Raw genomic sequence first — 55,262 nt, forward strand, 5'->3', positions numbered from 1 at the left:
CAGTAGATCCACGCCATGCGTGGATGGCGCGGACATTGGCGAAGACAGCCACGCATGGCGTGGCTCTACTGCCTCAATCGGCAGTGCAGTGTCGCATCCGCAGATCCACGCCATGCGTGGATGGTGCGGGCATCGGAAGGCAGCCACGCATGGCGTGGCTCTACTGCCTCCATCGGCAGTGCAGTGTCGCATCCGTAGATCCACGCCATGCGTGGATGGCGCGGACATTGGCGAAGACAGCCACGCATGGCGTGCGCTCTACTGCCTCCATCGGCAGTGCAGTGTCGCATCCGCAGATCCACGCCATGCGTGGATGGTGCGGGCATCGGAAGGCAGCCACGCATGGCGTGGCTCTACCGAATCAATACACCGTGGCGCGGCCCTGCACGAACGAATAGAAGAACACCGCGTTCGGGTCGTTCTGCACCAGACGGAACTCGCGACGCATGCCTTCCACGGTTTCCTCGTCCACCGATCCGGCCTGCAACAGCTGGTCGGCAGCCGACAGCAGCAGTTGTTCCCAGAACGCGATCATCGTCTTGCGACGGGCCGGTTCGCGGTTGTCCAGGTGGATGGTCTTGATCTCGGTGTGCACGTCGCGGAAGCCGCCGGCCAGCAGCAGGTTGCCCAGCTTGGCGCCGACGAACGGATCTCCCCCGTGGTCGTACTGGAAATCGTTGAAGGCCATCCAGTAGCGCCAGATATGCGGCGAATACGGGTCGAGCAGGAACGAGGCATTCATCACCTCGGTGATGTAGACCGGCGAACCCGGGGCCAGCACGCGGCGCACTTCGCTCAATACGCGTGCTGGTGACGGCACGTGCTCCAGCACCCAGCACAGGAACGCCGCGTCGAAGCTGCGTGCTTCGAACGGCAGCTCGCCGGCGTCGGCCTGCTGCAGGGTGTAGCGGTCGCTGCACCACGGTGTGCGCGCCAGGTTCTCGCGCGCGGTGGCCAGCTGTGTTTCGCTCAGGTCCACGCCGGTCACGTGCAGATCGGGGAAGCGGCGCAGCAGGATTTCGGTCTGCGCGCCGACGCCGCTGCCGACTTCCAGCAGGCGACGCGCGCCGCTGTAGTCGATCTGGCCGAAGATGCTCGATTCCAGCAGCCGTGCTTGGGTCATCAGGCGCTGCTGCTCGGTGCCGGAGAATCCGTGCAGGTAGGTCGGGGAGGAGATCGGCGGGGTCATGGGGGCGGGCTCTTGTAGCGTCGATCGTGATCAATGGAAGGGGCGCGTAGAGTCGAGCTCGCTCGACTGTTCAGAAAGCCAGTCGAGCACGCTCGACTCTACGGTGTGGAGCAGTCGAGCAAGCTCGACTCTACGGATCAAGGCAGTCGGGCGGGTTACGAGGGGCTGGCGCGCTCAGGCTGCCGAAGACAACGCCGGTTCCCCGGCAATCAGGCGGTCGAAGTACTCGGTCGTCAATGCGATCTGGCTGGCCGGATCTTCGGCACGGTTGACCACCGCGCGGAAGGCGGCATTCTCCGGCCGGTCCTTGGCGTACCAGCCCAGGTGCTTGCGCGCGATGCGCACGCCCTGCGGCTCGCCATAGAACGCATGCAGCGCATGCAGGTGACCAAGCAGGATGTCGCGCACTTCCGCCAGTGACGGCGGCGGCAGTTCCTCGCCGGTGGCCAGGTAATGCGCCACCTCGCGGAAGATCCATGGCCGGCCCTGTGCCGAGCGGCCGATCATCACTGCATCCACGCCGGTTTCCTTCAGGACGTAGGCGGCCTTCTGCGGCGAATCGATATCGCCGTTGGCGATCACCGGAATGCGGAGTGCGGCCTTGATCTCGCCGATCGTGGCGTACTCGGCCTGGCCGGTGTAGTGCTGGTCGCGGGTGCGGCCGTGCACCGCCAGTGCGGCGATACCGCTGTTCTCTGCGATGCGCGCGATCACCGGACCATTGCGATGGTCGCAGTCCCAACCGGTACGGATCTTCAGCGTGACCGGCACGTCCACCGCGTTGACCACGGCTTCGAGGATGCGCGCCACCAGCTGCTCGTCGCGCATCAGTGCCGAACCGGCCCAGGCGTTGCACACCTTCTTGGCCGGGCAGCCCATGTTGATGTCGATGATCTGCGCGCCGTGGTCCACGTTGTAGCGCGCGGCCTCGGCCAGCTGCTGCGGCTCGGTGCCGGCGATCTGCACGCTGATCGGTGCCGGCTCGCCGTCATGGTCCATGCGATGGATCGACTTGCGCGTGGTCCAGAAGCGCGGGTCGCTGATGGTCATTTCCGAGGCGGCCAGTCCCGCGCCCAGCCGTTTGCACAGCAGGCGGAAAGGCTTGTCGGTGACGCCGGCCATGGGCGCCAGCACGACGTTGGGGGCAATGGTGTACGGGCCGATCTGCATGCGCCCATTGTAGGGCGCGGGCGGCGGTACGGCCGTGTCGGGGGCGTTCCGGTTCAGGCCGATCCGCACCCAGCTCATGCCGTACCGGCATCAACAGATGCTTGACGGTTGCTTCCGCCGCCCCCAGGGGCGGGCGATGGTAGGCGGCTACCCCAGGCTCTGCCAGGCCTGGCGGGTACCCAACGCGAAGGCCAGCCCCAGGCTGAGGCAGGCCAGTGAACTGACTACCCAGAAGTACCGGCCGTTGTAGCCGGGCCGGAGCAGCGCCAGCCCGAAGCCCATCGCCGCGCGCACCAGCAACAGCAGGGCGATGCCCGACAGCACCGGACGGGTGGCCGGCAGCGGCGAATGCCAGCCTGCGGCTGCCAGCGCGTACAGCGTCCAGGCCACCAGCACGGCAGTAATGCCGGCGGTCATCAGTGGTGGCCACCAATGCCCCGCCTGTGCCAGCCGGACCATGCGCTGGCCAGCGCCGAACCACCGGTACCAGGGTGCCCCAAAGGCAATGCAGCCGATATGCAGCAAGGCTGCGATGGCACTGCCGGCGGCGGCAACCAGCAACCAGGGGAATCCGTCCATGTCCTGCCCGTGCAGAGAAGCTGCGCGGATGTTCGGCGAGGGGCGGGGTGAGGGCAATGCGGCAGGCGGTCGCAGAGCTGGACAATGGGCAAAAGAAAGGCCCGGATGCCAGCGCACCCGGGCCTTCCCATCCACGCATGGCGTGGATCTACTTCACTTCCACGTCGGCCGGGGTGAAGCGCGGCATTGCCGCAGCAGCGCCTTCCTTCTCGGTCGAACGACCGGCGAACTGGTTGGCGAAGCGCACGTGGCGGGCGAACGGGGCGTCGGCCACCTGCGCCAGCGACGCGGCCAGCGCACCGTTGAAGGCGTCACCGGCACCGGTGGTGTCGATCGCCTGCACCTGTTCGGCACCCACGCGGTAGTACGGCTGGGTATCGCCGCGCAGGTTCTCGTCGGCATGCGACACGAACACACCCACCGAACCCAGGGTCACCACCACGGTGCCGTTGCCGACCAGCTTGCGGCACAGCGCATGCAGGCTGGCACCGTCCAGCGCGGCGACGTCATTGGCATCCACGCGCTCACCGACATGGCGGCCGAGCAGGGCTGCGAACTCGGTTTCGTTCGGGGTGATCACATCGGCCAACTTGAGCAGGCCGATGGTCGAGGGGGCGTCGGCCGGTGCGGTGTTGAGCACGGTGGTGACGCCGGCCTCGCGGGCCGTGGCCAGTGCCGCTTCGATGGTCTGCACCGGCGATTCCAGCTGCACCAGCACCACCTTGGCGCCGGTCAGCAGGGCCTGCTGCTGTTGCAGGAAGTCGGTGCTCAGCGCGGCGTTGGCACCCGGTCCGATCACGATGGTGTTGCGGCCACGGGCATCGACGTAGATGCCGGCGGTGCCGGTCGGTTCGCTGCTGGCTTCGGCGATCAGACCGAAGCCGTCCTGCGCGGCCAGCTCACGGGCGGTGGCGCCACCAGCGTCGTCGCCCAGCGCGCATACGAAGTGCGTGTCGGCACCGGCGCGGCAGGCCGCCACGGCCTGGTTGAAGCCCTTGCCACCGGGGCCGGTGCTGTAACGGCCGGCAATGGTCGCACCCGGTGCCGGCAGCGACTCGCACCGCCACACGTGATCGACATTGAAGGAACCGACGACAACGACACTGCTGCTCATAGGGAATCTTTTCTCAACCAAGGGTTCAACTGAAGTGCGTCAGCACGCCGGCGATGGTCGCCGTCATGAAGGTGGCAATGGTACCGCCCAACACCGCGCGCAGGCCGAACTTGGCCAGATCGTGGCGACGTTCCGGGGCCAGGCCGCCGATGCCGCCGATCTGGATCGCGATCGAGCTGAAGTTGGCGAAGCCGCACAGCGCGTAGGTGGCGATCAGGCGACCTTCCTCGGACAGGCTCACGCCCGCGATCTGGCCGTTCACGATCTGCGACAGCTCGGTGTAGGCCACGAACTCGTTGATCACGACCTTCTGGCCGATCAGCGAACCGACGGTGGTGGCATCGGCCCACGGGGTGCCGATCACCCAGGCGATCGGGGCCAGCACGTAACCGAAGATGGTCGACAGGTTGGTCGGCTTGCCGATGGCGGCGGCCAGGCCGGTCACATCGCCGATCCAGGTCAGCGGGGCGTTCAGCAGCGCGATCAGGGCGATGAAGGCCAGCAGCATCGCACCGATGTTCAGCGCCAGCTTCAGGCCGTCACCGGCGCCGGCGGCGGCCGCGTCGATGATGTTGCTGGAGGTCTTCTCGACTTCCATCTTCACCGTGCCGCGGGTCAGCGGGGTGCCGGTTTCCGGAATCAGCAGCTTGGCCACGACCAGCGTGGCCGGCGCGGCCATGATGCTGGCCGCCAGCAAGTGCTTGGCGTAGAAGGCCTGCTGCGCCGGATCACCGCCGCCAAGCATGCCCACGTAGGCCGCCAGCACGCCGCCGGCGATGTGCGCCATGCCGCCGATCATCATGGTCAGCAGCTCGGACTGGGTCATCCTGGCGATGTACGGGCGCACGGTCAGCGGCGCCTCGGTCTGGCCGATGAAGACGCTGGCGCAGACGCTGGTGGTTTCCGCACCCGACACGCGCATCACCTTGGTGATCGACCAGGCCATCACACGCACGATGCCCTGCATGATGTTGAGGTGGTACATCACCCCCATCAGCGCAGAGAAGAAGATGATGGTCGGCAACACCTGGAAGGCGAAGATGAAGCCGTAGTTCTTGGTGTCCATCAACGAGCCGAAGATGAAGCCCGAGCCCTCGTTGACGTAGCTGAGGATCTTGACGAAGCCCTTGCCCAGCGCGTCGAACACGTCGCGCCCGCCCGGCACCAGGATCACCAGCGCCGCGAAGGCGATCTGCAGAGTGATACCGGTGGCAACCAGCTTCCAGTCAACCGCGCGCTTGTTATTGGAAAACAACCAGGTGATGCCGATCAGCACCGCCAACCCGAACAGGCCGAAGCCGATCCTGCCCAAACCTTCGACCATGTGAGTGACTCCCCTGGGGCGTCGCGAAAAACGGGAAGCCTAGTGCAGGGCAGGGGCCGGGGCAAGAAAAAGCAGCGTGCGCGCGGCCAACTGTACCGATCAGGCCAGCAACGGCAAGGGCTTGCGGCTGGCGGCGGCGGGTAGAATGGGGTTCGATCCCGGCCCGGATGCGGGCCCGCAGCAGGAGATTCGCATGCAATACCGTCGCCTGGGCTCCACCGGCCTGCCGATTTCCGCCTTGTCCTTCGGCGCCTGGGTGACCTTCGGTGACCAGATCCCGCGCGACGAGGCCCGCAACCTGGTGGCCGCCGCCTGGGATCATGGCGTCAACTTCTTCGACAATGCCGAGGGTTATGCCAACGGCCGTGCCGAACAGGTCATGGGCGACGTGATCACCGACCTGCGCCTGCCGCGCGACGGTTTCTGCGTGTCCAGCAAGGTGTTCTTCGGCAGTGCCAAGGACCCGCGGCCGACCCAGCGCGGCTTGTCGCGCAAGCACGTGACCGACGCCTGCCATGCCGCGCTCAAGCGCCTGCGGGTGGACTACCTGGACCTTTATTACTGCCACCGCCCGGATCCGGACGCGCCGATCGCCGAGACCGTGCACGCCATGGATACCCTGGTACGGCAGGGCAAGATCCTCTACTGGGGCACTTCGGAGTGGTCGGCGGCGCAGATCCAGCAGGCGCTGGACATCGCCGAGGCGCGCAACCTGCAGGGCCCGTCGATGGAGCAGCCGCAGTACAACCTGTTGCACCGCGAGCGGGTCGAGGTCGAGTACGCGCCGCTGTATGCGGGTGCCGGCCTGGGCACCACCATCTTCTCGCCGCTCGCCTCGGGCCTGCTCACTGGCAAGTACGACCAGGGCATCCCGGCCGATGCGCGGCTGGGGCGGGAAGGCATGGAGTGGTTGCAGGACCTGGTGCTGGGGGCCGACGCCGGGGCCCGCCTGGGCCAGGTGCGGCGCTTCAGCGAGGTGGCACGCGCGCTCGGCCATGCCCCGGCCACGCTGGCCATCGCCTGGTGCCTGCGCAACCCGAACGTTTCCAGCGTGATCCTCGGCGCCAGCCGGGTCAGCCAGCTGCTTCAGAACCTGCAGGCACTGGACGTGCTGGGGCAGGTCGACGCGGCCGGCTGGGCCCAGGTCGAAGCCGTCTTCGCCTGACAACCCTTTGGAGAGTCGAGCCACGCTCGACTCCAGGTTGGTCGGGTCTTCGTAGAGTCGAGCCATGCTCGACTCCGCACGTAGCGCGGGCATTTCCAGGCGACGGCGCGAGAGCAGTCGAGCGTGGCTCGACTCTACAAAAGCCGCCCGCTCCATCTTTCAATTGATGAAATCTATCGCATTTCAGAATTCGATCATTAATCTCATCAATGAAATTGAGAATGGTTGTTGATTGTCAACTGAGAATCATTATCATTTAACTCGTCCCTCGCACGAGTCCAGATGCTCATGAATGCTCAACCTGTACTGCTGCGCCCCGAAACGCTGACCCTCCGCGATCGACCGGTCCGCGTCGTTCCGCCGGAAGAGGTCATCGACAGCGAAGCCCTGCTCAAGGGCCGTCGTGAAATCCTGATCCAGCACGGCGACCGCTTCTATCGCCTGCGGCACACTAGCAACGACAAGCTGATCCTGACCAAGTAATCGCGGCCTGGTCGCCCGCCTCCCTCCCTCCTGCCGGCAGCGCCGACAGGGTGGGCGACCCGTCCGCTCCCGCTCTCTCCCCCTCGGTCTACCGCGTGCACCTTCCGGGTGTGCCGGTAACCGGGGGTTCCCCTGCCTGACCGAATGAACCTGATGACCCGCCATACCGCCCTGTGTCTTGCTGTCTGGATGGCGTTGCCGCTGTCCGCCCACGCTGCTGCCACCGCCGCCCCTGATGCGCGCGAATTCGATCGGGTGCAGGTCACCGCCACCCGCACCGAGCGGGCCGTGAGTGACGTGGCGGCCACCGTGGACGTCATCGACCGTGAGCAGATGGACCGGCATCTGGTGCAGGACATCAAGGATCTGGTGCGCTACGAGCCGGGCCTGTCGGTCACCCGCAGCGCGACCCGCTTCGGCCTGGATGGTTTCCGCATCCGTGGCCTGGACGGCAACCGCGTGCGCATCCAGACCGACGGCATCGTCATGCCGACCCGGTTCGACATCGGTTCGTTCGCCAGTTCCAACCGCAACTTCACCGACCTCGATACGCTCAAGCGCGTGGAGATCGTGCGCGGCCCGGCCAGCTCGCTGTACGGCTCCGATGCGCTGGGCGGCGTGGTGGCGTTCGTCACCAAGGACCCGGCCGACTACCTCAAGGACGGCAAGAACAGCTACTTCGGACTGAAGTTCGGCTACGACGGTGAGTGGAAGGGCCTGCTCGGCGGTGCCACCGCCGCCTTTGGTGGCGACCACTGGAGCGGCCTGGTCAACGTCAACCACCACCAGGGCCAGGAAACGGACAACAAGGGCACGGTGCGCAGCGACAACGACACCCGTACCGCGTCCAATCCGCAGGACCGCGACGGCCGCAGCCTGCTCAGCAAGCTGGTCTATGCACCGAGCGAAGACCAGCGCTTCCGCTTGACCGTGGAAGGCAACGAAGACACCACCGATACCAATGTGTTGTCGGCGATTGCCAGCGTTGCACCGCGCCCCGGCGCGATGGCTGCGGCTACTGGCATGAAGTCCCACGACACGCAGAAGCGTACCCGCGTGTCCTTTGCCCACGAAATGGATGCGCTGGACCAGCCGTTCGCCGACAGCCTGCATTGGCAGGTGTATGCGCAGAACAGCGAAACGCGGCAGCAGACCGACGAGACCCGCACCGACGGCAGCCGCCGTCACCGCGTGTTCTCCTTCGACCAGCATGCCTTTGGCCTGCAGGCGCAGTTCAACAAGGCGTTCAGCACCGGCAGCGTCGAGCACGCATTGACCTACGGCTTCGAAGGCACCCGTACCGAGATCCGCCAGAAGCGCGACGGCTACCAGGTCAACCGTGCCGGTGTGGTCAGCAACATCGTTACCCCCGACACCTTCCCGGTGCGTGACTTCCCGATCAGCAAGACCACCGAGTTGGGCCTGTACGCGCAGGATGAAATGCGCCTGGCCGACGGCAAGCTGTCGCTGGTGCCGGGCGTGCGCGTGGACCGTTACGAGCTGAAGCCGGAAGTGGACAGCATCTTCGCCGAAGACAACCCGACCACGGCCGTGGCCCAGCTGAAGAAGACCAGCGTGTCACCGAAGCTGGGCATGGTCTGGCGCTTTACCGACGAATGGTCGCTGTTCGCCGGTTATGCGCGTGGCTTCCGTTCGCCGCCGTACAACGACGTCAACATCGGCCTGACCAACGTCGCCTTCCGCTATACCGCCATCGCCAACCCGGATCTGAAGCCGGAAACCAGCGACGGTTACGAACTGGGCCTGCGCTTCATCGCGCCGGCGGCGTACGTCAGCGTCAGCGGCTACTACAACGACTACAAGGATTTCATCCAGTCCAACGTCGATACCGGTCGCAACGCACAGGGTCTGACCGTGTTCCAGTCGCAGAACATCGCCGACGCGCGCATCTATGGCGCGGAAATGAAGGCCGGCATCGAGTTCGGCGAACTCAGCCCGGCGCTGAAGGGCTGGGCGCTGCGCAGTGCGTTGGCATGGTCGCGTGGTGACAACCGGACCGATGACGAACCGCTGGCCTCGGTCGATCCGCTGCGTGGCACGCTGGGCCTGATGTACGACACCGATACCTGGGGCGTCGAACTGGCCGGTACCTTCGTGCAGCGCAAGAAGCGCCTGCCGCCGCCTGCGGCGCAGACCAATCCGAACGCACCGGCGCCGTTCGTCTACCAGCCGGCCGGCTACGGCGTGCTGGACCTGATGGCGCACTGGAACTTCGCGCCGGGTGCCACCTTCAATGTCGGCGTGTTCAACCTGGCCGACAAGCGCTACATCGAATGGTCGTCGATCACCCCGAGCCTGATCACCGATCGCGCACTGAGCGATCGTTTCAGCAGCCCGGGCCGCACCTTCTCCGCCAGCCTTGCCGTTTCCTGGTGATCTCATGAGCCGAGCCTTGTCCGCACGCAGGAATGACTCCATCGCCGCGCCGAACAGCGCGGCCTGGCCGACCCCGGCACAGCTGGCCACGCTCGGCACCGTGCTGTGCCTGTACCACGCCGACGGCAACGAGCTGGGCGGCTGGCGCCAGGCCGTACGCGTGCATGCCTGCCAGGGCGTGGACAGCGAAGGCCTGCGCGAAAGCCTGTGCTTCCTCGATGGCCGCGGCCGCTGCGTGTGGCGCCTGTACCTGCTGCCGGACAGCGACTTCCTGGCCTGGGACCGGCTGGTGGCTGCGCTGCCGCCGGGGCCCGAGCACGACAGCGATGGCAGCGTCGGCGAACGCCTGTGGCGGCGCCTGGCCGGTCATCTGGGTGGCCAGCGCTGGCGCCTGTGCGCGCTGCGCCTGCATGCCGCCGACGATGGCCGCACGCTGGCCGCCAGTCTGTCGACCCTGTCCTCGCTGGGCGCAGCCACCGCGCGCCGCATTGCACGGCTGGAAGGTGCCGAAGGCGAGCTGGCAATCGACGATTGCTGCTGTGCCGATGCCGCGCGGCGTCCGGCGCCGCGGATTCCCGGCGACCTGCCGCTGATCCGCCTGTGACCCACTCCTGATGGAACGCCTGTCGGCCACGGACGGCCTCTCAACGCATCTGCAACCCCGAAGGAAGACCCCGATGAAGCTCCAGACAGCCAGCGCCCTGCTTGTGCTCGCCGCCAGCGGCGTGGCCAGCGCGCAGCCCTCCGATATCGCCCGTGACCACGACAGCATCCTTGCCATGCAGGGTGAGTACACCGTGGACTTCGCCTTCGACGAGACCGTGCTGCTGAAGCCGGGCTACGAGCGCGCGCCGGCGATGCGCAGCGGCGGCAGCGAAGTGGTCATCGTGGTCGAAGACACGCCGAAGCGCATCGTGCTGCAGCACCTGCTGCTGGACGAGAAGAGCGGCCACATCACCAAGCACTGGCGCCAGGACTGGGTGTACGAAGCACCGAACCGTTTCGAGTTCAGTGCCGACCAGACCTGGAAGGTGCGCAGCATTCCGGCGGCGGTGAACCAGGGCGCCTGGACCCAGTGCGTATACGAAGTGAGCGACGCACCGCGCTATTGCGGCACCGGCACCTGGACCTACACCAACAACGTGCCGAGCTGGACCAGCGACCTGAGCTGGCGTCCGCTGCCGCGCCGCGAGTACACCAAGCGCAGTGACTACAACGCGCTGGCCGTGATCAACCGCCACACGCTGACCCCGAACGGCTGGACCCACGAGCAGTTCAACACCAAGGTGCAGCGCAACGCCGATGGCAGCCAGGTGGAGATCGCCCGCGAGTTCGGCTTCAACGACTACGTGAAGACCACCGAGGTCGACTTCACCCCGGCGCGAAACTACTGGAAGGCCACTGCCGGTTACTGGGCCAAGGTGCGCCAGCGCTGGGACGGCTTCCTCGGCCAGGCGCCGGGCGTGCACCTGAAGACCAAGATCGACGGCATGGCGATGATCATCCCGATGTTCACCCAGGCCGAAGAGATCCAGGCCGGCAAGAAGGTGAAGGACAAGCAGATCGACGACGTGTTCGCCAAGTACGTGGAAAAGGCCCAGTAAGTCGAGCCCTGCTCGATTCATGGCGCGGATCCTCTGGTCAGGTGCCGCGCCGCATGTTCGCTTCTGGTAGGTGCCGAGCTTGCTCGGCACGCTCTTCGCCGGCGATTGCACGTGGCATCCATGCTCGGGGTCGCGTTACATGGCGCCTGATGCGTATCGCTTTGACGTAATTCGCCACATTCTCTCGAAACCTCTGCTCGGAGGTTGGGTGTGCGATAGGGTGGGTGGTTCATTCCGCCCATGATCATGCCGGTCGATGAAACTCTCCGAAATCTGCAGCCAACTGCTGTCCGGCGAAGCCTGCGACGACATCGACAGTTTCCATCTCGAAATCGACGACTTCGAGGAGGTGGAACTTGTCTCGCGCTTGAGTCGGATTGATGGAGTGCTGGAGCGCCTTGGGCCTCGATGGACCTCGGCCTATCTGCTCAGTCTCTGCAGTCACGTGCTTTCAACAGTCCGCATTTCCGGTCGTGCACGTGATTCAGCCGATGCGAAGATGTTCCTCGCATTGAGCTTCACCGACTTCGAGCTGCACGCGCAAGAGGGCATCCTGCTTCCAAGCGTCTTCTATTATCCAGGCCCCGAAGGGGTCGCGTTCGGGAGCCACCGTCGGCACGAATCCGACAGGGCGGCTTCGGCTGAAATCGACATCGTGCGCTCCGTGTTCGAAGATGCTGGCATGCTCGCCGGCTTTCGCTTCTGCGAGAGCCGCACTGATGGTCCCCCAGGTCACGACGTGGTTCGTGTCTTTGCGATTCCATTGGTCGAAAATGAGGGTCGCTGATGCTCGTGGAAGAGCGCCAGGTGTTCGAAACCTACCTGCCCGATCCGCAGTCCATGATCGTCTCGAACAGCATTTCCTCGACGCGTTCACGGCCGGCATCCGGGCGGCCAATCTGCGTGCTGAAGACTTCCGCAGCCCGCATTACAACGTGTTCTTCGTCGATGGTACGAAAGACCGCGAAGCCAACCCCATTTTCTCCGCCAAGCATCTGATCAGCGGCAACATCGTCCGTATCGTCATTTTCGAAAGCCCTCCGGACTACACCGAAGTCCACAACCGGGTAGGGGATGACAATGCCAAGGACGAGCTCTGCGTGTTCACAACGCTTTCGGGAATACAGCGTGCGATGGATACGACCGTGGCTTGGGCAAAGCAGCAGGCGTTGTGAGCCGCATCCACGCATGGCGTGGATCTACCGACCCCTGCTTCCGGTAGGTGCCGAGCTTGCTCGGCACGCTCTTCGTTGGCGATTGCACACCGCATCCACGCATGGCGTGGATCTACCGTGCCGCATATCCGCTCCTGGTAGGTGCCGAGCTTGCTCGGCACGCTCTTCGTCGGTGATCGCACACCGCATCCACGCATGGCGTGGATCTACCGTGCCGCATATCCGCTTCTGGTAGGTGCCGAGCTTGCTCGGCACGCTCTCCATCGGTGATCGCACGCTGCATCCACGCCATGCGTGGATGCGATGCACTCAGGACGACGGCCCACCCAGCGTGGTCAGGTCCAGTCCCGCGTCCTGGAAGGCACGTAGGGTGGCCTGCAGGCTCGCCTCGTCATCGCGGGTGCGGACGCCCATGGCAGCTTGGTGGCAACGCACTCGATCCGTGCTGCAGGCGCTCCGGTCCGGCAGCAGCAGCGCGGTCTGTGCGACGAGGATCGCCATGTGCGCCACTTCCTTTCTCGGCTTCGGTTGGCCCCGGTAGAACCGGTCGAACTCAGCACGCAGTTCGGCCACCACGTCGGCATCGCTGCGCGTGCGTGACACGCTGGCCGGAACCAGATAGGTCGGGTGGCCCTCGTGGAAGGCTTGCGCCTCGTCTGCCAGCACCGTTTCCAGTAAGAAGGCCTGCACCGCGTCAGGAACATAGCCATCCGCCGCGCGGGCGTCTGCAGGCAGCATCGCACCGAGCAGCGGGGAACTGGCCAGAAGGATGCGCAGACAGAGGCCGTATTTCATCTTCATTCCTTGAACCTCGGGAGCACGGGAGCAACCTTCCGCGCTTCCGGACGATCTGATCGGGTGGGGCGCGCAGCATAGCGCCCCACCCGAGCGTGTCACGATCGCGTCAGGCTTCGCGCAGGGCCAGTGCCGGTGGCGTATGCAGGATCGCGCGCGTACCCCACCAGCCTGCCAGCAGGCTCAAGCCGATGCCGACCACGCCGCCGATCAGCAGGCCCGGCCACGGCGGCAGCAACGGCAGTTCGAACACCTTCTGCGAGACCGCCACGCCGATCGCAGCGGCCGCGCCCACCGCCAGCAACGCGGCCAGCGTGCCCAGCGCACCGAATTCCACCAGCACCGCGCCACGCAGCTGGCGACGGGTCGCGCCCAGCGTGCGCAGCACCGCGCTGTCGTAGCGCCGTTCGCCCGCCGTGGCCTGCAGCGCGGCCAGCAGTACCAGCACGCCGGCCAGCAGACTGAACACCATCACCAGCTGCACCGCCTGTGCCACCCGTTCCATCACATCGCGCACCTGCGAGATCACCGCGTCCACGTCCAGCAACGACAGGTTCGGCTGCGCGCGTACCAGCTCGCCCAGTCCGGCGGCCTTGCCGGCCGGTAGATGGAATGCCGACAGCAGGTTGTGTGGCGTATCGCCCACCGCATTCGGGTTCAGCAGCACGAAGAAGTTCGGACGGAAAGTGTTCCAGTCGGCCTTGCGCACGCTGGTGACAGTGAACTCGCGTTCCTGCTCGCCCACCGCAATGGTGATGCGGTCGCCGGGATGCACGCCGTAGCGCTTGGCCCAGCCGATTTCCACCGAGGCTTCGGCGGCGGTGCTGTCTGCCTTCCAGAAGGTGCCGTTGACCAGTGTGTTGGCCGGCGGGAAGCTGCTGCGCCAGCTGAAGTTCAACGGCCGGTTCTCGTCGTCGTCATCGCGCTGGCCTTCGCCCTGTGCCGGCTGCCCGTTCTGCTCAGGCGAGCGGTCCACGCGCAGCGGCGGCTTGCCGTTGATCGCGATCAGGCGGCCAGTGGCCATCGGTTCGATGCTGGCGTCGTTGGCGCCCAGTCCACGCAGTGCGGCCAGCACGCTGTCGCGCTGTTCGGGCTGGATGTTGATCAGGAAGTAGTTCGGCGTATCCGCGGGCAGTCGCTCGCGCCACTGCTGCAGCAGGCCGGGGCCGGTCACCGCCAGCAGCAACAGCGCGCACAGCGACAGCGACAGCCCCACCAGCTGCATCACCGCCAGCATCCGGCGCCGGGTCAGCGCGGCCAGTCCCAGCCGCCAGTGGCCATGCAGGCGGTGCTGCAGGCCGCGCAGCAGCTGCAGCAGCACGAAGCCGACCACGCCGGCCGCCACCGCCAGCGCGGCCAACCCGCCCAGCACCCACAGCGCCAGCTTGAGATCACCGGTGACCTGTACCGCCAGCAGCAGGCTGGCCGCCAGGGCAGCCACGTAGGCCAGCAGCGAGGCCGGCGGCAGGGCGGCGAAGGAACGGTTGAGCACCCGCATCGGCGGCACCCCGCGCAGGCGCAGCAGCGGCGGCAGGCCGAAGCCGAACAGCAGCAACAGCCCGATGCCGGCACCGGTCAGCGCAGGCATTGCCTCGGGCAGCGGCAGGCGCTGCGGCACCAGACTGCCCAGCACCTGCACCAGGCCCTCCTGCGCCGCCATGCCCAGGCCGATGCCGAGTGCGCAGGCCGGCACCGCCAGCATCAGCAGCTGCAGTGCCAGACCGGACAGGATGTCGCGCTGGCGCGCGCCCAGGCAGCGCAGGATCGCCACCTGGTCGATGCGGCGCAGGGCGAAGCGGTTCGCCGCCAGCGCCGTGGCAACACCGGCCAGCAATACCGCCAGCAGCGCGCTGAGGCCGAGGAAGCGCCCGGCCAGGTCGAACGCCTGGCGCACGCCACGCTGGGTGTCGTCCACACTCAGCAGGCGCAGGCCCTTCACCTGCGGCAGCAGCCATTGCCGAAGTGCCGCGATCGGCTCTGCTGCTCCGGCGAACATCAGCCGGTAGTTGATGCGGCTACCCGGACCGAGCAGGCCGGTGCCTTCCACATCGGCGCGGTTGACCAGCAGGGTGGGGGAAAGCGTAAGCAGGTCGCCGCCGGTATCCGGCTCGGCCTCGATGATGCCGGCGATGCGCAGCGTGCCAGCGCCGAATTCAAGGTCGTCACCGGCCTTCAGTCCCAGCCCCTGGAGAAGGCGTGGGTCGGCATAGGCCTGGCCCTTGGCCGGCATGCCGGCGTTGTCGATCAAGGCGCCCCCGGGCGTGGCCCGCACCCGCAGCGTGCCACGCAGCGGATAGCCCGCCTGCACCGCCTTGATGCTGGCCATCTGGCTGGCATCACCGTTGAACAGCACGCTGCCAAAGCTGGCGATACGGGTGTAGGCCAGTCCGCGCCGCTGCGCCTCGTCGGCGAACGCCTGCGGCGGGTCATCGCGCCCGGCGATGCCGAGGTCGCCGCCTAGCATTTCCGCTGCGCTGCCGGTCAGTGCCAGGTTGACCCGGTTCACCAGCGTGCCGACCGCGGTCATCACCGCCACGCCCAGCACCAGCGCGGCGAACACGGTCAGCAGGTCGCCGGCCAGCGCCTCGCGGCGCAGCGCGCGCCACGCGTGCCGCAGCAGGTTCATGCCTGCGCCCCACGCTCGACCGGCAACAGGCGGCCGTCGTCGATGCGGTGGATGTACTGGCAACGCTGGGCCAGGCGCAGGTCGTGAGTGACCAGCACCAGGGTGGTGCCGCTGCCGGCGTTGAGTTCGAACAGCAGGTCGCTGATGTGCTGGCCGGTGGCGTGGTCCAGCGAGCCGGTCGGTTCGTCGGCGAACAGAATGCGCGGGCGGGTGACGAAGGCACGTGCCAGTGCCACGCGCTGCTGCTCGCCGCCCGACAACTGGCGCGGATAGTGGCGGGCGCGATGGGCCAGGCCGACCTGGGCCAGCACTTCTTCGACCCGCGCCCGGTCTTCGCGCCCAGCCAGTTCCAGCGGCAGCGCGACATTCTCGGCGGCGGTCAGTGCCGGCAGCAGATGGAAGCTCTGGAACACGAAGCCGACCTCACGCGCGCGCAGCTGGGCGCGGGTCTCCTCGTCCAGCGCCGCCAGGTCCTGGCCGGCCAGCGCGATGCGGCCGCGGCTGGGCAGGTCCAGCCCGGCCAGCAGGCCGAGCAGGGTGGTCTTGCCGGAACCGGAGGCACCGACGATGGCCGCGCTGGTCCCTTCATGGACGGTCAGGGTGATGTTGTCCAGTATGTGGACTTCACCCTCCGGGCCCTGCACGGATTTGCCGACCTGGTCGACGGCGATGGCAACGGACGCGCTGCGGGGGGACAGGCTGTCGATGAGGAGACTCCAATGCGCAAGACGGGATGGAGCCGGCGAGCCGGCGCGATGATGGTGCTGCTGCTAGGGTTCCTGCTGCTGCCCGGGCTGGCCTGTGCCAAAGGTCCGGCCGGCACCGTGCTGGTGCTCGGCGACAGCCTCAGTGCTGCCCACAATATCCCTGCCGACGCCGGGTGGGTGAGCCTGCTGCAGCAGCGGGTCAGGCAGCAGTCGAAAACACCGGCGCGCATCGTCAACGCCAGCATGAGCGGGGAGACCACCGCCGGCGCACTGACCCGCCTGCCGGGCCTGCTGGCGAGGGAAAAGCCGACCGTGGTGGTGATTGCCCTTGGCGGCAATGACGCACTGCGCGGGCTGACCCCGGCGCAGGTGCAGGGCAACCTGGAAAAGATGGTGCAGGCCAGCCAGAAGGCCGGTGCCAAGGTGCTGCTGCTGGGCATCGACGTGCCGCCCAACTACGGGCCAGCCTATCGCCAGCGCCTGGCGGCGGCCTACAAGGCGCTGGCCACGCAGTACAAGGTGCCGCTGCTGCCCTTCCTGCTGGAGGGCGTGGCCCTGCAGCCGGGCATGATGCAGGCCGACGGGCTGCACCCGACCGCACAGGCGCAGCCGAAGGTGCTGGACAACGTCTGGCCGCTGCTCAGACCGCTGCTCTGAACCGTTTGTTTACCTCTTGACGGAACTTCACATCGCGTCCACCGTCGATCCGGCATGTTTCACAAAGCTGAAGTTAGAGGGAATCACATGCGTCAGACGAAGGAGACCTCCGGCTTGGTGCTGGTGGTCGAAGACAACCGCAACATCTCCGAGATGATCGGGGAATACCTGGAAGGTCGCGGCTTCGAAGTCGACTATGCACAGGACGGCCTGGATGGCTACCGCCTTGCGGCGGAGAACAGCTATGACGTCGTGGTGCTCGACTTGATGTTGCCGCGCCTGGATGGCATCGAAGTGTGCCGTCGCCTGCGCAACGATGCGCGCAAGTCCACCCCGGTGCTGATGCTCACGGCACGCGACACGCTGGACGACAAGCTCACCGGCCTCGGTTTCGGCGCCGATGACTACCTGACCAAGCCGTTCGCGATCCAGGAGCTGGAAGCCCGCCTGCGCGCGCTGATCCGCCGCGAGCGTCGCCAGGTCGGTTCGGAAGTGCTGAAGGTCGCCGACCTGGTGCTCGATCCGGTCAGCATGCGTGCCACCCGTGCCGGTACCGAGCTGCAGCTGTCGCCGATCGGCCTGCGCCTGCTGACCATCCTTATGCGCGAATCGCCGCGCGTGGTCACCCGCCAGGAGATCGAACGCGAGATCTGGGGCAACGGCCTGCCGGATTCGGACACCCTGCGCAGCCACCTGTACAACCTGCGCAAGATCATCGACAAGCCGTTCGACCGTCCGCTGCTGCATACCGTGCAGAGTGCCGGCTACCGCATTGCCGACATCGCCCAGCCGATGGCCTGAGCAGGCCCGCGCCGGTGCAGTCGCAGGCCGGGCCGGGCTGCGGCCAGGCACAAGGGCAGGGGATGACCGTCCGGCAGTGCCGCCGGTCATCGCCCGTGCATCCCAACGGCGCGGTGCGCTGCCTATAATCGCAGCGCTCTGACCGGGACCCCGCAATGCCGCACGGCCTGCCGCGCAAGATCCGTATCGCTTTCATCCTGCAGGCAGTGCTGGCCAGCCTGGGCATCCTGCTCGGTGCGTGGCTGGTTTCGCTGGTGATCAAGCACAGCCTGGTCGGCGCCGCCCTGCGCGAGGAGGCGGCGTACTTCTGGACGCTGCACGAGGCCTCGCCGGTGCAGCCGCCACCCAACACCCAGAACATCCGTGGCTACCTGCTGGAAAGCGGGCAGTCGGCCCTGTCGTTGCCGGCCAATCTGCGCAACCTGGAGCCCGGCTTCCACGAACTGCCCAAGGACGACCAGCTGGTGCTGGTCGATGTGCGCCCGGCCGGCCGCCTGTACCTGGTGTTCCTGCGATCGCGCGCGGAAATGCTGGCGTTCTGGTTCGGCATCGTGCCGGTGCTGCTGACCCTGCTGGCGGTGTATGGCGCCAGTTGGGTCACCTATCGTGCGTCCAAGCGCCTGGTATCGCCGGTGAACTGGCTGGCGCGACGCGTCTCGCGCTGGGACCCGGGCCACCCGGAGGCGGCCGACCTGGAGCCGAACAAGCTGCCGGCGGACATGCAGGGCGAAACCCGTCAGCTGGCGGCCGCACTGCATTCGCTGGCCAACCGGGTCAGCGCGCACGTGGCGCGCGAGCGCAATTTCACCCGCGATGCCAGCCATGAACTGCGCACACCGCTGACCGTCATCCGCGTGGCCAGCGACATGGCGCTGGGCGATGACAGCCTGGAGCCGCGCCTGCGCCGCAGCCTGCAGCGCATCCAGCGTGCCGGCCGTGACATGGAGGCGGTGATCGATGCCTTCCTGATCCTGGCCCGCGAGGCCGACGTCGAGCCCCAGGTCGAGCTGTTCGACGTCAACGACATCGTCCGCTACGAAGTGGACAACGCCAACGAACTGCTGGGTACGCGCCCGGTGTCGGTGCACCTGCACAGCGATGGCCCGGTGCAGCTGCATGCGCCGCCGCGGGTGCTGCAGGTGGTGGTCAGCAACCTGGTGCGCAACGCGTGCAGCTATACCGACGAAGGGCGCATCGACGTGCATGTGCACAACGATCGGGTGGTGGTGCGCGATACCGGTATCGGCATGTCGGCCGACGCACTGTCGCGGGCCTTCGAGCCGTTCTACCGCGCCGAGCCGAGCCGCCCGCAGGGCACCGGCCTGGGCCTGTCGATCGTGCGCCGGCTGTGCGATCGCTTTGGCTGGAAGGTCAGCCTGGCCAGCGAGCCGGGTCAGGGCACCGAGGCGACGGTGATCTTCCGGTAGAGGGCTTTTGCCGGGCTGCGCCCGGCACCCGCCGAGGCGACATCAACATCAAAAGCGGGCATTCCGTGAAATGGCGGGGCGGTGTGGGTTTGCAGGACACGCCGTAAACCCGTCCATGGGGGCTCGATGGCGCCATCCATGGCGCCAACGGTCCTGCAAACCCACACCGCCCCGCCTTCGACAGTTTCCCGCGATCCGCAGTAGATCCACGCCATGCGTGGATGGGGTTGCTCAGTTGCACTTCACCTTCGGCGCCAGCGCCTTGGTCCAGATCGCATAGCCGGCCGGGGTCATGTGCAGCATGTCCTCGCGGAACAGCGACGCATCCGGCTGGCCGTCGGTGCCGAGCATCGGCGTGTAGACGTCGGTGAAACCGGTGTTGGGCAGCCTGGCCAGAGCTGCCTTGATCAGCGTGTTGGCTTCGTTGATCGCCGGCAGCAGGTGCGCACGCGACGGGCTCGGCTTGATCGACAGGTACTCCACCTTCGTCTTCGGCAGGTCGCGGTGCACGCGCTGCACGAAGGCGACCACATCGTCGCGCACCTGCACGGCGCTGCGGCCGCTGTTGAGGTCGTTGTCACCGGCGTAGAAGAACACCTTGCACGGTGCATACGGCACCACGATGCGGTCGGCGTACCAGGTGCTGTCGCGCACTTCCGAACCGCCGAAGCCGCGGTTGAACACCGGCTGGCCGGGGAAGTCGGCTGCCAGGCCTTCCCACATGCGGATCGAGGAGCTGCCGATGAACTCGATGCCGCCCCGTGGCGGCGGGCTGGCCTGGTCGGCGCTGGCAAAGTGGGCCATGTCGCCGGCCCAGGCCACGTTGGAGACCTGCTCGGGCACGCGCGGCGGCTTGGCCGGGCTCAGCGCCTGGGCCAGGGGGGCGGCGGTCAGCAGGCCCAGCATCAGCAGGCAGGTACGGCGACGGGACATCAGGCGCTCCAGCAGGGAAGGGGAAAGCCATCATAGAAGCTGGGGCGGGCCGGGGCTTGCCCCTGGCAGTCCATTCACCGGGCCGGTGCCGGGATGCGGCTGGCGGCCTTGTGGCAAAATGGCGGCCATCTGCCTATCCCTGTGCACCCATGATTCCCTGCCGTGCGTCTGAGCGGTCGCTGCGCCGCGCCCCTGTTGCTGGATGTTCCACCCGTGGCTGATCAGTTCGGCCATCTGCCCCGCGGCCCGCGCCGCATCTTCCAGGCCGCCCGCTGGTCCTGGCAGGGCCTGCGCGCCGCCTGGCTGCATGAGTCCTCGTTCCGGCTGGAGGTCTACCTGCTGATCCTGCTGACCCCGGTCGCGGTCTGGCTGGGCCAGACCCCGGTCGAGCGTGCGCTGCTGATCGGCTCGATGCTGCTGGTGCTGGCGATGGAACTGGCCAACTCGGCCATCGAGGCGGTGATCGAACGTTACGGCAGCGAGATCCACGAGCTGGCCGGCCGCGCCAAGGACATGGGTTCGGCGGCGGTCTTCGTGCTGATGATGAACGTGCTTCTGTGCTGGGCGCTGGTCGTGGTCCCGCATGCAATGGCCGGCAATTACGGCTGATCCCCATTCCCCCACTGCCCTGAAGAGTTTCCATGTCCTTTGAGTTCCTCGCCGACCCCAATGCCTGGGTGACCCTGTTCACCCTGAGCGCACTGGAAATCGTGCTCGGCATCGACAACCTGGTGTTCATTTCCATCGCGGTCAGCAAGCTGCCGGAAGAGCGTCGCCCGTTCGCGCGCAAGCTCGGCATCGCCGTGGCCTGCATCACCCGCATCGCCCTGCTGGTGTCGCTGGCCTATCTGGCGCACATGTCCGCCAACCTGTTCACCGTGGCTGGTATGGGCATCTCCATCCGCGACCTGGTGCTGATCGTCGGTGGCCTGTTCCTGATCATCAAGGGCTACATGGAGATCAAGGAACTGATCACCGGTGGCGAAGACGAGAACCCGGCCACCAGCAAGGCCTCGGGTGTATTCGGCATGGTCATCCTGCAGATCGCCATCATCGACATCGTGTTCTCGCTGGACTCGGTGATCACCGCCGTCGGCATCGCCGATCACATCCCGGTGATGGTCGCCGCCATCCTGCTGTCGGTGCTGGTGATGCTGCTGGCCGCCAACCCGCTGGGCCGCTTCATCGACGCAAACCCGACCGTGAAGATGCTGGCACTGGCCTTCATCCTGCTGATCGGTGCGGTGCTGATCCTGGATGGCCTGGACGTGCACGTGCCCAAGCCCTACATCTATGCCGCCATGGGCTTCTCGGTGCTGGTGGAATGGCTGAACCTGCTGATGCGCCGCCGCGCACGCGATCACCACGTGCCGGGTGCTGGCGACTGGTAAGCAGATCACAGGCAAATGTGTCTCCCAGACCCCCCGGCCAGCGCCGGGGGTTCTGCGTTATGGGACCCATTGGGCTCGCCGGGCCATGCCCGACGGGGAGGTTCCCGCCAGCTGTGAATTGAGGTCAACAGTGTTTTCCCGGGGCGAGGCTTAATCCGGGCCGACAAAGCGCGCAGGCTACGCGCTCTTTTCCAGGACCTGCCCCACGCAGGATGACCCCATGAACTCCAGAGCCGCCTTGTTGGCCCTTGCTGTCGGCGCCTTCGCCATCGGCACCACTGAATTCGCGCCGATGGGCCTGCTGCCTGTCATTGCCGACGGCGTCGGCGTGAACATTCCCACCGCCGGCATGCTGATCACCGCCTATGCCGTGGGCGTGATGCTGGGCGCGCCGGTGATGACCCTGCTGATGGGACGGTTTGGCAAGCGCACCGCGCTGATGCTGCTGATGTCGATCTTCGTGGTCGGCAACCTGCTCTCGGCACTGGCCCCGAACTACGGCCTGCTGTTGCTGTCGCGTCTGGTCACCAGCCTCAATCACGGTGCCTTCTTCGGCATCGGTGCGGTGGTCGCCGCCAGCCTGGTGCCGAAGGACAAGCAGGCTGCCGCCGTGGCCACCATGTTCATGGGCCTGACCATCGCCAACATCGGCGGTGTGCCGCTGGCCACCTGGGTGGGCCAGCAGCTGGGCTGGCGTCTGTCCTTCGCCGGCACGGCGGTGCTGGGCCTGGTCGCGATCACCGCGCTCGGCCTCGCGCTGCCGGCATCCGCGCCGGGGCCGCGCCCGGACGTGCGCCGCGAACTGAGAGCGATCCTGCAGCCGCAGGTGCTGCTGGCGATGGCTACCACCGTGCTTGGCGCCGGCGCGATGTTCACCCTCTATACCTACGTGGCACCGGTGCTGACCGAACTGACCGGTGCCTCCAACGCCTTCATCGCGATGTCGCTGGCGCTGATCGGTATCGGCTTCACCTTCGGCAACGGCATCGGTGGGCGCATGGCCGACTGGTCGCTGGATGGTGCCACCCGCATCCTGCTGGCGGTCCTGGCCGTGTTGATGTTCGTGCTGCCGCTGGCCTTCATGAATCACGCCACGGCGGCGCTGGGCGTGCTGCTGTTCGGTGCGGCGACTTTCGCCATCGTGCCGCCGTTGCAGATCCGGGTGATGCAAGCGGCCAGCGAGGCGCCGGGACTGGCGTCGTCGATCAACGTCGGTGCGTTCAACCTGGGCAATGCCGTGGGTGCGGCGCTGGGCGGTGCGGTGATCAGTTCGGGCCTGGGCTATGCCGCGATTCCGGTGGCCGGTGGCCTGCTGGCGGCCTCGGGGTTGCTGCTGGCATGGCTGGGGCGTCCGCGCACTGCGGTGGCCGAGGCTTGCTGAGAGGGGAGGGTTTCCGGCAGGGCTGCGCCCTGCACCCGCCGAAGCAACAGCAACAGCCTGCATTCCGTGGGTTGGCGGGGTGGGGCCGGTTGCGGGGGACGCCGTGAATCCGTCCATGGAGGCTTGGCCGCGGCATCCATGCCGCGGACACCCCCGCAACCGGACCCACCCCGCCTTCGACAGATTCCCGCGGTCTGTCGGAACGTCGTTCTGCTTTGGTAGGTGTCGACCTTGGTCGACACGAATGCCTGAAGAACCGGCTTTTGCTTTTGTTTTTTTCTTTGTGATCTTCCCGCGGTGCGCAGGAAATTGTCCGTGGCCGGGAGGGTGGGTTGGCTGGGGCGTGAGCCGCATGGATGCGGCGATCGAGCTTACATGGACGTACTTGCAGCGCCCCCCAGCCAACCCACCCTCCCGGCCACCCCCAGAGAACCAGCAAACAACCACCGCGGAGGGGGCGGCGCCCGATGGCCGGTCTTTCACCCGAACCATGGCATGCTCGGCGCCAAGCCCACCCGGAACCTCCGCCATGCGCCTGTTCACCCGTGTCCTGCCCCTGATGCTGTTGGCCTCCCTGCTCTCCGGCTGCGGCTACAACGCCATCCAGCAGAAGGATGAAGCGGTCAAGGCCAGCTGGTCGGAGGTCATCAACCAGTACAAGCGTCGCGCCGACCTGGTGCCCAACCTGGTGCAGACCGTGAAAGGCTTCGCCAGCCAGGAAGAGCGCGTGCTGACTGAAGTGACCAACGCCCGTTCGCGTGTCGGCCAGATCAACGTCAATGCCGACGACGAAGCCTCGCTCAAGCAGTTCCAGCAGGCCCAGGGCGAACTTGGCAGCGCGCTGTCGCGTCTGCTGGTGGTCACCGAGAACTACCCGGAACTGAAGTCGAACCAGAACTTCCGCGACCTGCAGGCGCAGCTGGAAGGTACCGAGAACCGGGTCACCGTCGCCCGTGGCCGTTACATCCAGCAGGTGCAGGACTACAACACCTACATCCGCTCGTTCCCGCAGGTGATCACCGCCAAGATCTTCGGCTACAAGACCAAGCCGAACTTCACCGTGGACAACGAAGCGCAGATCTCCAACGCGCCGGCGGTCGATTTCGGCAACGCGCCGCAGCAGCAGCCGGCACCGCAGCCGGGGACCTGATCGATGCGCCTGGCCTTTGCGCTGCTGGCCCTGCTGCTGTGGCTGCCGCTGGCCTCGCATGCGCAGCAGCTGGCGCCGGTTCCTGCGCTGGATTCGCCGGTGGTCGATACCACCGGCACGCTGGATGCCGCGCAGAAGCAGGCGCTGGTGCAGCAGGCGATCGAACTGCAGCAGCGCAAGGGCAGCCAGCTGCAGGTGCTGGTGGTGCCGACCACCCAGCCGGAGGACATCGCGCAGTACACCACGCGGGTCTTCGACCAGTGGCAGATCGGCCGCAAGGGCGTGGATGACGGGGTGCTGCTGGTGGTGGCCAAGGACGACCGGCGCGTGCGCATCGAGCCGGGCTACGGTCTGGAAGGCGCCATTCCCGATGCCATCGCCAACCGGGTCATCCAGGAATACCTGGTGCCGCGCTTCCGCAGCGGCGACTACGCCGGTGGCATCACCGACGCCACGGCGGTGCTGGTCAAGCTGATCGACGGCGAAACGCTGCCGGCACCGGTCAGCGACCATCGCGGTCGGGAACCCGGCGGTGGCGGCGATACCTGGTTCCTGGCGTTGTTCATCGGTGTGTTCGCCGGCAGCATCCTGCGCGGCGTGTTCTCGCGCGTGCCGCGACCGCTGCGAGGCCTGCTCGGTGGTGCCGGTGCGGCGCTGGCGGCGTTCCTGTTCACGTCCACGCTGCTGGCCAGTGGCCTGGCAGGCGTCGTAGGGCTGATCGTGGCCATGCTCTCCGGTCATCCGGGCCGCTTTGCCGGCGGCGGCGGCTGGGGCGGTGGCAGCTGGGGCGGCGGAGGCGGCTTCGGCGGGGGCGGTGGATTTGGTGGTGGCGGCGGCTGGGGTGGCGGTGGTGGCCGCTCCGGTGGTGGCGGTGCTTCGGGGGGCTGGTGATGATCCAACGTCTATGTCGGCACGTGTTTTCGCCGTCGGTACGGCGCGCGTTCCCGCCCGCCACATTGCAGGCGATCACCGAGGCCATCGCGGCCGGTGAGCAGCGCCACGGTGGGCAGGTGATGTTCGCGGTGGAAGCGGACCTGCCGCTGGCCGCGCTGTGGCACAAGGTCACCCCGCGCCAGGCTGCCGAGCATGCCTTTGCCCGCCTGCGCACCTGGGATACCACCCACAACAACGGTGTACTGATCTACCTGCTGCTGGCCGATCACGCGATCGAGATCGTTGCCGACCGGGGCCTGCACGGCCGGGTCAGCCCGGCACAGTGGCAGCGGGTCTGCACCCACCTGCGCGAGGGCCTGCGTGGTTCCCATCCGGTGGAAGCGCTGCAGGATGCCATCGACGAGGTCTCCAGCCTGATCGAAGGGCACTTTCCGGCCTCGACGCGGTCGAACGATGACGCGTTGCCGAACTCGCCCCAGCTGCTTGGTTGAGCCGGGGCGGCACTGGCCCGAGAATAGGCGTTCAACCGCAAGGCACCTTCCATGATCTATTTCCACGACATCGACCCCATCGCCCTCTCGCTGGGGCCGATCAAGGTGCACTGGTACGGCATCATGTACCTGCTCGGCTTCACCGCAGCCTGGCTGCTGGGCCGCAAGCGCATCGCCGATGGGCGCCTGCCGGGCGTCGATGCCAACGGCTTCTCCGACCTGCTGTTCTACGCCATGCTCGGCGTGGTGCTGGGCGGGCGCATCGGCTACATGCTGTTCTACGCGCTGGGCGATTTCCTGCACAACCCGCTGCTGCTCTTCAAGGTCTGGGATGGCGGCATGAGTTTCCACGGCGGCCTGTTGGGCGTGATTGCCGCCTGCTGGTGGTGGTCGCGCAAGCACAAGCTGCATTTCTTCGACACCATGGATTTCATGGCGCCGCTGGTGCCGCTGGGCCTGGGCTTCGGCCGTATCGGCAATTTCATCGGTGCCGAGCTGTGGGGCAAGTACACCGACGGTAGCTGGGGCGTGGTGTTCCCGTCCGGCCTGCCGGCGCCGCTGAACCAGCTTGACCACGCCACCCTGCAGGCGCAGTTCGCCACCGGTGCGTTGAACCAGTTCGCCCGCCATCCCTCGCAGCTGTATGAGGCGTTGCTGGAAGGCCTGGTGATGTTCGTGGTGCTGTGGGCGGTGTCGGCCAAGCCGCGGCATCGCTACCTGGTCGGTGGCCTGTTCGCGCTGATGTACGGCCTGTTCCGCTTCGCGGTGGAGTTTGTGCGCATGCCCGACAACGGCGTCTACGTGGCCTTCGACTGGCTGACCCGAGGCCAGATCCTCAGCCTGCCGCTGATCGCCTTCGGCCTGGTGCTGCTGGTGATGTCGCGCCGCGCGCCGGTACTGCAGCCGCAGCCGCTGGTAGCTGCCGAGGGCAAGGCATGAAGGCTTACCTGGACCTGCTCTCGCACGTGCTCGAACACGGCGCCGAGAAAAGTGATCGCACCGGCACCGGCACCCGCAGCGTGTTTGGCTGGCAGATGCGTTTCAACCTGGCCGAAGGCTTCCCGCTGGTCACCACCAAGAAACTGCACCTGCGCTCGATCATCCACGAGCTGCTGTGGTTCCTGAAGGGCGACACCAACATCGGCTACCTGAAGGACAACCAGGTGCGGATCTGGGACGAGTGGGCCGACGAGAACGGCGACCTCGGCCCGGTCTACGGCAAGCAGTGGCGTAGCTGGGCTACCGCCGATGGCGGTGAGATCGACCAGATGCAGTGGCTGGTGGACGAGATCAAGCGCAACCCCGACTCGCGCCGGCTGGTGGTCAGCGCCTGGAACGTGGGCGAGCTCTCGCAGATGGCGCTGATGCCGTGCCACAACCTGTTCCAGTTCTACGTGGTGGACGGCAAGCTCAGCTGCCAGCTGTACCAGCGCAGCGGCGACATCTTCCTCGGTGTGCCGTTCAACATCGCCAGCTACGCGCTGCTGACCCACATGGTGGCGCAGGCCACCGGCCTGGGCGTGGGTGATTTCGTGCATACGCTGGGCGATGCGCACCTGTATTCGAACCACTTCGAGCAGGCCCGCGAGCAGCTGTCACGTGAGCCGCGCGCGCTGCCGAAGCTGTGGTTGAACCCGGAGGTGACCGACCTGTTCGGCTTCCATTTCGACGACATCCGCATCGACGGCTACGATCCGCATCCGGCCATCAAGGCGCCGGTGGCGGTATGAGTACCCGCCTGATTTCCAGGGGCCTGCTGGCGCTGTGCGGCCTGCTGCCGCTGGCCATGGTGCAGGCCGGACCGGCCGATGCGCTGTCGTTGGCCAGGCAGGTCAATGAGCAGATCGTGCACAAGCACATGCGCGAGGAAGTGCAGGCGTTCGCCGGGGCATTCAACGGCAGCACGATGATGCCCCAGGATGTTCCGGAAGGCTGCCGCGCGCAGATGCGTGAGGCGGTAACCGGCATGTACACGGCGATGACCGAGCACCTGAAGGCGGGCGTCGAGAACCCGGCGTATCAGCGTGAGCTTGAACAGGGTCTGGCCACCGTCTATTCCAACGACCAGCTGAAAGCGTTCCTGGCGCGCGGTGCCAGTGACGATATCGCTGCGCTGTCGGCAGAGATCCTGTCGGGACCGGGCCTGAAGGAGATCGAAGAGGCGCAGAAGCAGAAGATCCTCGCTGGCCTGGATGAGCAGACCACGTCCAGCCCTGCGCTGGCTGCGGCGTTGCAGGCCGCCAGTGCCGCGAACGCTGCCTGCGAACGCCTGCAGATCGACGCCAGCTGAGGAGGTGGTAGCAATGAAGCTGTCGATGATCGTGGCGCTGGACCGCAACCGTGGCATCGGCCAGGGCAATGCCATGCCCTGGCATCTGCCGGATGATTTCAAGCATTTCAAGGCGCTCACCCTGGGCAAGCCGATCCTGATGGGGCGCAAGACCGCCGAGTCGATCGGCCGCGTGCTGCCGGGGCGGACCAACCTGGTGCTGACCCGCAGCGGCCAGGTGCCATTCGAGGGCATGCGTGCGGTGGCGTCGCTGGACGAAGCGAAGTTGATTGCCGAAGGCGAGGGCGCCAGCGAGCTGTGCATCATCGGCGGCGGCGAAATCTTCCACCAGCTGCTGGAGCAGGCCAGTGACCTGTACCTGACCTGGGTGGATGCCGAAGTCCCCGCCGATACCCATTTCCCCGAAGTGGACGTGCAGGACTGGCGGGAAGTGAGCAGCGAGCCGCACCCGGCCGACGAACGCCACGCCTACGCGTTCCGCTTCGTGCACTACGTGCGCCGTTGACCGCCGCCCATCTGTAGAGCCGAGCCATGCTCGGCTGCTGTTGCCGGACACATCCCGTAGCCGAGCATGGCTCGGCTCTACAGGATTGCCTACGGCATCCGGTAATGCCCGATGATCGTGTGCTGGAACAGCAGGTTCTCTTCCCGCGTGCCGCGCGCGATGTTGTGCAGCACCAGCGGCGTGCCATTGGCCAAGCGCCGGTCGGAGACGATACCCACATGCAGCAGGCCGTTGCCGTTGAGCTTCCAGGCGACGATGTCGCCGGCTGCGTAGTCGGCGGCGGCGGTGCTGATCGGCTGCTGCCAGCGCTGCCGCTCGAACCAGCGCATCAGGTTCGGTACGCGACGATGATCGATGTTGCGGTCCGGCCGTGACAGGCCCCAGATCGCCGGATAGGCGCTGAAGTTGCCGCGCATGTCTTCATGCACGCGTGCCTGCAGGTCCAGGCCCTGGCTGCGCAGGGCGCGCACCACCACATCGGTGCACACGCCGCGATCCAGTGGCACGTCGCCGCCGGGATAGGCCAGCACTTGATAGGCAGGGTCGTAGCGGGTGGTGACGCCGATCTGCGCGCGCGCCGCAGCCACCAGTGGCGGCGAAGGCGCCTGTGGTGGCGTCGGTGTGCGTTCAGCGCTGTCCGCAGCCGTGGGAGCAGTCGGCGAGCCGGGCTGGCAGCCGCTGGCCAGGGCCAGCGTCAGCAGCAGCACCGTCCATGGTGCCCAGCCGTGCCGCGTCATGCCTGCGGCGGGGTGCTGTTGTTGTTGGGACCGCCGGAGCCACCACCACCACCGCCACCACGGCGACGACGACGGCGCGGGCCGCGGTTGCCCGGGTTGGCGGCCGGAGCATTGCCGCCGCCCTGTTCCTTGCCCTGCGCCGGTGCAGCCGGGCGCTCGTGCGCCGGGCGCGCTGGCGGGCGGGCGTTGGGCACGGGTGCCGGTACATCGCGGCCTGGCACCTGCACCACGCGCAGTTCATCGGTATCGAGCTGGATCGCGGTCAGCTTGCCGCCCCAGACCGCGCCGGTGTCGATGGCGTGCACGCCCTGGGTGATGGTCAGGCCCAGCGCCGACCAGTGGCCGCAGACCACCTTGAGGTCACGCTCGACCCGGCCCGGCACTTCGAACCAGGGATACAGCCCCTGTTCCTGGGTGCCCGGCGTGCCCTTGTCCTCGATGCCGATACGCCCGCGCGGGGTGCAGTAGCGCATGCGGGTGAGCACGTTGATGATCGCGCGCGAGCGGTCGTAGCCGGACAGGTTCGGTGCCCAGCTCGGCTTGTCGCCGTACATGTTGCGGAACAGCTTGCGGTAGCCGGCGCCGTGCAGCTGTACCTCGACTTCGGCTGCATGCTTCTCGGCCATCTGCGTGGTCCACTTCGGCGCCAGGCCGGCGTGCACCATCATCCAGCCCAGCTCGCGGTCCACGTGCACCAGCTTCTGCAGGCGCAGCCAGTCCAGCAGTTCGTCGCGGTCCTCGGCCTGCACGATGCGCAGCAGGTCCGGGTTGACCTTGCGCTGTTCCTCTTCGGTGCGCGCACCGACGGCCAGCAGCGAAAGGTCATGGTTGCCCAGCACCACCACGCTGTGCTCGCGCAGCGAATGCACCAGCCGCAGCGTTTCCAGTGACTGGCCACCGCGGTTGACCAGATCGCCGCAGAACCACAGGGTGTCCTGCGCCGGGTCGAAACGGATCTTCTCCAGCAGTCGCTGGGTGACGTCATAGCAGCCCTGCAGGTCGCCGATCGCCCACACACTCATCGTTCGGCCTCCGTGTCAGTGCAGGGTACGCGGGATGGCCAGCACGAAAGGTGCGACCGGCGCGGCAAATTCGGTGCCGTCGTCGGCGACCATGTCGTAGTGGCCCTGCATGGTCCCGTGATCGGTCCCCAGCATGACACCGGACGTGTAATGGAAGTCTTCACCGGGACGCAGGCGCGGCTGCTCGCCGATCACCCCGTCACCATCGACATGCTCGACGCGGCCGTTGGCATCGGTGATGCGCCAGTGGCGTGCGACCAGGCGCGCGGCAACACGCCCCTGGTTGTGGATGCGGATCGTGTAGGCGAACGCATAGCGCCCGTCTTCCGGCGCGGATTGATCGTCGAGGAAGCGCGGTGCGACTTCGACGGAGATGGCATAAACGTCAGCGTCTTCCATACCGGCAGTGTAATCAGGAGGCATTGGCCAAAGCGATGAATTCGGCCACGTCCAGCTGTTCGGCGCGGGCATCGGGACGCACGCCGGCGGCAACGAACTGTTCGGCGGACACCACGTTGTTCAGGGCGTTGCGCAGGGTCTTGCGGCGCTGCCCGAAGGCGGCCTTGACCACCTCGGCGAAACGCTTGTGGTCGTGGATGTTGATCGTGGCCGGGTCACGCGGCACCAGCCGCACCACGGCCGAATCGACCTTCGGCGGCGGCCGGAACGCGCCCGGCGGCACCACGAACAGCGAGGTCACCTGGCAGTAGGCCTGCAGCATCACGCTGAGCCGGCCGTACACCTTGCTGCCGGGGCCGGCGGCCATGCGGTCGACCACTTCCTTCTGCAGCATGAAGTGCATGTCGCGGATCACCGCCGCATGTTCCAGTGCATGGAACAGGATCGGCGAGGAGATGTTGTAGGGCAGGTTGCCGACCAGGCGGATCGGCTGGCCGGCAGCCAGCTCGGTGAAGTCCACGCGCAGCACGTCGCGGTGGACGATGGTCAGCTCGCCCAGCGGCTCGGCGGCGGCGGTCAGTGGCGCGATCAGGTCGCGGTCGAACTCGATCACCGTCAGTTTCGGATGCACGCGCAGCAGCGGCAGGGTGATCGCGCCCTGGCCGGGGCCGATCTCGACCAGGCGGTCACCGTCTTTCGGGTTGACCGCCATCACGATCTTGTCGATGTAGTGGCGGTCGGCCAGGAAATGCTGGCCAAGCTGCTTCTTGGCCGGGGCGGTGAACACCGGGCCGGAGGGGGAATGCGGGGAATTCATGCGCTCAGTGTACGTTGCCGCGCAAGCTGCGCACACAGCGTCGTTGCCGCCTGCAGGCTGGAAGGATCGGCAATGCCGCGGCCGGCAAGGTCCAGCGCGGTGCCATGGTCCACCGCCACGCGCGGGTAGGGCAGACCCAGGGTCAGGTTCACCGCCTGCTCGAAGCCCGAATACTTCAGCACCGGCAGGCCCTGGTCGTGGTACATCGCCAGCACGGTGTCGAAGCCTGCCAGCTTGGCCGGCAGGAAGGCGGTATCGGCCGGCAGCGGCCCGATCAGGTCCATGCCCTCCGCGCGCAGGCGCTGCAGCAGCGGGATGACCAGGTCCAGTTCCTCGCGGCCCAGATGACCGTCTTCACCGGCATGCGGGTTCAGGCCGAGCACGGCGATGCGTGGCGCGGGCAGGCCGAATTCGCGGCGCAGCGCAGCGTGCACGGTGCGCAGGGTGTGTTCCAGGCCGGGCGCGGTGATCGCGTCGGCCACCTCGCGCAGTGGCAGGTGGGTGGTGGCCAGGGCCACGCGCACGATGTGGTTGGCCAGCATCATCACCACCTTCACCCCGGCCTGGTCGGCCAGCAGTTCGGTGGTGCCGCTGTAGGCGATGCCGCCTTCGTTGATGACCGCCTTGTGCACCGGGCCGGTGACTACGCCGTGCAGTTCGCCGGACAGACAGGCCTGGCCGGCACCGAGCAGGGCGCCGATGACGGCGCCGGCATTGGCCGGATTGGCCTGGACGAAGTGGCTGGGCACGGTATTGGCTACCACGCGCACACGCAGATCGCCGGGGACGCGTGCTTCGGCGTCCTCGGGCAACAGCTGCAGGGGCAGGTTCAGCGCGGCCGCGGCCGCGCGCAGGGTATCCGGGTCGGCGAAGGCCAGCAGCCGGCAATCTTCACGCGGCTGCTGGACGAGGCGGACACACAGCTCCGGGCCGATCCCGGCGGGCTCGCCCGGTACCAGAGCGAGCTCGGGGCGCATCGGTCAGGACTGCGGCGGCGTGGCGGTGTTTTCCGCGCGGTCGCCGCTGCGGAAGCTGACGTAGGCTTCGCCACGCAGTTCCTGCAGGAAGCGGTTGTACTCGTCTTCCAGCTTGCGGCGGCCGATGGTCTCGCGGACCTGGGCACGCTGGTTGTCAGTGGTCACGTCGGTCTGGCGGGTGCCCACGCGCTGCACGATGTGCCAGCCGGCATCGGTGCGGAACGGCTGGCTGACGCCACCGTCCTGGATGCCGGCGACCTGCTGGCCAAAGACCGGGCCGAATGCGTCAGCCGGGAACCAGCCCAGATCGCCGCCCTGGCCCTTGCTGTTGTTGTCCTCGGAGGACTCCTTGGCCACGGTCTCGAAGTCCGCGCCACCGGCGATGCGGGCACGCAGGGTATCGATCTTGGCCTTGGCGGCAGCGTCGGTCTGGTGATCGTCCACGCGCACCAGGATGTGGCGGCCGTGGTACTCGGTGACCGTGTGCTCGCCACCGCTGGCGGCGCTGGCATCACGCACTTCCACCAGCTTCAGCAGCTGGAAGCCGCTGGGGCCGCGGATCGGGCCGACCACTTCGCCGGGCTTCATCTTTTCCATCATCTGCGCGAAGGCCTGCGGGATTTCGTCCAGGCTGCGCCAGCCCAGGTCGCCGCCTTCCAGCGCGTTGGGGCTGTCCGAATAACGCACGGCGGCGGCGTTGAAGTCCAGCTCACCCTTGTCCAGCAGGGCCTTCACGCCTTCGGCCTTCTTCTGGCCGGTGGCGATCTGGTCGGCGTTGGAGCCGTCGGGCAGGGCGATCAGGATGTGCGCCAGGTGGTACTGGTTGCCAACCGTGGCCTGCTGCTTCAGGGCGGCGTCGACTTCGCCCTCGCTGACGCTGATGCGGCTCTGCGCGAAGCTCTGGCGCAGGCGCTGCACGGTGATTTCATCGCGCACCGAAGCGCGGAAATCGTTGAAGTCGATGCCGTCGTGGGCCAGGCGCTGGCGCAGTGCATCCAGGTTCGAGCCGTTCTGCTGGGCGATGGCATTCATCGCCTGGTTCAGCTCCTGGTCGCTGACGCGGATGCCGCTGCCCTGGGCGCGGGCCACCTGCAGCTTGACCAGCACCAGGCGCTCGAGCACCTGGCGGCTGAGTACGTCTTCCGGCGGCAGCTGGTTTTCACGGCCGGCGTACTGCGCCTTGATGTTGGCGATCGCACGCTGGAGCTCGCTCTGCAGGATCACGTCCTCGTCGACGACGGCGGCGATGCGGTCCAACGGCTGCGCCTCCTGCGCGAGCACCTGCAGGGGGGCGGACACGCTGGACACCGCCAGCAGGGAGGCGAGAAGAACGGGGAAGCGCTTGGTCATGGGATCTGATTCGGATCGTAGTCATCCCGGGTCGCCCCGGTGTTGCTGGGCGGCACGAGATAGAGGTCGTCGCGGTTGTAGCCGAGGATAGCACGGCGCAGCGTACGGTCCGTGTCCTGGCCGATGGAGCTGAGGCCCTTGAGGACGAACTCCAGCTGGATGGAATTGTTCATGTCGCCTTCGCGGTTGCGCACGTAGCGGCGGGCCACTGCACGCACGGCCAGGCAGCAGCTGTCCCACTGCACGCCGGCGATGATCTCCAGCGGTTCCTTGTCCTGCAGCGAGTAGTAATACCGGCCCACCAGGCTCCAGCGCGCATTCAGCGGGTACAGGAACGACAGGTCGGCCTGCTCCAGCAGGGTCCGGTCATGCTTGTTGGCGGTTGCCGGGGCGCCGGCATTGATGCGGTAGCGGTAGCTGAGGTTGATCACGCCATCGTTGGGCATCAGATAACGGGCGCGGACGCTGGCCAGATCCTCGCGCTTGTACTTCGGGTCCCACTGGTAGGTGGCGCCCAGGGTCCAGCGGTCGTTGATCATGTAGTTGCCGTCGGCGATCCACGCCGACTTGCCCTTCTCCACCGGCGCGCCGCCCGGCGTGGTGCTCACCCGCGATTCGTCGAAGTACTGGATCTGGCCGATCGCGGCCGAGAAGCGTTCCTTGCCGGTGGTCTGGTCGATGAAGCGGGTGCCCAGTGCCAGGGTCAGCTGGTTGGCATCGTTCTGGCGGTCGGCGCCGGTATAGCGCGAGTCGCGGAACAGCTGGCCCCAGCTGAAGGTGAAGTCACGGGTGTCGAAGATCGGCAGCTCGTCCTGGTTGCGGTAGGGCGTGCGCAGGTAGAACAGGCGCGGCTCCAGGGTGTGCAGGAACGACTTGCCGCGGATGGTGGTCTCGCGGTCGAAGAACAGGCCGGCATCGAGGCTGCCGATCGGCAGGCTGCGGCTGGGCGAGGTATTGCCGCGCAGCTGCTCGGGCGTGGCGGTGTTCGGATCGATGCCCTGGGAGGTGAGCACGGTACGGCGGACACTGTCGGCCAGGCCGCGATCCAGGTCATAGGCAGTGTAGCGGTAGGCCAGGGTCGGGGTTACGTACCAGGCTGCGCCACTGATCGGGAACGACACGTAGGGCTTCACGTCCAGGCGCGAACCACCGAACATGCGCTGCACCTGCCCGTTGCGGGTGTACTGCAGGTCGGTGCCGGCACTGGCGTCGTACTTGAAGTTGACGTCGTCGTGGGTGAAGCGCACCGCTTCGGTGTAGATGCCGGTTTCCAGCCACGGCAGCACCGGCTTGTTCCAGTTGAAGAACAGGCGTGGCTCGCGGTTGTAGGGCAGGGCGCGCTCGTCGAGGGTGTAGTCGGTCAGCTGCCAGCGGTCGGCCATGATGCCGGCCGTCCAGTTCTGGCCGGTGCCGTACAGGCCGATGGTGCTCTGCAGGTTGGAGGCGGTCACCCCCACCAGGCGGTTGGCGAAGTCCTCGACATAGCGTTCGTCGCTCACCCAGGCCAGGTTGGCGCGGGCCTGCCAGTGGCTGTTCACGTTGTGGTAGCCGTCGAACATCACCCGGCCGCGGTCGCGGTCGCGCAGCTTGTCGTTGGGCATGTAGCTGGTCAGCACCTCGCCACGGCCGCCGTTGTAGAGGTAGCGGAACTCGTTGTCGAGCAGCAGGCCGCGCCGGCTCATGTAGCGCGGGGTCAGGGTGTCGTCGTAGTTCGGCGCCAGGTTGAAATAGATCGGCTGCGCATAATCGAAGCCATTGCGCCCGGACATGCCCAGCTGCGGGAACAGCAGGCCGGTCTTGCGGCGGTCATCGATCGGGAACTTGAAGTAGGGCGCCCACAGCACCGGCACCTTGCCGATCCGCAGCACGGCGTTGCGGGCCGTGCCGAAGCCTTCGTCGTTGTCCACTTCGATCTGCGGCGCCGACAGCTTCCACACCGGCTGCGACGGGTCGCAGGTGGTGTAGGTGGAGCGGTGCATCTGGCCGACCGCGCCCTGCAGGTCGACCGACTCGGCATCACCGTTGCCCCGGCGTGACACCAGCTGGTACTTGATGTCGGAGATCTTGTGGGTGTCGCTTTCCTGGTTGCCTTCGGCGCGCTTGGCGACCATCCGGATCGACCCGTCCTGGTAGCGGACATTGCCGTCGGCGATGTAGTTGCCGGTCTCGGTGTCGAAGCTGAGCTTGTCGGTACCGACGAACTGGTCACCCCGGCGCAGCGCCACGTTGCCCTCGTACTGCGGCACCGTGGTGGTGCCCAGCAGCTGGTCGCCTTCGATGTCGGTCGGCTGGTTCTCGCGGGCGGCTGCGGCAGCAGCCTTGTCCTGGGCCGGGACCGGGGTGGGGGCGTCGGTGAACGCGGGAATGACGTCGGTGGCCGGGCACAGGCCCCAGTTGAGCGGCTTATCATCGGCCATCGCCGGCAGGCTGATGGCGATGCTCAGAGGCAGGGGAAGCAGGCGGAGGGCTCGGCGCACGCGGTTCGGATTCGGGCGAAAACGGACGGTAGCTTGCCCCATCCCTTGCATAGGGGCAATGAAGGGCGCCGGAGCCTGCCGGTTCGGGTTCATCCGGCGGAGGCACCCGCAGAGGGGGTGATCAGGGCCTGGACATGGGCCACGCTGCACTCGGCCAGGGCCTGCAGGTCGTAGCCGCCCTCCAGCATCGAGACCACCCGGCCGGCGGCGTGACGGCGTGCCAGCGCATGCAGTTCACGGGTGATCCAGGCGAAATCGTCGGTCTCCAGCATCAGATCGGCCTGTGGGTCGCGCAGGTGGGCGTCGAAGCCGGCGGAGATCAGCAGCAGCTGCGGACGGAAGTCGTCGATGGCTGGCAGCATCTCGTCGGCCCAGACGTTGCGGAAGCGGAAGCCGCCGCTGCCCGGTGGCAACAGGATGTTCATCAGGTTGCCGGCACCGCGGTCGCGGCGCAGGCCGGAATTGGGGAACAGCCCTGCCTGGTGGGTGCTGTAGTAGGAGACCCGGGCATCGTGCTGGAAGATGTCCTGGGTGCCGTTGCCGTGGTGGACGTCAAAATCGACCACCGCGATCCGCTCCAGGCCATGGCGGTCGCGGGCATAGGCGGCGGCGATGGCGATGTTGTTGAGCAGGCAGAAGCCCATCGCCGTGCTGCTGGTGGCGTGGTGGCCCGGCGGGCGCACCGCGCAGAAGGCCAGCGGGTCGTCGCCCAGCATCACCGCATCGACCGCGGCCACGCCGGCGCCGGCGGCATGCACGGCGGCGCTGGCCGAGCCGGGTGAGGTCCAGGTGTCCATGTCCAGCTGGCGCAGCGGTGCGGTCTGCGGTTGCAGCACGAAGTCGAGCAGGGCGCTGTCGTGGACCCGGGTCAGTTCGCCGAACTTGGCCGGCGGCGCCTCGCGCCAGTCCAGCTGATCAGGGAAGGCGGCGTGCAGTGCGTCGAGTACGTACTGCAGGCGCTGCGGGCACTCCGGATGGCCGGGGCCGGGGTCATGCAGCAGGCAGGACGGGTGGGTATAGACCAGCATCGTGCCGACTCAGCGCTGGCGCTGCTGTGGCTGCCACAGCGCTTCGCCGTGGCCATCGGCACGGGCCAGCACCCGGGCCAGCACGAACAGCAGGTCCGACAGCCGGTTGAGGTACTGCAGCGCTTCGCTGCGCACAGCCTCGTGGCGGGCCAGGGTGACCGTTTCGCGCTCGGCGCGGCGGACGATGGTGCGGGCCAGATGGCAGCGCGCGGCGGCTTCGCCGCCGGCCGGCAGGATGAATTCCTTCAGCATCGGCAGGTCGGCGTTGTAATGGTCCAGCTGCTGTTCCAGGGCCGAGACGTCGGCGGCGTGGATCGCGGCATGGCCGGGAACGCACAGCTCGGCGCCCAGGTCGAACAACTGGTGCTGCAGATGCACCACCAGCGCGCGCACATCCTCGGGCAGGGGCGCGGCCAACAGCAGGCCGAGCGCGGCATTGGCCTCGTCGACGGTGCCGTAGGACGCCACGCGGGCGTCATCCTTGGCTACGCGCTGGCCGTCGCCAAGGCCGGTACTGCCGTCGTCGCCGGTGCGGGTGTAGATGCGCGAGAGGCGATGACCCATGGCGCGGCTCAGTGGCGGATGTCGCGGCGGGCCTGCTGGAGCTTCAGCACCTGCTCCACGGCCAGCTGCAGGGCGGCGGCCAGCGCCACATAGATCGCCGTGGTGCGCAGGTAGGGCCCGAACCACTGCGCGTAGTTCTGTGCCCAGCCGGCCAGGGTCGGCTCGGCCACGTTGCGGCTGCTCCAGTAGAAACCGCCCTGTGCCAGCAGGTGGCAGACCGCCACCGAAGCGACCAGCAGCAGTGCGCCCTTGGCCAGTACCGGCCAGCGCGCGCTCTGGTAGTTGCGGCCCAGCAGCATGCCGCCGGCCCACAAAGAGAAGTAGGCCGGCAGCAGCAGCCAGTAGCCCGGCGACACGCAGTAGTGCTGCCAGAAATCCAGACCGCTGCTGCGGATCACGATCCAGTCCACCAGCACCGCGAACACCATCAGCAGCGGGAACGCCCAGCGTGTCCAGCGGGCAAGGTAGAAGCCACCGATGAAGAACACGGCCCAGGAGGCATCCGGAATGGCCGCGAAGTGATTGACCCGGGTCGCCGCCAGCAGCAGTACGAGTACGGACAGGACGAAGGCGCGGTTGGCGGTATCGGACATGGTGGGGGCCCGGAGCGGATTCAGGTTTCATTCTAGCCCGCCGCGCAGGTTGGCGCAGGTGCCGCCCGTTCGGCGTACAGTCGGGGCGAGCGCGTATCATGAACACATGAGTGAACGACATGACGTGCTGATTGTCGGTGGTGGCCTGGTCGGTGCCAGCCTGGCCATCGCCCTTGACCGCCTGGGCCGCGACGTGGGCCTGCTTGAGGCCAGCCCGGCCGGCGAGCTGCCTGCGGTGTTCGACCAGCGCAATCTCAGTTTCGCCGCTGCCACCGTCAATGCGCTGACCGCGCTGGGGGTGGTGCAGAAGCTGGCGATGGCACCGGGCCCGATCCGGCGCATCCATGTCAGTCGTGCCGGCGATTTCGGCCGTGTGCAGCTCGAAGCGGCCGATTACGACCGGCCGTGGTTCGGCCAGGTGGTGGTCGCGCGCGATTTCGGCCAGGCGCTGGAAGCGCGCCTGCAGGAACTGCCGCGCCTGCGCCGTTACCGGCCGATGCGGTTCCTGGGGCTGGGTGAGGTGGTCGATGGTTACCGCCAGGTACGGGTGGCTGACGAGGCTGGCGAGCGCGTGCTGCTGGCACGGCTGGTGGTCGGGGCCGATGGCACCACCAGCGGCGTGCGTGGCGCGCTGGGCATCGAAGTCGACCGCCATGATTTCCAGCAGACCCTGTTCGTGGCCCGCGTGCGCAGCCAGCGCGCGCCGGATGGCACCGCCTGGGAACGCTTCACCGATACCGGCCCAACCGCCCTGCTGCCGCGCGGTGACCGCCACTTCGGAACCGTGCACGGTGTTGCACGCGACCAGGCCGATGCGGTGATGGCGTTGGACGATGCGGCCTGGCTGCAACGCCTGCAGAGCGCGATCGGCTGGCGTGCCGGCCGCCTGCTTGAATCCGGCCCGCGCAGTGCCTACCCGCTCATCCAGGTGCTGGCGCGCGCGCTGGCCGGTGAGCGCACGGTGCTGCTCGGCAATGCCGCGCAGACCATCCATCCGCTGGGCGCACAGGGCTTCAACCTGGGCCTTCGCGATGCGCTGACCCTGGCCGAACTGCTGGAGGATGCGCATGAGGATGCCGGCAGCGATGCGCTGCTGAAGGCCTACGTCGCGCGTCGCGAGGAAGATCGCCGGCAGACGGTGGCGTTCTCCGGTGGGCTGGCACGATTGACCAGCAACCCGGCACCGCTGATGCGGCCGCTGCGCAGCCTCGGCCTGGTGGCCGCACAGCGCGCGTCGGTGCAGTCGATGCTGGTCGGTGGTGCGATGGGCTTCCGTGGTGACGTGCCGCGCCTGTGCCGCGGAGAAGCCGCATGAGCCGGCGCACGCGTCTTGATGTGGCCATCGTTGGTGGTGGCGTGGTCGGTGCCGCGTGTGCGCTGGCGCTGGCCGATGCCGGCCTGTCGGTAGCGCTGGTGGAAGGCCGTGAACCGGCACCGTGGCAGGCCGCACAGCCGGACCTGCGCGTGTTCGCCTTCGCCGCTGACAACGTGCAGCTGTTGAACCGCCTGGGTGTGTGGCCGGCGATCGCGCAGGCCCGCGCCTGGCCTTACCGGCGCATGCAGGTGTGGGATGCGGCCGGTGGCGAGGATCTGCTGTTCGACGCCGATCGCTTCGGCCGTCGTGAGCTGGGCTACATCGTCGAGAACGGCCTGCTGCAGGATCGTCTGTGGGCGGCGCTGCCGGCGGCGGGCGTGCAGCTGCACTGCCCAGCACGGGTGGAAGCGCTGGAACAGGATGAAGACGGCGTGCGCCTGCGGCTGGATGACGGGCGCCGCCTGGAAGCGGCACTGGCGGTGGCCGCCGACGGTGCCGAGTCAACCCTGCGCCAGCTGGCCGGGATCGAGGTTGAAAAGCATGACTACCACCAGCGTGGCGTGGTGGCCTATGTGGACAGCGATCTTCCCAACCAAGCCACGGCCTGGCAGCGCTTCCTGCCGACCGGGCCGCTGGCGCTGCTGCCGGTGGCCGAGCGTCGCAGTTCGATCGTCTGGACCCTGCCCGAGGATGAAGCGGCTCGCGTGCTGGCCCTGGACGAGGACGCCTTCAACCGCGAACTGACCCGTGCCTTCGCTGCGCGCCTGGGCGAACTGCGATTGGCGTCACCGCGTGCGGCCTTCCCGCTGCGTCGCCAGCTGGCCCGTCACTACGTGGCTGGCCGCGTGCTGGCGCTGGGTGATGCTGCGCATGTGGTGCATCCGCTGGCCGGGCAGGGCGTGAACCTGGGCCTGCGCGATGTCGCCGCCCTGCAGCAGTGGCTGGCGCCGTCGGCCGAACGCCGCGGCCAGCCGCGGCTGTCGCCGCAGCGCCTGCAGCGCTGGGCACGCGAACGGCGCAGCGACAACCACATCGCCGCCTACAGTTTCGATGCGATCAACCGCCTGTTCTCCAACGACGAAATGCACCTGACCCTGGCCCGTGGACGCGCGCTGGGCTGCGTCGGCAAATGGCCGCCGCTGGTGCAGGCGTTCTGGAAGCGCGCCGCCGGCGTCTGACCGGAATACAGGTCGCTCTGGCAGGTGCCAACGTCGCTCTGGTAGGTGCCAACCTTGGTTGGCACAAGGCTGGAAATACCCTCGCCTCATCCGGGCCCAGGATGCCTGATGGATGTGCCAACCAAGGTTGGCACCTACCAGAAGCGGGCTCCGTTACCGCCGTTGATCCAGTAGATCCACGCCATGCGTGGATGAAGATCGCGCCGGTGGATCAATCAACCAGCCAACCAGCCAGGTCGGCACGATCCAGCTTGCCGCGACGCTTCACGTCCAACGCATTGAACTCATCGGCCAGCGCCGGATTGGCCTGCGCTTCCTCGCGGCTGATGAAGCCATCACCGTTCACATCCAGCGCGGCGAAGTGGATGCGGTACTGGCCGACCACGCTGCTCGGTTCCAGCGAACGCACGGTCACCTGTGCCTCGCCGGCCGGCCGTGCAATCTCGACGCTGCCGGTGACCTGGCCGGCGCCCAGTGGCTGCTGGCGGATGGCGCCGCCGGTCGGGCCCAGTGGCTGGCTCTGTGCAGGGGTGTGCGGCAGCTGCTGGGCAATGGCCGGTGCGGCTGCCAGCACGGTGATCAGCATGGCGAGCGGGTGGTATCGCATGGTTCCCTTCCTCGGTAGCGCCGGGCCATGCCCGGCGGGCATGTTCCTCAGCGCAGCGGCGAGGCCAGTACCGTGATCTCCTCACGGTCGTGATAGAGCTGCTTGGCACGCACCACCAGCGGCTTGCCGGCCTGGTCCTGGAACAGGTCCAGGCACAGGCGGGTTTCGTCCCAGCGCTTCTTCATCGGCAGCTTCAGGTTGAAGATCGCGTGCCGGCACCAGCCTTCGCGGAACCAGGTGGCCATGCGTTCGGCCACGCGGCGCGGTTGCTCGACCATGTCGCAGACCATCCAGTCCAGCGGCTGTTCCGGATGCCAGTGGAAGCCATCGGCGCGCAGGTGCTCGACCAGGCCGGTGTCCAGCACGTGCTGGCGCAACGGGCCGTTGTCGATGCTCAGTACGTGCATGTGCTGGCGGGTCAGTACCCAGGTCCAGCCGCCCGGTGCGGCACCCAGGTCGGCCGCGCGCATGCCGGGCCTGGCCAGCGCCTCGCGTTCTTCAGGGGTCAACAGGGTCAGCATCGCTTCGTCCAGCTTCAGCGCCGAACGCGAGGGTGCTTCGGGCAGCAGCTTCAGGCGTGGAATGCCCAGTGCCCACGGCGCGCTGTCGGCCGGGTCGGCCACGCAGACGAAGGCGTGGGTGCCGTCGACGAACACCACGTGCAGGCGCGGCAGACGGTCGTTCGGCTTGTCAGTGAGCTTGCCGGCCTTGCGCAGCGCCGGGCGCAGCGCATTGCCGAAGGCACGGGCCAGCCCGGACAGCGGCTTGCCGGCGTCCGAATCGGGATGTTCCACCCACAGGTCGCCGAAGCGCGGCGCATCGGCCAGCACCTCCAGCATCGGGGTGATGCGGTCGGCTGGGTCCAGCTGCGGCAGCTCGGCCAGCACCACCAGCTTCTGCCGCGCGAAGATCAGCTCGCGCCAGCGCAGGCGCGGTGCCAGGGCGGCGGCTTCGTCGCACATGAACAGCACGTAGCCATCATTGCGCTGGGTGCGCGCGTAGCCGGCGAAACCGGCTTCACCGGCGCGGAACTGCAGTTCGCCGGCCAGCTCGGGCTCGAAGCCCTGCCGGCACAGGCACAGCAGGCCGATGCCGGCCTCAGTAACGGGCGCCATCGCTTTCCCCATAGGCGCGCAGCACGCTGCGTGCGGCGTCGCGGTTCAGGCCCTGCACCACTTCGATGCCGCGCTTGTTGAGTTCACCCACCCAGTCGGCCGGCAGCGGGCCTTCGTCGAACGGGGTCAGCTCTTCGACGTCGGCCGAGTTGGCACCGATCAGCAGGCGGTCGATGCCGGCCCACACGGTGGCGCCGTAGCACTGGCAGCACGGCTGCGAACTGGTGGCCAGGGTGACCGGCGACAGCACTGCGTTCAGGCGCGGGGTCTGCAGGCGCTGCTGGGCCAGCATGTAGGCCATGTTCTCGGCGTGCGCCAGCGAGGTCGCGTGCGGCATCACCCGGTTCACGCCGGCGGCGATGACCTTGTCATCCGGGCCGAACACCACGGCGCCGAACGGGCCGCCACTGGCGTGCTCGACGTTCAGCCGCGACAGCTCGATCGCCAGCGCGACCTTGGCCTCGTCGCCCGGATATCGACGATCCAGGTCGATCTGGTCGTGGATCCAGGCGGGAAGGGTCAGGTGGACTTGCGCGTACAGCATCGCGGGGGTGCCTCGTAATGGGATGGAAGAAGGTGCGGTTGCTTGGGAAACCGGCGCGCAGTGTAGCCGCACCGGCCTGTATCGGGTGTGGCGGTGGGTCAGCCCGGCGAGCCGGTGCGGATCACCACGTACTGCTTGCGGAACTCCAGCCCGGCCTGCGGCCAGCTGGCGGCATAGGCGCGCAGCAGGGGCAGGGCGGCGGCGAAGTCGTGGCCGTTGACCCGGCAGTCGGCTTCGCACAGGCCGTCGGCATCGCGCGAGGCGAACAGGCGGATGGCGAGGAACTGGCGGGCTTTCAGCAGCTCATCGAAGGCCTCCATGCTGCGGGTGAACAGGCAGCAGGGGCAGGAACCGTGGTCGTCCTCGCTGCAGGTGGAGGCATCCACCTCCTGTGCGCGGTAGTGCGCCAGCGGCCCCAGTACCACGGTGCGCTGGTGTTCCTCGCCATCGTCACCGGCCGGATAGGTCAGGCCCATCATCGGCAGGCCCTGCGCGTCTTCGGCGCCGATCGCGGTCTGCAGCGTCGCCAGGTCCACCCGCACCCAGGTCTGGAAGCCGGACAGCAGCGATGCCTGCTCATCGGCACCGTTGGCGTGCTGGTACTCGAACAGGCCATCGGCGAACAGCAGCGGATGCTGGCTCTCGATGACGGTAGAGGTCTGCCAGCCGCCGTTGTCGCGCGCGTGCGCGGCCATCGCATGCGGGGTCAGGCGCAGGCCGCTGTCCAGCAGCAGCGCGTCGCCGTCGACGTGGCTGGCGATGCCGGCCTCCTGCAGGACCTGCTGCAGCAGCGGGAGGAGGTCGGTGGAGGTCGTGGTCATGTCAGGCCTGTGGATGGATGGGGTGGAACATCCAGGCAAGGCCTGGGGATCTAGCGGTCGAGCGCGTCAAGTTCGGCGCGATATCGCTGCGCGTCGGACTGCTGCTGCGGATCGTTGCCGTGGTCGCGCAGCCAGGTTTCCAGCTCGCGGCGATAGTCCGCGCGGAAATCGGCATTGCCCGGGCTGAAGTGCAGCTTGCGCGCCGCCACTTCCACCCGCTCGCGCGCGCTGGCCCGGGCCTGGGCGATGCCGTGCGGCGATTCATTGGTGAGGATGACGAAGTTGCGCGGGAAACCCGGCGTGTACTTGACCACGAACGGCTGGTCGGGCGCCGGGATGCGGATCGCGTTCTCCAGCGGCCACAGCGAGGCGGTGTTGGTGTGGAACACCACCTCCACGTCGCGGCCCTCGGCGGTGCGCAGCACCCCTTCGTAGCGCCAGATGTACTGCTCGTTCATGGTCGAACTGGTGCGCTCGGACTTCACGATCACCGCTTCACCAGGCTCGCCCACCACGTTGAGGAAGGCGGCGTTGAGGAAGTGGCCGAGGAAGATGTTGAGCATCGCCAGCGGGAACACCACGATGGCGTAGCCCGGAAAACGCCGCCACCACGAGACCAGCCCGGCCAGCACCATCGCCGAAAAGAACGTCAGCAGCGGATGCTGCGAGATGAACCAGAGCAGGACGGAGAGGGCGGTGATCATCGTCGGGGTCATGCGGGCGCCGTGCTGGCGCCCGCGCGGGTCCTCAGGCCTACCAGGTGTCGCGCAGGGTCACGCTGCGGTTGAACACCGGCTTGGCTTCGGTGTGGTCGCGGCGGTCGGCGACGAAGTAGCCGGTGCGTTCGAACTGGAACGACTGCTCCGGCGCAGCGCTGGCCGCGGCCGGCTCGACATAGCCGGTGACAGTGCGGCGCGATTCCGGGTTGAGGTAATCGCGGTAGGTCTTGCCTTCCGACTCGTCGTCCGGGTTCGGCACCGAGAACAGGCGGTCGTACAGGCGGATCTCGGCCGGCACGCCATGCACGGCGCTGACCCAGTGGATGGTGCCCTTGACCTTGCGGTTGGCGCCTTCCATGCCCGGACGCGATTCCGGATCCAGCCAGCCACGCAGCTCGGTGATGGTGCCGTCGGCATCCTTGATCACTTCATCGCAGCGGATGATGCCGGCACCACGCAGGCGCACTTCGCCACCCGGGACCAAGCGCTTCCAGCCCTTCGGCGGCACTTCGGCGAAGTCCTCGCGGTCGATCCACACTTCGCGTGCGAACGGCACTTCGCGGCTGCCGAAGCTCTCGTCCTTCGGGTGGTTGCTGAAGGTCAGCTGTTCTTCGTGGCCTTCCGGGAGGTTGGTCAGCACCAGCTTGACCGGGTCGACCACGGCCATGCGGCGCGGCGCGGCGCTGTCCAGGTCTTCGCGCAGCGCGCCTTCCAGCACGCTGAAATCGATCAGCGAATTCTGCTTGCTGATGCCCACGCGCTCGGCGAACAGGCGCATCGCGGCCGGGGTGTAGCCACGGCGACGCAGGCCCTGCAGGGTCGGCATGCGCGGGTCTTCCCAGCCGTCCACCAGCTGCTCGGTAACCAGCGCCATCAGCTTGCGCTTGCTCATCACCGTGTAATTGATGTTCAGGCGCGAGAACTCGATCTGGCGCGGCTTGGCGGCTTCGCGCGGCAGGCCGGCGTCGACCAGCGGCTGGGTCAGCGTGTCGTCATGGGCGAAATCGACGTTGTCCACGCACCAGTCGTACAGCGGGCGGTGGTCTTCGAATTCCAGCGTGCACAGCGAGTGGGTGATGCCCTCGATCGAGTCGCCCAGCGCGTGCGCGAAGTCGTACATCGGGTAGATCGGCCACGCGTTGCCAGTGTTCTGGTGCTCGACGTGCTTGATGCGGTACAGCGCCGGATCGCGCAGGTTGATGTTGCCGCTGGCCATGTCGATCTTCGCGCGCAGGGTGCGCGCGCCATCCGGGAATTCACCGGCGCGCATGCGGCGGAACAGGTCGAGGTTTTCCTCGACGCTGCGGTCGCGCCACGGCGACGGGCGGCCCGGCTCGGTCAGGGTGCCGCGGTAGGCGCGCACTTCCTCGGCCGACAGGTCGCAGACATAGGCCTTGCCCTGTTCGATCAGCTTTTCGGCGGCCAGGTAATAGGTCTGGAAGTAGTCAGAAGCATGGCGCAGTTCGTTCCAGCTGAAGCCCAGCCAGCGCACGTCGTCCTGGATCGCGGCCACGTATTCCGGGTCTTCCTTGGCCGGGTTGGTGTCATCGAAGCGCAGGTTGCACACGCCGCTGAACTCGCCGGCGATGCCGAAGTTCAGGCAGATCGACTTGGCATGGCCGATGTGCAGGTAGCCGTTCGGTTCCGGCGGGAAACGGGTCTTGATCGCCTGGTGCTTTCCGCTGGCCAGGTCCTCGCGCACGATCTGGCGGATGAAATCGCGCTTTTCGTGGCTGTCGGCGGGGGTCTCGGGGCTGGCGGGGGTGTGCTCGGACATGAGTCGGCGAAAAGAAAGGCAGAAAGACCGCCAGTCTAACGCGTACGGGGCAGGGCTGCCCGGTGGGGCGTGGGGATGCCGGCCAGCGGCCGGCACTACCAGGCCCTCTTCCCGGTAGCGCCGGCCGCTGGCCGACGGAATGTGGATCGCCGTGCAATTGGGTAGTACCGGCCGCTGGCCGGCAGAACGGTCATGCGCCGTCACCACCACCATTCAGCCCCCGGGCGTATGCTGGGACCCTGTCCCACGGAGCTGCCGCATGCACATCGTGTACAAGGCCGACAACCTGTTCGACGCCCACCTGGTCAAGCACGCGCTGGAGGATGCCGGCATCCCGGCCTTCGTGTTCGGCGAGTCGTTGCTGGGTGGCATGGGCGAGCTGCCGCTGTTCGGCGTGCTGCGGGTAGGCATCCCTGATGCGGCACGGCCGCAGGCCGAGGACATCGTGGCGGCGCTGGACTTGGGCCACGCGCCGGACGCCCCCATTTCAGATGCAGACGACATAGCCGGCCTTCCGGCGTAGGAGCGCATCATGTTGGGAATTGGCCAGGGCATCCTCGGCATCGGCGCCTTCAAGCAGCGCCTGCCGCGCCCGGAAGAAGCACTGCCGGGGCGTGACCAACCGCTGCCGCTGCACAGCAACCAGCACTTCGTGAACAGCCATCCGCTGAAGGACCGTTTCGCCGGCCTGCAGCAGATCCGCTTCGCGCTGGGCTGCTTCTGGGGCGCCGAGCGCAAGTTCTGGACCGAACCGGGCGTGTACAGCACCTCGGTGGGCTATGCCGGCGGCATCACCCCGAACCCGACCTATGAAGAGGTGTGCTCGGGCCTGACCGGCCACACCGAAGTGGTGCAGGTGGTGTTCGACCCGGCGGTGGTGAGCCTGGAGCGGCTGCTGCAGCTGTTCTGGGAAAGCCACGACCCGACCCAGGGCATGCGCCAGGGCAACGACACCGGCACCCAGTACCGTTCGGCGATCCACGCCACCGACGAGGCGCAGTACGCCGCCGCGCTGGCCAGCCGCGAGGCCTACCAGGCGCAGCTGGATGCGGCCGGCTACGGCCCGATCACCACCGAGATCGTGTACCCGGCACCGGCGTACTACTACGCCGAGGACTATCACCAGCAGTACCTGGCGAAGAATCCGAGCGGCTACTGCGGTATCGGCGGCACCGGGGTGAGCTGCCCGATCGGGTTGGATGTGGAGGCGCCGCGCTGACGCGCGGTGGTCCGCCTGCGGCGGGCAACGTCAAAATCAACGTCAACAGCCAAAGCGGCTCTGGGTTGTTGTGAGTTTGGCGGGACGGGTACAGATGGCGGGACACGCCGTAAACCCGTCCATGGGGGCTCGGCCACGGCATCCATGCCGTGGACGGTCCCGCCATCTGCACCCGTCCCGCCTTCGACAGTTTCCCGGTGACGGTGGGCAAGAGCATTGGGTTACTGACGAACTGAAAGAAAACAAAAAGGACGCGGCTTTCGCCGCGTCCTTTTTGTTTGATCCTGCAGTGCTTTCTGTAGAGCGGAGCCATGCTCCGCTCCGAGCAAGCGAAGCGCGCGACCCGCTTTGCTCTTCTTTCTTTCATCCGTGGCGCGCGGCCACCGGAAACTGTCAGAGGGCGGGCGGGTTGGGTTCGCGGGAGTGTCCGCCGCATGGATGCGGCGGCCAAGCCTCCAGGGACGGATTCACGGCGTCTCCCGCGAACCCAACCCGCCCGACCCAGCGCGGCTTTCGCTCTTGCTTCAATGCGACCAAGCCCCCGCCACGAGGGGCTCAGCCGTTGGCCGGAATCCTCACAGTGCCGCGCGGATCCGCTCGCGCAGTGCTTCCAGATCCTTGGCAAACGCATCGATACCGGTCGCCAGCTTCTCGGTCGCCATCGGATCGGCCGCCAGATCCGCTGCGAACTTCGCTGCATCGATCGGGGTCACCGCCGCGCCATCCGCCGCACCGGCCACCAGCTTGCGCGGCAGCTCGCCGTGGTCGGCGTCCAGCTTCTCCAGCAGATCCGGCGAAATCGTCAGGCGGTCGCAGCCGGCCAGCGCTTCGATCTGCGCGGTCGAACGGAACGAGGCGCCCATCACCACCGTCGGCGAACCGCGGCGCTTGAATTCGGCATACACGCCGCGCACGAACTTCACGCCCGGGTCTTCATCGATGTTGGCCGGGGTCTGGCCGTTGGCCACGTACCAGTCCAGGATGCGGCCGACGAACGGCGAGATCAGGAACGCGCCGGCTTCGCTGCAGGCCAGCGCCTGGGTCGGGTTGAAGATCAGGGTCAGGTTGCAGTCGATGCCTTCGGCCTGCAGGATGCGCGCGGCTTCCACGCCTTCCCAGGTCGCGGCGATCTTGATCAGGATCTTCTCGCGCGGCACGCCGGCATCGGCGTACATCTGGATGAACTGGCGGGCCTTGGCTACGGTGGCAGCGGTGTCGTGGGCCTGGTCGGCATCCACTTCGGTGGACACGCGGCCCGGCACCAGCGTGCTCAGCAGCGCGCCGACGCCGATGGTCAGGCGGTCGGCCACGGCGTGCACCACGGCTTCGCGGTCGCCACTCTGCTGGCGGCCCCAGGCCAGTTCGCGTTCGATCAGCTCGGCGTAGACCGGCAGGTCCAGGGCCTTCTTCACCAGGGTCGGGTTGGTGGTGCAGTCCACCGGCTGCAGGCGCTTGATCGCCTCGTAGTCACCGGTATCGGCAACGACCACGGACAGTTCGCGCAGCTGGGACAGTTTGGACGGGGTACTCATTACGGCTCCTGGTGCAGGGGGATCGAATCGCGCGCGGTGCGCAGCGGTAATCAGGGGCGGTCGTTGTGGACCGCGGTCACGCGCAGGCGCAGCTTGCGGCCGCCGGGCGCGTTCCAGTCGATGCTCTGGCCGATCGAAAGGCCGAGCAGGGCACTGCCGACCGGGGCCAGCACGGAAACCTTGCCTTCATCGACGTTGGCTTCGCGGGGGAAGACCAGGGTCAGGACGTGCTTCTCGCCCGACACTTCATCTTCGCACTCCACGCGCGAATGCATCATGACGATGCCTTCGGGAATCTGGTCCGGTGCCAGCACGGTGGCCCGGTTGAGTTCTTCAGCAAGCGCGAGCGCGGCAGGCGTCTGGCTCAGCGCAGGGGATTCGAGCATGGCGTCCAGGCGGTCCATGTCGAAGGTGGAAACGGTGATCGACGGCGGCAGGCCGCTGGCGGTACTCATGGTGAAGCTCCTTGGTTGAAAGCCATGCAAAAGGCGGCACCTGCTGGCGCCGCCTGTCTGTATTGTGGGGACAAATGCGACCGGAATCGACTCCTGCCGATTCCAGGCCGGTGCTGCGGGGGTTCAGCCGTTCAGCGCAGGGCCGGGCAGGGCGGTCGTGTCGCCGGCGGCGTTGACCGCTTCCAGGGTGAACAGCGCCTGCGGCAGGCGCTTGAACTGATCGGCCAGCTCCATCAGGAAGTCGTTCATGGCCGAGCTGCGGCGCCAGATCATCGCGATGCGGCGGCTGGGGCGTCCTTCGCCGGTGAAGTCGAGCAGGCGGATGTTGTTCGAGCGCGGCACCGGCGGCTGCACCGACAGGCTTGGCAGCAGGGTGATGCCGACGTCGGCGGCGACCATCTGCCGCAGGGTTTCCAGGCTGGTGGCGCGGAACTCGGACTTCTCGTTGGCACCGAACAGGCGGCAGACTTCCAGTGCCTGGTCGCGCAGGCAATGGCCATCTTCCAGCAGCAGCAGCTTCTGCGTGGCCAGCTCCTGCACGTCCAGGTGTTCGCGACGGGCCAGCGGGTGGCGCCCGGATACGGCCAGCAGGAAGGGTTCCTCGAACAGGAACTCGGCATGCAGCTGGTCGTCGATCACCGGCAGGGCCAGCAGTGCAGCGTCGAGCTTGCCTTCGCGCAGACGGTCCAGCAGCACATCGCTCTTTTCCTCGACCAGCAGCAGTTCCAGCTCCGGGAAGCGATCGCGGATGCGCGGAATCACATGCGGCAGCAGGTACGGGCCCAGGGTCGGGAAGATCCCCAGGCGCACCGTACCGGCTTCCGGATCGCGACTGCGACGTGCCGCTTCCTTCAGCTGTTCCACTTCGGACACGATCACCCGTGCCCGTGCTGCTGCTTCCTGGCCGGCCGGGGTCAGCATCACCTTGCGCGGTGCACGTTCCACCAGCGGCAGGCCCAGCTCTTCTTCCAGCTTGCGGATCTGCGTGGACAGCGTCGGCTGGCTGACGAAGCAGGAGGCGGCAGCCCGGCCGAAATGCTTGTGGTCGGCCAGGGCTACCAGGTACTTCAGATCACGTAGGTTCATCCTTACACCCCAGGGGTAACGGACCGGCTGACGGCATGGTTACCCGACAGGCAGACAATGTTCCCGGTGATCTGGGAACGATGGATCAGGCAGCTTCAGCAACAGCACCACTGCTGCTGCTCACCGACGAGCGGATCAGGTGGTCGAACGCGCTCAGTGCGGCGGTCGAACCGGCGCCCATGGCAATGATGATCTGCTTGTAGGGTACCGTCGTGCAATCGCCAGCAGCGAACACGCCCGGCAGGTTGGTCTGGCCACGGTCGTCGATGACGATCTCGCCACGCGGCGACAGCGCCACGGTGTCCTTCAGCCACTCGGTGTTGGGCAGCAGGCCGATCTGCACGAAGATGCCTTCCAGCTCGACGCGGTGGGCGTCGCCGCCGACACGGTCCTTGTAGACCAGGCCGGTGACACGGCTGCCGTCGCCCAGCACTTCGGTGGTCTGTGCGCTGGTCAGCACGGTGACGTTGGCCAGGCTGCGCAGTTTCTTCTGCAGCACTTCGTCGGCGCGCAGGCTGGAATCGAACTCCAGCAGGGTTACATGCGACACGATGCCGGCCAGATCGATGGCCGCTTCCACGCCGGAGTTGCCGCCGCCGATCACCGCCACGCGCTTGCCCTTGAACAGCGGACCATCGCAGTGCGGGCAGTAGGCCACGCCCTTGTTGCGGTACTGGTCTTCGCCCGGCACGTTCATCTGGCGCCAGCGTGCGCCGGTGGACAGGATCACCGAACGCGACTTCAGCACCGCGCCGTTCTCCAGCTGCACCTGCACCAGGCCGTCTTCACCGGCCGGCACCAGCGCACTGGCGCGCTGCAGGTTCATGATGTCCACCTCGTACTCGCGCACGTGCTGTTCCAGCGCCGTGGCCAGCTTCGGGCCCTCGGTCTCCTTCACCGAGATGAAGTTCTCGATCGCCATGGTGTCCAGCACCTGGCCACCGAAACGCTCGGCGGCGATGCCGGTGCGGATGCCCTTGCGCGCGGCGTAGATCGCCGCTGCTGCGCCGGCCGGGCCACCGCCCACCACCAGCACGTCGAAGGCGTCCTTGGCGGCGATCTTCTCGGCATCGCGCTTGCTGGCATTGGTGTCCAGCTTGGCGACGATCTGCTCGAGGGTCATGCGACCCTGGTCGAAGACTTCACCGTTGAGGTACACGGTCGGCACCGACATGATCTCGCGCTTCTCGACTTCGTCCTGGAACAGGGCACCGTCGATGGCCACGTGCTGGATGCGCGGGTTGAGTACCGCGGCCAGGTTCAGCGCCTGCACCACGTCCGGGCAGTTCTGGCAGGACAGCGAGAAGTAGGTTTCGAACTTGTATTCACCTTCCAGGTTCTGCACCTGCTCGATCAGCTCGGCGGTGGCCTTGGACGGGTGGCCGCCGACCTGCAGCAGCGCCAGCACCAGCGAGGTGAACTCGTGGCCCATCGGCAGGCCGGCGAAGGTCAGGTGGATGTCCTGGCCCGGGGTGCCCAGGTCGAAGGACGGCACGCGGCCCTGGCCATCGCGCAGCACCTGCAGCGAGATCTTGTCCGACAGGCTGCCCAGGGTCTGCAGCAGTTCCAGCATTTCCTGCGACTTGGCGCCGTCGTCGGCGTGCGCGGTGATCTGGATCGGGCGGGTCACGCGCTCCAGATAGGTCTTCAGCTGCGACTGCAGGTTGGCGTCCAACATCGGGTCATCTCCTGGCTTCAGGCAAACAGGGGGCGTGGCACCGCTGTAGAAGGTAGCGGACCAGCAGGGGGTAGGGGTGAACCCAAGACAGCGACCGTGGAAGGGGCTGGCTGGCCAAGGCGGGCGAGCGTTGGCTGTCTTGGGTTCACCCCCACGCCGGCGGGGGGACCGGCACGGGGATGAAAGGCGCGCCGTGGCGTGGGGCCACGGCAGGCCGGTACTGCTTTAGATCTTGCCGACCAGGTCCAGCGACGGGGTCAGGGTCTTCTCGCCTTCCTTCCACTTGGCCGGGCACACCTGGTTCGGGTTGGCGGCGGTGAACTGGGCAGCCTTCAGCTTGCGCAGGGTTTCGGAGACGTCACGGGCGATCTCGTTGGAGTGGATCTCCAGGGTCTTGATCACGCCTTCCGGGTTGATGATGAAGGTGCCACGCAGGGCCAGACCTTCTTCCGGAATGTGCACGCCGAAGGCGTTGGTCAGCTGGTGGGTCGGGTCGCCGACCAGCGGGAACTGGGCCTTGCCGACGGCCGGCGAGGTTTCGTGCCACACCTTGTGCGAGAAGTGGGTATCGGTGGTGACGATGTAGACCTCGGCGCCAGCCTTCTTGAACTCGGCGTAATGGTCAGCCGCGTCTTCGATCTCGGTCGGGCAGTTGAAGGTGAAGGCGGCCGGCATGAAGATCAGGACGGACCACTGGCCCTTCAGGCTGGCGTCGGAAACCTTGATGAACTCGCCATTGTGGTAAGCGTTGGCTTCGAACGGCTGGATCTGGGTGTTGATCAGGGACATCGTTTTTCCTCTGGTGAAGGGGAGTGGGTGAATCGACAGGAGCTAGGTTACCGACTCGCTGGCGATAAGAACAATCCATTGATTGCATCTATTTGATAGATGTAGTCTATCAAAATGCACTGAGCAGGCACTGAACCCGGACGCTTTCATCCTGCAACTGCCTGTGTGACAAGGAAAATCTTCCGGAACGGCTGAACAGGGCCAATAGTCCCTCCTTATCCGCTCGGGCAGAACCTGAACGGATTGCAGCCTTTTGTAGAGTCGAGTCATGCTCGACTGCGGACCTGTGGATGTGTAGCTCGACTGCGCCAGAAGCAGCCGAGCATGGGCTCGGCTCTACAATTACGGAATGCCTTTCCAACCCGAACCTTCCCTGCGCCAGGTCGTGGCCGAGGCCAGTGCCCGCCTCGGCGGCGTCGAGGCCCGCCACGAGGCCGAACTGCTGCTGCTGCACGTGCTGGACCGCCCGCGCAGCTGGCTGTTCGCGCATGCCACCGATCCGCTGGCCGCCGCCGACCTGGCCGCCTTCGAAGCGTTGCTGGCCCGCCGCGTGGCCGGTGAGCCGGTGGCCTACCTGACCGGCCGCCGCGGTTTCTGGACGCTGGACCTGGAAGTCGATCCAACCACGCTGATCCCGCGCCCGGAAACCGAGCTGCTGGTCGAGCTGGCGCTGGGGCGCCTGCCGCAGGACCAGGCGCTGCAGCTGGCTGACCTGGGCACCGGCAGCGGTGCGATTGCACTTGCACTGGCCAGCGAACGGCCCCAAGCGCAGGTGCTGGCTACCGATGCCAGCCCGGGCGCGCTGGCCGTGGCCGCGCGCAATGCTGCTCGCCACGAACTGCGCAACGTCCGCTTCGCCGAGGGCGGGCACGACTGGTATGCGCCACTGCAGGGTGCACGCTTCGACCTGATTGCCAGCAACCCGCCATACATCGCCAGCGACGACCCGCATCTGGAGCAGGGCGACCTGCGTTTTGAACCGGCTTCCGCGCTGGCCTCCGGCGTGGATGGCCTGGATGACATCCGTCGCATCGTAGACGGTGGCCAGGCCCACCTGCTGCCCGGCGGTTGGCTGCTGATCGAGCACGGTTGGGACCAGGGCGCGGCGATCCGCGCGCTGTTCGACGCGGCGGGTTTTACGGAGGTGCAGACCGTACAGGATCTGGAGCAGCGCGACCGCATCACCCTGGGCCGGCGTCCGGCCTAGAATGGAGGTTCTCCTGCCCCGGCAGGGCATCACCCTGGAGCTGCAAGCATGCGTACGCTGTACCCCGCCATCACCCCCTACGACGTCGGCACCCTGAAGGTCGACGACCGCCACACGCTGTACTTCGAACAGTGCGGCAACCCGGATGGCAAGCCGGTGGTGATGCTGCACGGTGGCCCGGGCGGTGGTTGCAGCGACAAGATGCGCCAGTTCCACGACCCGTCCAAGTACCGCATCATCCTGTTCGACCAGCGCGGTGCCGGCCGTTCCACGCCGCACGCGGACCTGGTGGACAACACCACCTGGGACCTCGTCGCCGATATCGAGAAGCTGCGCGAGCATCTCAAGGTTGATCGCTGGCAGGTGTTCGGCGGCAGCTGGGGTTCGACCCTGGCGCTGGCCTATGCCGAAACCCACCCGCAGCGCGTGACCGAACTGGTCCTGCGCGGCATCTTCATGCTGCGTCGCTGGGAGCTGGAATGGTTCTACCAGGAAGGCGCCAACCGCCTGTTCCCGGATGCGTGGGAGCACTACCTCAAGCCGATTCCGTCGGTGGAGCGTCATGACCTGATCTCGGCCTTCCACCGTCGCCTGACCAGCGAAGACGAAACCACCCGCCTGGAAGCGGCCAAGGCGTGGGCGGTGTGGGAGGGCGCGACCAGCTTCCTGCACGTGGACGATGACTTCATCAACAGCCACGAAGACCCGCACTTCGCGCTGGCCTTTGCCCGCATCGAGAACCATTACTTCGTCAACGGCGGCTTCTTCGAAGTGGAAGACCAGCTGCTGCGCGACGCGCACCGCATCGCTGACATTCCTGGTGTGATCGTGCACGGCCGCTACGACGTGGTCTGCCCGCTGGCCAACGCCTGGGACCTGACCAAGGTGTGGCCGAAGGCGAAGCTGGAAATCACGCCGGCTTCGGGCCACTCGGCGTTCGAAGCCGAAAACGTGGACGCGCTGGTGCGCGCCACCGATAGCTTCGCCTGATCGGTAACGCCGGGCCAT

At 67.1% G+C, this 55,262-nt stretch carries 56 protein-coding genes; 26 read left to right on the forward strand and 30 right to left on the reverse strand.

The window, feature by feature from the left end; all coding sequences use genetic code 11:
* Positions 1-361: 361 nt before the first annotated feature.
* From ACX9OT_RS16435 to ACX9OT_RS16455, 5 genes are all read right to left on the reverse strand, one after another.
* Positions 362-1,189, reverse strand: coding sequence for a class I SAM-dependent methyltransferase (locus tag ACX9OT_RS16435; RefSeq protein WP_032129690.1), 828 nt, complete (start codon positions 1,187-1,189; stop codon positions 362-364).
* A gap of 174 nt (positions 1,190-1,363) precedes the next feature.
* Positions 1,364-2,359 (reverse strand): tRNA dihydrouridine synthase DusB, encoded by a 996-nt coding sequence (gene dusB / locus ACX9OT_RS16440; RefSeq protein ID WP_049425080.1) that lies wholly within the window; start codon positions 2,357-2,359, stop codon positions 1,364-1,366.
* A 147-nt stretch (positions 2,360-2,506) separates the two neighbouring features.
* Entirely contained in the window at positions 2,507-2,938 is a 432-nt protein-coding gene (locus ACX9OT_RS16445) for a hypothetical protein (protein WP_459002907.1), read from the reverse strand.
* A gap of 148 nt (positions 2,939-3,086) precedes the next feature.
* Entirely contained in the window at positions 3,087-4,052 is a 966-nt protein-coding gene (locus ACX9OT_RS16450; RefSeq protein ID WP_132809230.1) for a ribokinase, read from the reverse strand.
* Positions 4,053-4,077: 25 nt separating this feature from the next.
* Entirely contained in the window at positions 4,078-5,376 is a 1,299-nt protein-coding gene (locus ACX9OT_RS16455) for a NupC/NupG family nucleoside CNT transporter (RefSeq protein WP_010481870.1), read from the reverse strand.
* Positions 5,377-5,569: 193 nt separating this feature from the next.
* On the opposite strand from ACX9OT_RS16455, the gene ACX9OT_RS16460 reads away from it, so the two are divergent.
* The 7 genes from ACX9OT_RS16460 to ACX9OT_RS16490 all read left to right on the forward strand — a co-directional run bounded on the left by ACX9OT_RS16460 (position 5,570) and on the right by ACX9OT_RS16490 (position 12,200).
* Positions 5,570-6,541, forward strand: a complete 972-nt coding sequence (locus ACX9OT_RS16460) for an aldo/keto reductase (RefSeq protein ID WP_458074518.1) — start codon at positions 5,570-5,572, stop codon at positions 6,539-6,541.
* A 288-nt stretch (positions 6,542-6,829) separates the two neighbouring features.
* The gene (gene hemP, locus ACX9OT_RS16465; protein ID WP_005412278.1) at positions 6,830-7,024 is read left to right on the forward strand and encodes a hemin uptake protein HemP; all 195 of its coding nucleotides are present in this window, start codon (positions 6,830-6,832) and stop codon (positions 7,022-7,024) included.
* A gap of 153 nt (positions 7,025-7,177) precedes the next feature.
* Positions 7,178-9,421, forward strand: coding sequence for a TonB-dependent hemoglobin/transferrin/lactoferrin family receptor (locus tag ACX9OT_RS16470; RefSeq protein WP_459002910.1), 2,244 nt, complete (start codon positions 7,178-7,180; stop codon positions 9,419-9,421).
* 4 nt (positions 9,422-9,425) lie between these two features.
* Positions 9,426-10,025, forward strand: a complete 600-nt coding sequence (locus ACX9OT_RS16475) for a ChuX/HutX family heme-like substrate-binding protein (protein ID WP_106467099.1) — start codon at positions 9,426-9,428, stop codon at positions 10,023-10,025.
* A gap of 73 nt (positions 10,026-10,098) precedes the next feature.
* The gene (locus ACX9OT_RS16480) at positions 10,099-11,025 is read left to right on the forward strand and encodes a DUF6607 family protein (RefSeq protein ID WP_032129933.1); all 927 of its coding nucleotides are present in this window, start codon (positions 10,099-10,101) and stop codon (positions 11,023-11,025) included.
* Positions 11,026-11,281: 256 nt separating this feature from the next.
* Complete coding sequence (locus tag ACX9OT_RS16485) at positions 11,282-11,812, forward strand: hypothetical protein (protein WP_149908800.1); 531 nt, start codon at positions 11,282-11,284, stop codon at positions 11,810-11,812.
* The gene (locus ACX9OT_RS16490; protein WP_149908801.1) at positions 11,799-12,200 is read left to right on the forward strand and encodes a hypothetical protein; all 402 of its coding nucleotides are present in this window, start codon (positions 11,799-11,801) and stop codon (positions 12,198-12,200) included. The genes ACX9OT_RS16485 and ACX9OT_RS16490 overlap by 14 nt, the downstream gene beginning before the upstream one ends.
* A 309-nt stretch (positions 12,201-12,509) precedes the next feature.
* Here ACX9OT_RS16490 and ACX9OT_RS16495 read toward each other — a convergent pair whose 3' ends face one another.
* The 3 genes from ACX9OT_RS16495 to ACX9OT_RS16505 form a co-directional block, all read right to left on the reverse strand.
* Entirely contained in the window at positions 12,510-13,001 is a 492-nt protein-coding gene (locus ACX9OT_RS16495; protein ID WP_459002914.1) for a hypothetical protein, read from the reverse strand.
* A gap of 103 nt (positions 13,002-13,104) precedes the next feature.
* A complete protein-coding gene (locus ACX9OT_RS16500; protein WP_459002916.1) occupies positions 13,105-15,621 on the reverse strand; it encodes an ABC transporter permease in 2,517 nt (838 codons plus the stop codon).
* Positions 15,618-16,265 (reverse strand): ABC transporter ATP-binding protein, encoded by a 648-nt coding sequence (locus ACX9OT_RS16505; RefSeq protein ID WP_100437902.1) that lies wholly within the window; start codon positions 16,263-16,265, stop codon positions 15,618-15,620. The genes ACX9OT_RS16500 and ACX9OT_RS16505 overlap by 4 nt, the downstream gene beginning before the upstream one ends.
* A gap of 75 nt (positions 16,266-16,340) precedes the next feature.
* Between ACX9OT_RS16505 and ACX9OT_RS16510 the strand changes: the two genes are divergently transcribed.
* The 3 genes from ACX9OT_RS16510 to ACX9OT_RS16520 all read left to right on the forward strand — a co-directional run bounded on the left by ACX9OT_RS16510 (position 16,341) and on the right by ACX9OT_RS16520 (position 19,213).
* Positions 16,341-16,985 (forward strand): arylesterase, encoded by a 645-nt coding sequence (locus tag ACX9OT_RS16510; protein WP_164079798.1) that lies wholly within the window; start codon positions 16,341-16,343, stop codon positions 16,983-16,985.
* Between the two features lie 87 nt (positions 16,986-17,072).
* The gene (locus ACX9OT_RS16515; RefSeq protein ID WP_002811889.1) at positions 17,073-17,786 is read left to right on the forward strand and encodes a response regulator transcription factor; all 714 of its coding nucleotides are present in this window, start codon (positions 17,073-17,075) and stop codon (positions 17,784-17,786) included.
* A 155-nt stretch (positions 17,787-17,941) separates the two neighbouring features.
* On the forward strand, positions 17,942-19,213 hold the full coding sequence (locus ACX9OT_RS16520) for a sensor histidine kinase (protein WP_032129926.1): 1,272 nt from the start codon (positions 17,942-17,944) through the stop codon (positions 19,211-19,213).
* Between the two features lie 231 nt (positions 19,214-19,444).
* Here ACX9OT_RS16520 and ACX9OT_RS16525 read toward each other — a convergent pair whose 3' ends face one another.
* Positions 19,445-20,146 carry an SGNH/GDSL hydrolase family protein gene (locus tag ACX9OT_RS16525; RefSeq protein ID WP_149908804.1) on the reverse strand — a complete coding sequence of 234 codons (702 nt, stop codon included), beginning with the start codon at positions 20,144-20,146 and terminating at the stop codon, positions 19,445-19,447.
* Positions 20,147-20,359: 213 nt separating this feature from the next.
* On the opposite strand from ACX9OT_RS16525, the gene ACX9OT_RS16530 reads away from it, so the two are divergent.
* From ACX9OT_RS16530 to ACX9OT_RS16575, 10 genes are all read left to right on the forward strand, one after another.
* On the forward strand, positions 20,360-20,755 hold the full coding sequence (locus ACX9OT_RS16530) for a diacylglycerol kinase (protein ID WP_032129924.1): 396 nt from the start codon (positions 20,360-20,362) through the stop codon (positions 20,753-20,755).
* A gap of 32 nt (positions 20,756-20,787) precedes the next feature.
* Complete coding sequence (locus ACX9OT_RS16535; RefSeq protein ID WP_004144462.1) at positions 20,788-21,537, forward strand: TerC family protein; 750 nt, start codon at positions 20,788-20,790, stop codon at positions 21,535-21,537.
* 220 nt (positions 21,538-21,757) lie between these two features.
* The gene (locus ACX9OT_RS16540; RefSeq protein WP_032129923.1) at positions 21,758-22,918 is read left to right on the forward strand and encodes an MFS transporter; all 1,161 of its coding nucleotides are present in this window, start codon (positions 21,758-21,760) and stop codon (positions 22,916-22,918) included.
* Between the two features lie 529 nt (positions 22,919-23,447).
* Positions 23,448-24,068 (forward strand): LemA family protein, encoded by a 621-nt coding sequence (locus tag ACX9OT_RS16545; protein ID WP_032130538.1) that lies wholly within the window; start codon positions 23,448-23,450, stop codon positions 24,066-24,068.
* A 3-nt stretch (positions 24,069-24,071) separates the two neighbouring features.
* The gene (locus ACX9OT_RS16550; RefSeq protein ID WP_459002921.1) at positions 24,072-24,959 is read left to right on the forward strand and encodes a TPM domain-containing protein; all 888 of its coding nucleotides are present in this window, start codon (positions 24,072-24,074) and stop codon (positions 24,957-24,959) included.
* Positions 24,959-25,453 (forward strand): TPM domain-containing protein, encoded by a 495-nt coding sequence (locus ACX9OT_RS16555; RefSeq protein WP_111202427.1) that lies wholly within the window; start codon positions 24,959-24,961, stop codon positions 25,451-25,453. Before ACX9OT_RS16550 ends, ACX9OT_RS16555 begins: the two co-directional genes overlap by 1 nt.
* 51 nt (positions 25,454-25,504) lie before the next feature.
* On the forward strand, positions 25,505-26,392 hold the full coding sequence (gene lgt / locus ACX9OT_RS16560; protein ID WP_032129899.1) for a prolipoprotein diacylglyceryl transferase: 888 nt from the start codon (positions 25,505-25,507) through the stop codon (positions 26,390-26,392).
* Positions 26,389-27,183, forward strand: a complete 795-nt coding sequence (locus ACX9OT_RS16565) for a thymidylate synthase (RefSeq protein ID WP_459002924.1) — start codon at positions 26,389-26,391, stop codon at positions 27,181-27,183. The genes lgt and ACX9OT_RS16565 overlap by 4 nt, the downstream gene beginning before the upstream one ends.
* Positions 27,180-27,743 (forward strand): hypothetical protein, encoded by a 564-nt coding sequence (locus ACX9OT_RS16570; RefSeq protein ID WP_336686032.1) that lies wholly within the window; start codon positions 27,180-27,182, stop codon positions 27,741-27,743. The genes ACX9OT_RS16565 and ACX9OT_RS16570 overlap by 4 nt, the downstream gene beginning before the upstream one ends.
* Before the next feature lie 13 nt (positions 27,744-27,756).
* Positions 27,757-28,248, forward strand: a complete 492-nt coding sequence (locus tag ACX9OT_RS16575; RefSeq protein ID WP_285303309.1) for a dihydrofolate reductase — start codon at positions 27,757-27,759, stop codon at positions 28,246-28,248.
* 89 nt (positions 28,249-28,337) lie between these two features.
* On the opposite strand, the gene ACX9OT_RS16580 is transcribed toward ACX9OT_RS16575, so the two are convergent.
* From ACX9OT_RS16580 to ACX9OT_RS16625, 10 genes are all read right to left on the reverse strand, one after another.
* Positions 28,338-28,985, reverse strand: a complete 648-nt coding sequence (locus ACX9OT_RS16580; RefSeq protein WP_180838333.1) for a DUF1287 domain-containing protein — start codon at positions 28,983-28,985, stop codon at positions 28,338-28,340.
* A complete protein-coding gene (locus tag ACX9OT_RS16585) occupies positions 28,982-30,007 on the reverse strand; it encodes a symmetrical bis(5'-nucleosyl)-tetraphosphatase (RefSeq protein WP_121504905.1) in 1,026 nt (341 codons plus the stop codon). Before ACX9OT_RS16585 ends, ACX9OT_RS16580 begins: the two co-directional genes overlap by 4 nt.
* Before the next feature lie 15 nt (positions 30,008-30,022).
* Positions 30,023-30,406, reverse strand: coding sequence for a Co2+/Mg2+ efflux protein ApaG (gene apaG / locus ACX9OT_RS16590; protein WP_005412297.1), 384 nt, complete (start codon positions 30,404-30,406; stop codon positions 30,023-30,025).
* Positions 30,407-30,419: 13 nt separating this feature from the next.
* Positions 30,420-31,223: a 16S rRNA (adenine(1518)-N(6)/adenine(1519)-N(6))-dimethyltransferase RsmA gene (gene rsmA, locus ACX9OT_RS16595; RefSeq protein ID WP_049398140.1), complete on the reverse strand. Its 804-nt coding sequence runs from the start codon at positions 31,221-31,223 to the stop codon at positions 30,420-30,422.
* Positions 31,220-32,200, reverse strand: coding sequence for a 4-hydroxythreonine-4-phosphate dehydrogenase PdxA (gene pdxA / locus ACX9OT_RS16600; RefSeq protein WP_459002928.1), 981 nt, complete (start codon positions 32,198-32,200; stop codon positions 31,220-31,222). Before pdxA ends, rsmA begins: the two co-directional genes overlap by 4 nt.
* A 3-nt stretch (positions 32,201-32,203) precedes the next feature.
* Complete coding sequence (locus ACX9OT_RS16605; RefSeq protein WP_459002930.1) at positions 32,204-33,550, reverse strand: peptidylprolyl isomerase; 1,347 nt, start codon at positions 33,548-33,550, stop codon at positions 32,204-32,206.
* A complete protein-coding gene (lptD, locus tag ACX9OT_RS16610; protein WP_080355245.1) occupies positions 33,547-36,027 on the reverse strand; it encodes an LPS-assembly protein LptD in 2,481 nt (826 codons plus the stop codon). Before lptD ends, ACX9OT_RS16605 begins: the two co-directional genes overlap by 4 nt.
* A gap of 89 nt (positions 36,028-36,116) precedes the next feature.
* A complete protein-coding gene (locus ACX9OT_RS16615; protein WP_459002933.1) occupies positions 36,117-37,055 on the reverse strand; it encodes a histone deacetylase family protein in 939 nt (312 codons plus the stop codon).
* A gap of 9 nt (positions 37,056-37,064) precedes the next feature.
* On the reverse strand, positions 37,065-37,619 hold the full coding sequence (locus ACX9OT_RS16620; protein ID WP_100437913.1) for a cob(I)yrinic acid a,c-diamide adenosyltransferase: 555 nt from the start codon (positions 37,617-37,619) through the stop codon (positions 37,065-37,067).
* 8 nt (positions 37,620-37,627) lie between these two features.
* Positions 37,628-38,212 (reverse strand): hypothetical protein, encoded by a 585-nt coding sequence (locus ACX9OT_RS16625; RefSeq protein ID WP_019338105.1) that lies wholly within the window; start codon positions 38,210-38,212, stop codon positions 37,628-37,630.
* Positions 38,213-38,318: 106 nt separating this feature from the next.
* On the opposite strand from ACX9OT_RS16625, the gene ubiH reads away from it, so the two are divergent.
* Positions 38,319-39,527, forward strand: coding sequence for a 2-octaprenyl-6-methoxyphenyl hydroxylase (ubiH, locus tag ACX9OT_RS16630; RefSeq protein ID WP_100437914.1), 1,209 nt, complete (start codon positions 38,319-38,321; stop codon positions 39,525-39,527).
* Positions 39,524-40,705 (forward strand): UbiH/UbiF family hydroxylase, encoded by a 1,182-nt coding sequence (locus tag ACX9OT_RS16635; protein WP_049398145.1) that lies wholly within the window; start codon positions 39,524-39,526, stop codon positions 40,703-40,705. Before ubiH ends, ACX9OT_RS16635 begins: the two co-directional genes overlap by 4 nt.
* 211 nt (positions 40,706-40,916) lie before the next feature.
* Here the strand turns inward: ACX9OT_RS16635 and ACX9OT_RS16640 are convergent, their stop codons facing one another.
* The 6 genes from ACX9OT_RS16640 to ACX9OT_RS16665 all read right to left on the reverse strand — a co-directional run bounded on the left by ACX9OT_RS16640 (position 40,917) and on the right by ACX9OT_RS16665 (position 46,288).
* Positions 40,917-41,312 (reverse strand): EF-hand domain-containing protein, encoded by a 396-nt coding sequence (locus tag ACX9OT_RS16640; RefSeq protein WP_459002936.1) that lies wholly within the window; start codon positions 41,310-41,312, stop codon positions 40,917-40,919.
* 47 nt (positions 41,313-41,359) lie between these two features.
* Positions 41,360-42,427 carry a 23S rRNA (cytidine(2498)-2'-O)-methyltransferase RlmM gene (gene rlmM / locus ACX9OT_RS16645; protein WP_459002938.1) on the reverse strand — a complete coding sequence of 356 codons (1,068 nt, stop codon included), beginning with the start codon at positions 42,425-42,427 and terminating at the stop codon, positions 41,360-41,362.
* On the reverse strand, positions 42,411-42,971 hold the full coding sequence (locus ACX9OT_RS16650) for a nucleoside deaminase (RefSeq protein ID WP_004154307.1): 561 nt from the start codon (positions 42,969-42,971) through the stop codon (positions 42,411-42,413). Before ACX9OT_RS16650 ends, rlmM begins: the two co-directional genes overlap by 17 nt.
* Positions 42,972-43,069: 98 nt before the next feature.
* A complete protein-coding gene (locus tag ACX9OT_RS16655; RefSeq protein WP_459002940.1) occupies positions 43,070-43,792 on the reverse strand; it encodes a DUF6348 family protein in 723 nt (240 codons plus the stop codon).
* Between the two features lie 50 nt (positions 43,793-43,842).
* Positions 43,843-44,496, reverse strand: a complete 654-nt coding sequence (locus tag ACX9OT_RS16660) for a membrane protein (protein WP_049422868.1) — start codon at positions 44,494-44,496, stop codon at positions 43,843-43,845.
* Between the two features lie 49 nt (positions 44,497-44,545).
* On the reverse strand, positions 44,546-46,288 hold the full coding sequence (locus tag ACX9OT_RS16665) for a glutamine--tRNA ligase/YqeY domain fusion protein (protein ID WP_459002942.1): 1,743 nt from the start codon (positions 46,286-46,288) through the stop codon (positions 44,546-44,548).
* Between the two features lie 259 nt (positions 46,289-46,547).
* Here ACX9OT_RS16665 and ACX9OT_RS16670 point away from each other — a divergent pair, with 259 nt between their 5' ends.
* Both ACX9OT_RS16670 and msrA read left to right on the forward strand, forming a co-directional pair.
* Positions 46,548-46,811 (forward strand): putative signal transducing protein, encoded by a 264-nt coding sequence (locus tag ACX9OT_RS16670; protein ID WP_010481810.1) that lies wholly within the window; start codon positions 46,548-46,550, stop codon positions 46,809-46,811.
* Between the two features lie 30 nt (positions 46,812-46,841).
* On the forward strand, positions 46,842-47,507 hold the full coding sequence (gene msrA / locus ACX9OT_RS16675) for a peptide-methionine (S)-S-oxide reductase MsrA (RefSeq protein ID WP_459002982.1): 666 nt from the start codon (positions 46,842-46,844) through the stop codon (positions 47,505-47,507).
* Positions 47,508-48,082: 575 nt separating this feature from the next.
* Here the strand turns inward: msrA and ACX9OT_RS16680 are convergent.
* From ACX9OT_RS16680 to ahpC, 5 genes are all read right to left on the reverse strand, one after another.
* Positions 48,083-49,039, reverse strand: a complete 957-nt coding sequence (locus tag ACX9OT_RS16680) for a transaldolase (protein WP_423167609.1) — start codon at positions 49,037-49,039, stop codon at positions 48,083-48,085.
* Between the two features lie 50 nt (positions 49,040-49,089).
* Positions 49,090-49,494 (reverse strand): nucleoside diphosphate kinase regulator, encoded by a 405-nt coding sequence (rnk, locus tag ACX9OT_RS16685; protein ID WP_005408156.1) that lies wholly within the window; start codon positions 49,492-49,494, stop codon positions 49,090-49,092.
* Positions 49,495-49,617: 123 nt separating this feature from the next.
* Complete coding sequence (locus ACX9OT_RS16690) at positions 49,618-50,580, reverse strand: LysR substrate-binding domain-containing protein (RefSeq protein WP_032129919.1); 963 nt, start codon at positions 50,578-50,580, stop codon at positions 49,618-49,620.
* An 85-nt stretch (positions 50,581-50,665) separates the two neighbouring features.
* Positions 50,666-52,258 (reverse strand): alkyl hydroperoxide reductase subunit F, encoded by a 1,593-nt coding sequence (gene ahpF / locus ACX9OT_RS16695; protein ID WP_459002946.1) that lies wholly within the window; start codon positions 52,256-52,258, stop codon positions 50,666-50,668.
* 225 nt (positions 52,259-52,483) lie between these two features.
* On the reverse strand, positions 52,484-53,047 hold the full coding sequence (ahpC, locus tag ACX9OT_RS16700; protein WP_005408159.1) for an alkyl hydroperoxide reductase subunit C: 564 nt from the start codon (positions 53,045-53,047) through the stop codon (positions 52,484-52,486).
* Positions 53,048-53,396: 349 nt separating this feature from the next.
* On the opposite strand from ahpC, the gene prmC reads away from it, so the two are divergent.
* Positions 53,397-54,254 (forward strand): peptide chain release factor N(5)-glutamine methyltransferase, encoded by an 858-nt coding sequence (gene prmC / locus ACX9OT_RS16705; RefSeq protein ID WP_459002949.1) that lies wholly within the window; start codon positions 53,397-53,399, stop codon positions 54,252-54,254.
* 48 nt (positions 54,255-54,302) lie between these two features.
* Positions 54,303-55,244: a prolyl aminopeptidase gene (gene pip / locus ACX9OT_RS16710; protein WP_032130095.1), complete on the forward strand. Its 942-nt coding sequence runs from the start codon at positions 54,303-54,305 to the stop codon at positions 55,242-55,244.
* Positions 55,245-55,262 lie beyond the last annotated feature (18 nt).

The organism is Stenotrophomonas genospecies 3 (genome assembly GCF_054473855.1).

Bases quoted from the DNA above. Each gene is read 5' to 3' on its own strand.
- rnk (WP_005408156.1), bottom strand. From the start codon at position 49,494: ATGAGTACCGCCAGCGGCCTGCCGCCGTCGATCACCGTTTCCACCTTC.
- ACX9OT_RS16500 (WP_459002916.1), bottom strand. From the start codon at position 15,621: ATGAACCTGCTGCGGCACGCGTGGCGCGCGCTGCGCCGCGAGGCGCTG.
- ACX9OT_RS16545 (WP_032130538.1), top strand. From the start codon at position 23,448: ATGCGCCTGTTCACCCGTGTCCTGCCCCTGATGCTGTTGGCCTCCCTG.
- ACX9OT_RS16565 (WP_459002924.1), top strand. From the start codon at position 26,389: ATGAAGGCTTACCTGGACCTGCTCTCGCACGTGCTCGAACACGGCGCC.
- ACX9OT_RS16490 (WP_149908801.1), top strand. From the start codon at position 11,799: ATGAGGGTCGCTGATGCTCGTGGAAGAGCGCCAGGTGTTCGAAACCTA.
- rlmM (WP_459002938.1), bottom strand. From the start codon at position 42,427: ATGGCGCCCGTTACTGAGGCCGGCATCGGCCTGCTGTGCCTGTGCCGG.
- ACX9OT_RS16455 (WP_010481870.1), bottom strand. From the start codon at position 5,376: ATGGTCGAAGGTTTGGGCAGGATCGGCTTCGGCCTGTTCGGGTTGGCG.
- ACX9OT_RS16605 (WP_459002930.1), bottom strand. From the start codon at position 33,550: ATGACCAAGCGCTTCCCCGTTCTTCTCGCCTCCCTGCTGGCGGTGTCC.
- ACX9OT_RS16625 (WP_019338105.1), bottom strand. From the start codon at position 38,212: ATGTCCGATACCGCCAACCGCGCCTTCGTCCTGTCCGTACTCGTACTG.
- lgt (WP_032129899.1), top strand. From the start codon at position 25,505: ATGATCTATTTCCACGACATCGACCCCATCGCCCTCTCGCTGGGGCCG.
- ahpC (WP_005408159.1), bottom strand. From the start codon at position 53,047: ATGTCCCTGATCAACACCCAGATCCAGCCGTTCGAAGCCAACGCTTAC.
- ACX9OT_RS16665 (WP_459002942.1), bottom strand. From the start codon at position 46,288: ATGTCCGAGCACACCCCCGCCAGCCCCGAGACCCCCGCCGACAGCCAC.
- ACX9OT_RS16515 (WP_002811889.1), top strand. From the start codon at position 17,073: ATGCGTCAGACGAAGGAGACCTCCGGCTTGGTGCTGGTGGTCGAAGAC.
- ACX9OT_RS16540 (WP_032129923.1), top strand. From the start codon at position 21,758: ATGAACTCCAGAGCCGCCTTGTTGGCCCTTGCTGTCGGCGCCTTCGCC.
- pdxA (WP_459002928.1), bottom strand. From the start codon at position 32,200: ATGCGCCCCGAGCTCGCTCTGGTACCGGGCGAGCCCGCCGGGATCGGC.
- ACX9OT_RS16640 (WP_459002936.1), bottom strand. From the start codon at position 41,312: ATGCGATACCACCCGCTCGCCATGCTGATCACCGTGCTGGCAGCCGCA.
- ACX9OT_RS16550 (WP_459002921.1), top strand. From the start codon at position 24,072: ATGCGCCTGGCCTTTGCGCTGCTGGCCCTGCTGCTGTGGCTGCCGCTG.
- ACX9OT_RS16535 (WP_004144462.1), top strand. From the start codon at position 20,788: ATGTCCTTTGAGTTCCTCGCCGACCCCAATGCCTGGGTGACCCTGTTC.
- ACX9OT_RS16525 (WP_149908804.1), bottom strand. From the start codon at position 20,146: ATGTCCCGTCGCCGTACCTGCCTGCTGATGCTGGGCCTGCTGACCGCC.
- ACX9OT_RS16650 (WP_004154307.1), bottom strand. From the start codon at position 42,971: ATGCTGTACGCGCAAGTCCACCTGACCCTTCCCGCCTGGATCCACGAC.
- ACX9OT_RS16450 (WP_132809230.1), bottom strand. From the start codon at position 4,052: ATGAGCAGCAGTGTCGTTGTCGTCGGTTCCTTCAATGTCGATCACGTG.
- prmC (WP_459002949.1), top strand. From the start codon at position 53,397: ATGCCTTTCCAACCCGAACCTTCCCTGCGCCAGGTCGTGGCCGAGGCC.
- ACX9OT_RS16570 (WP_336686032.1), top strand. From the start codon at position 27,180: ATGAGTACCCGCCTGATTTCCAGGGGCCTGCTGGCGCTGTGCGGCCTG.
- ACX9OT_RS16470 (WP_459002910.1), top strand. From the start codon at position 7,178: ATGACCCGCCATACCGCCCTGTGTCTTGCTGTCTGGATGGCGTTGCCG.
- ahpF (WP_459002946.1), bottom strand. From the start codon at position 52,258: ATGTTGGACGCCAACCTGCAGTCGCAGCTGAAGACCTATCTGGAGCGC.
- hemP (WP_005412278.1), top strand. From the start codon at position 6,830: ATGAATGCTCAACCTGTACTGCTGCGCCCCGAAACGCTGACCCTCCGC.
- ACX9OT_RS16575 (WP_285303309.1), top strand. From the start codon at position 27,757: ATGAAGCTGTCGATGATCGTGGCGCTGGACCGCAACCGTGGCATCGGC.
- ACX9OT_RS16655 (WP_459002940.1), bottom strand. From the start codon at position 43,792: ATGACCACGACCTCCACCGACCTCCTCCCGCTGCTGCAGCAGGTCCTG.
- ACX9OT_RS16435 (WP_032129690.1), bottom strand. From the start codon at position 1,189: ATGACCCCGCCGATCTCCTCCCCGACCTACCTGCACGGATTCTCCGGC.
- ACX9OT_RS16555 (WP_111202427.1), top strand. From the start codon at position 24,959: ATGATCCAACGTCTATGTCGGCACGTGTTTTCGCCGTCGGTACGGCGC.
- ACX9OT_RS16510 (WP_164079798.1), top strand. From the start codon at position 16,341: ATGCGCAAGACGGGATGGAGCCGGCGAGCCGGCGCGATGATGGTGCTG.
- ACX9OT_RS16485 (WP_149908800.1), top strand. From the start codon at position 11,282: ATGAAACTCTCCGAAATCTGCAGCCAACTGCTGTCCGGCGAAGCCTGC.
- ACX9OT_RS16495 (WP_459002914.1), bottom strand. From the start codon at position 13,001: ATGAAGATGAAATACGGCCTCTGTCTGCGCATCCTTCTGGCCAGTTCC.
- apaG (WP_005412297.1), bottom strand. From the start codon at position 30,406: ATGGAAGACGCTGACGTTTATGCCATCTCCGTCGAAGTCGCACCGCGC.
- ACX9OT_RS16620 (WP_100437913.1), bottom strand. From the start codon at position 37,619: ATGGGTCATCGCCTCTCGCGCATCTACACCCGCACCGGCGACGACGGC.
- ubiH (WP_100437914.1), top strand. From the start codon at position 38,319: ATGAGTGAACGACATGACGTGCTGATTGTCGGTGGTGGCCTGGTCGGT.
- ACX9OT_RS16585 (WP_121504905.1), bottom strand. From the start codon at position 30,007: ATGAGTGTGTGGGCGATCGGCGACCTGCAGGGCTGCTATGACGTCACC.
- dusB (WP_049425080.1), bottom strand. From the start codon at position 2,359: ATGCAGATCGGCCCGTACACCATTGCCCCCAACGTCGTGCTGGCGCCC.
- ACX9OT_RS16670 (WP_010481810.1), top strand. From the start codon at position 46,548: ATGCACATCGTGTACAAGGCCGACAACCTGTTCGACGCCCACCTGGTC.
- ACX9OT_RS16445 (WP_459002907.1), bottom strand. From the start codon at position 2,938: ATGGACGGATTCCCCTGGTTGCTGGTTGCCGCCGCCGGCAGTGCCATC.
- ACX9OT_RS16680 (WP_423167609.1), bottom strand. From the start codon at position 49,039: ATGAGTACCCCGTCCAAACTGTCCCAGCTGCGCGAACTGTCCGTGGTC.
- ACX9OT_RS16475 (WP_106467099.1), top strand. From the start codon at position 9,426: ATGAGCCGAGCCTTGTCCGCACGCAGGAATGACTCCATCGCCGCGCCG.
- ACX9OT_RS16580 (WP_180838333.1), bottom strand. From the start codon at position 28,985: ATGACGCGGCACGGCTGGGCACCATGGACGGTGCTGCTGCTGACGCTG.
- rsmA (WP_049398140.1), bottom strand. From the start codon at position 31,223: ATGAATTCCCCGCATTCCCCCTCCGGCCCGGTGTTCACCGCCCCGGCC.
- ACX9OT_RS16615 (WP_459002933.1), bottom strand. From the start codon at position 37,055: ATGCTGGTCTATACCCACCCGTCCTGCCTGCTGCATGACCCCGGCCCC.
- pip (WP_032130095.1), top strand. From the start codon at position 54,303: ATGCGTACGCTGTACCCCGCCATCACCCCCTACGACGTCGGCACCCTG.
- ACX9OT_RS16690 (WP_032129919.1), bottom strand. From the start codon at position 50,580: ATGAACCTACGTGATCTGAAGTACCTGGTAGCCCTGGCCGACCACAAG.
- ACX9OT_RS16480 (WP_032129933.1), top strand. From the start codon at position 10,099: ATGAAGCTCCAGACAGCCAGCGCCCTGCTTGTGCTCGCCGCCAGCGGC.
- ACX9OT_RS16460 (WP_458074518.1), top strand. From the start codon at position 5,570: ATGCAATACCGTCGCCTGGGCTCCACCGGCCTGCCGATTTCCGCCTTG.
- ACX9OT_RS16660 (WP_049422868.1), bottom strand. From the start codon at position 44,496: ATGATCACCGCCCTCTCCGTCCTGCTCTGGTTCATCTCGCAGCATCCG.
- ACX9OT_RS16635 (WP_049398145.1), top strand. From the start codon at position 39,524: ATGAGCCGGCGCACGCGTCTTGATGTGGCCATCGTTGGTGGTGGCGTG.
- ACX9OT_RS16520 (WP_032129926.1), top strand. From the start codon at position 17,942: ATGCCGCACGGCCTGCCGCGCAAGATCCGTATCGCTTTCATCCTGCAG.